The sequence below is a fragment of the Sphingobium sp. EM0848 genome (assembly GCF_013375555.1).
Taxonomy (GTDB): domain Bacteria; phylum Pseudomonadota; class Alphaproteobacteria; order Sphingomonadales; family Sphingomonadaceae; genus Sphingobium.
Genome location: NZ_JABXWB010000001.1, coordinates 2,369,311 through 2,423,628 on the forward strand (window position 1 = coordinate 2,369,311; position 54,318 = coordinate 2,423,628).

Sequence of the window (54,318 nt, forward strand, 5' to 3'; positions counted from 1 at the left end):
GGGCGCCCGCTTCACCGACTGGGCACGCCGTCCGCTCGACAAGCGGCAGATCGATTATGCCATTGGCGACGTCACCTATCTGATCCAGATCTTCCCCAAGATGCTGGACGAACTGCGCCGCACCGGTCGGGGCGACTGGCTCGACCAGGAAATGGAGCGCATCAGCGATCCCGAAAATTATGTGAACGAGCCGGAGGAAGCCTGGCAGCGGGTCCGCATCGCCAGCCGCAAGCCCGACGTGCTGGGTCGGCTGAAAGCGCTGGCCGCATGGCGCGAGATCGAGGCGCAGGACAAGAACCTGCCCCGTGGCCGCATCGTCAAGGATGAGACGCTGGCCGACATCGCCAGCCACCCGCCCCGCGCGCAGGAAGATCTGGGCAAGGTCCGCGGCCTCAGCGCCACATGGAAGACCAACGACATCGGCGCCCGTCTGATGCTGGCGCTCGCCAATCACAAGCCGCTGGGCAAGGACGAAATGCCCGAGCGCGACCCCAAACGTCCCGGTCTGGGCAAGGACGGCGCGCTGGTGGCCGATCTGCTCAAGCTGTTGCTGAAAATCCGCTCGCGCGACATCAACGTCGCCGCCCGGCTGATCGCCCGGAGCGACGATATCGACGCGCTGGCGGCGGGCGTGCGTGAGGACCTGTCGATCCTCGAAGGCTGGCGCTATGAACAATTCGGGCGCGACGCCGTCGATCTGGTCGAAGGCCGCCTTGCCTTCGCGGTCAGGAATGGCCGCCTGAAAATGACCCGGACGGAATAAGCCATGCGGACGGCAGCACTCGCCCTTCTTCCCCTGTTGATGGCCTGCGCCGGGACGAACGGCGCAGGGCCGGCTACCCCGCCCGCCACCGCCGAAGGTCCTTGCAGGAACGAGGGGCTGGACCGCTTCATCGGTCAGACCGCCAGCGCCGGTCTGGGCGCGGAACTGCTCAAGGCGTCGGGCGCCCGCACCCTGCGCTGGGGCGCGCCGGGCATGGCGATGACGATGGATTTCCGCCCGGACCGCCTGACCGTCAGCTATGACGCCAGGATGATGATCACCTCCGCCCACTGCGGCTGAATCGACCGCCGCCGAAACAAATTCAGGCGCGATGGAATAAATCGCCTGCCCCAGTCGTAATGGAGTCGGCACCGGTCGCGATCCCCCCGATTGCGGCTGGGCGGCCCGCCGGGTGGTCCCCAAAGGGCGGCGTAGCGGTGGCGCATTGAGGTCAGGCCCCTCTCAGCACCATCGCTACGCCATCGCCTTTCACTTATGCTATATCCCCGAAAATCTTGGACAAGCGGGAGCCGTTCCATGGATGACAAGGATTCGCCCTCTGCGCTGATCGATGCGCGGATCAGGGAATTGGACGACTGGCGCGGCGAAACCCTGAGCCTGATCCGCCAGCTCATCCACGAAGCCGATCCCGAAGTGGTCGAGGAATGGAAATGGCGCGGCGTCCCGGTCTGGTCGCATGGCGGCATATTATGCACCGGGGAAAGCTATAAGGCGGCGGTCAAGCTGACCTTTGCCAAGGGCGCGTCACTGGACGATCCGTCCGGCCTGTTCAACGCCAGTCTGGACGGCAACACCCGCCGCGCCATCGACATTCATGAGGGCGAGACGATCGACGCCGACGCCTTCCAGACGCTCATCCGGGCCGCCATCGCGCTCAACATGAGCAAATCCCGAAAGAAGGGCTGACGTCAGCACTCCAGCCCGATCAGCGTCCCGCTGCCGATCCGGCCGACATGGCGCTTGCCGTCGATCTCCAGCCAGTCGGGCGTCACCTCCAGCCGACGCCCCCTGATGGTGGTGCGCAGATGTTCCACCGCAATGCGGTTGCGCGCCACGATCCGCAGCACCGCCAACCCGTCGCCGCGCGCCGCCATCATGCTGTAGCGATCGCCGCGCAACAGGAAGTGCCAGCTACCATCCTGGGGAATCCATTCATTGCCGTCGATCACCTGCACCGGCACGCCATCGGGACTGCCCATGCGCAGGCTGATGCGGGTCGCGCCATTGGTGCGGCGCGGCGGAGAGAAGATCAGGATCGGTTCGCCCTCCAGCGTCAGGGGAATCGGCGTGTCCCGCAGCAACCGGGAACCGCCCATGATCAACGAAGGCAATTCCGCCGAAAAAGGCAGGCGATCCCGCGAAAAATGGCGCTGCCGCACGACCGGATTGGTGTGGAAGCTCTGCACCTGCATCGGCGTCAGCCGCCCCTCTTCCACCAGCCCATGGCATGTCGGGCAGAGCAGGGTCGCTCCCCCGCCCTCGGGCAGGCGCAGATAGCGGTAGATCGTCACCCCGCATCGAACGCAGGCGAATCCGCAGGCCTGCCGGATTTCCTCCTGCTGCTGCGCGGTCAGTTCCAGCAGCGACGGCATCACACGCAAGCCCATGCACGACGACCCCTTGGCAAGCCCAAGCCCGCGCCATTCGCGGACCGGCGTTCCTTCGGCGTCCTTCCTGCTGGCCGGGGGCGCTCTCAAGCGCCCCTTCTCGCTATTGCACTATCGTTGGAATAAATACGGACGAGTCAAGTGAGTCCGCCATCCCTTCATCGCTGCGGCAACAAATCGAGGTTGCGCGACGCCGCGATCGCCCGGATGTGATCCGGCCGCGGCATGGATTTGATCGCGATTTCCGCGATGTCGCCCGCGCTGAACAGTTCGACATTGCCGACATTGAAGATGCGCTGGCCCAGCGTCTGGGTGATGCGTACGCTGCGGATGCTGCTGAGCGCGATTTCGGTCCGCTGCTTGGCCAGCAGGCCGCGTTCCAGCAACACTTCGCGCTCGCTGAGCGCCAGCCGCTCGCCCTTGTGCAGCACCCACCACACGCCGATGGCCAATAGGCCGACGACCGAAATCAGCAGCAGGAGGAACAGGAAGGGATGTGCGCGGAACATCGCCGGATGCTCGTCATACAGCCATGTCTCGCTCATGCCGCCTCCTGCCAGTATCTGGTGACTTGACCATGGAAGGGGGCCGACCGTCAAGGCGTGCCCCGCCTATCTCCCTGGATAGACGAGCTTAACTCTCATCCCCCATACGCAGCGCCGCGATGAAGGCTTCCTGCGGAATCTGCACGCTGCCATATTCGCGCATCCGCTTCTTGCCCTCTTTCTGCTTCTCCAGCAGCTTCTTCTTGCGGGTGATGTCGCCGCCATAGCATTTTGCCGTGACGTCCTTGCGCATCGCCGCGATCGTTTCGCGGGCGATCACCTTGCCGCCGATGGCCGCCTGAATCGGTATCTTGAACAGATGGCGGGGAATCAGGTCCTTCAGTCGCTCGCACATATGCCGCCCGCGCGCTTCGGCGGCGCTGCGGTGGACGATCATGGAGAGCGCATCGACCGGTTCATTGTTGACGAGGATGCTCATCTTGACGAGATCGCCCTCGCGCGTGCCGATCTGATGATAGTCGAAGCTGGCATAGCCGCGTGAAATCGACTTCAGCCGGTCGTAAAAGTCGAACACCACTTCGTTGAGCGGCAGTTCGTAAGTCACCTGCGCACGCCCGCCGACATAGGTCAGGTTCTTCTGAATCCCGCGCCGGTCCTGACAGAGCTTCAGGATCGACCCCAGATATTCGTCAGGGCAGTAGATCACCGCCTCAATCCACGGCTCCTCGATCATCTCGATATGGTTGGGATCGGGCATGTCGGCCGGGTTGTGAAGATGCTTCACCTCCCCATCCTTCATGTGCATCTCATAGACCACCGACGGCGCGGTGGTGATGAGGTCCAGATCATATTCGCGGGTCAGCCGCTCCTGAATGATCTCCAGATGGAGCAGGCCCAGGAAACCGCAGCGGAAGCCGAAGCCCAGCGCCGCCGACGTCTCCATCTCGAAGGAGAAGCTGGCATCGTTCAGCCGCAGCTTGGAAATCGAATCGCGCAGCTTCTCAAAATCATTGGCGTCGACCGGGAACAGGCCGCAGAACACCACCGGCTGCACTTCCTTGAAGCCCGGCAACGGTTCCTTGGCCGGATTCTTGACCGTGGTGATGGTGTCGCCGACGCGGGTCTGGCTGATGTCCTTGATCTGCGCGGTGATGAAGCCGATCTCGCCCGGCCCCAGTTCAGGCAACTGCTCGATCTTGGGCCGCATGCAGCCGACCCGATCGATCAGATGCTCGGTCTCGCCGATCATGAACTTGATCTGCTGGCCCTTCTTGATGACGCCGTTGACGACGCGCACCAATATGACAACGCCCAGATAGGGGTCGTACCAGCTGTCGACCAGCATCGCCTCCAGCGGCGCATTGCGGTCGCCCTTGGGCGGCGGGATTCGGGCGACGATGGCTTCGAGGATGTCGTCGATGCCGATGCCGGACTTGGCGCTCGCCAGCACCGCTTCCGACGCGTCGAGGCCGATCACCTCCTCGATTTCGGCGCGCACCTTTTCCGGCTCGGCGGCGGGCAGGTCGATCTTGTTCAGAATCGGCACGATCTCATGGTCATGCTCGATCGACTGATAGACGTTGGCCAGCGTCTGCGCTTCCACGCCCTGCGCCGCGTCCACGACCAGCAGCGCGCCCTCGCAGGCGGCGAGCGACCGGCTCACCTCATAGGCGAAGTCGACATGGCCCGGCGTGTCCATGAGGTTCAGCTCATAGGTCTCGCCATTTTTCGCGACATAATCGAGACGCACGGTCTGCGCCTTGATCGTGATGCCGCGCTCCTTCTCGATATCCATATTGTCGAGCACCTGCGCGCTCATCTCCCGGTCGGTCAGGCCGCCGGTGCGCTGGATCAGGCGGTCGGCCAAGGTCGACTTGCCATGGTCGATATGCGCGATGATCGAGAAATTACGGATGTGCGAAAGATCGGTCATGGCCCGCGCCGATAGCAGCCATTTGCAGGCCTGTCAGCAGGCTCTCGCATCGGGAGGCCCTGTGAAGGCAATAGCGGTGATAACCATTCGCATTGCTTGCGCGTCCACGCGGTTGTGCTAGAGCGTTGCGCAATAACCGGGGCGCCAAAAACAAAACGACATCAGCAACTTTCAGGGGTGCATGACCATGCGTGTGTTCACGAAGTTTCTCGCTGCCGCGGCCGGTCTGGCTGTGGTGGCTTCTCCGGCGATAGCGGCCGACAAGGGCTCTTCCGCCCGGCAGCAGCAGAGCAAGAAAACCGCCGAAATTCCTCATTGCACCCGGCGCCTCGGCACCGTCGCGATCGTCGAGCCCGACAATCAGTGGTGGCGTGAACTGAATCTGGGCAGCCCGGAGGCGATTCTCAAGGTGTTCATCCAGCAGTCCGGCTGCTTCGGCATCGTCAATCGCGGCCGCGCCATGGCCAGCCGCAACATGGAACGCGCCATGGCCGACTCCGGCGAATTGCAGGCCGGTTCGAACCTCGGCAAGGGACAGGTGAAGGCGGCGGATTATTATCTCCAGCCCGACATCGTCTCCTCCAACAAGAATTCGGGCGGCAATGCGCTGGGCGGCATGCTCGGCGGCATGCTCGGCGGCCGGACCTTCGGTGCGCTGGCTGGCGGCATCTCGATCAAGAAGAGCGAGGCGAACGTCACCCTTTCCATCGTCAATGCCCGTACGACCGAGGAAGAGGCGCTGACGGAGGGCTATGCCCGTAAGTCGGACCTGAGCTTCGGTGCTGGCGGCGGCGCTGGCTGGTGGGGCGGTTTCGCGGCGGCTGGCGGCGGCGGCTATCAGAACACCGAAATCGGGCAGGTGATCGTGCTCGCCTATCTCGACGCCTACACCAAGCTGGTAACGCAGCTCGGCGGCCTCCCCGCCAATGCGGCAGCAGCGGCACCCCGCGCCCAGTAAGCGGAACAGATGTTGGACAGGGCGCTGCCGGATCGACCGGCGGCGCCCTTTTTCATGCCTGGCTGGATGCGGCGTCGTTCAGCAGGGGCGACCTTTCCTGACGCCGTCGCCACCAGGCCAGAATCGCTTCGCCGGCTGGCCGCTCGACCAGGCGGTTGATGATCGTGCCAAGGCCAAGCGCCACTGCAAAAGCCGCCGCAAAACCCAGCCAGGGACTATAGCCCGCCTCGGCCATCTTCAGCATCACCACAAAGCCGACATGCTGGTGGATGAGGTAGAAGGAATAGCTGATTCCGCCCATCCATATGAGCGGCCGAAGGCTCAGAAAACGCAGCCGCCCCGCGACCAGCGCCCCGAAAACCGTGAGCAGGATGACGCCTGCCAGAGTGATGTCCCAACTGTCGACGGTTGCAATCGACAGAAGCGTCAGCGCTGCATAGGGCACCTGCTGCCTCCACCGCCGCTGTCCCGACCAGACACGGTAGGAAAGCATGCCGATGATGAAAAAGGGCACATAGCGCAACACCAACAGCATCACGATCCGCTCCGGCATGCCCGGCCATAGCGCATAAAGCCACCGCAGCGCCAGCCAGCCCAGCAACACAGGCTCCAGCCTTTGCATGCCAACCCATTTCCAGATCGCCACCATGCAGAAATAGAAGGCGATCTCGACCGTCAGCGTCCAATAGGCCCCGTCGACCTCAGGCAGGAAGGCAAAGCCCTGCAACATGGTGATATTGGCCAGAATAGCGCCCGGCGCGATCAGCAATTGTGAGACATGCGCCAGATATTCGATCGACAGCGTCAGCAGCATCGCGACCAGATAAGCGGGATAGAGGCGGGCCAGACGATTCACCAGAAAATCGCCAACGGTCCGGATACGGTCGATCGTGAAGAAGATCGCAAAGCCGGAAATGGCGAAGAACAGCAGCACCCGATAATTGCCGCCCAGAAAGCGGAAGGGCACATGTGCCGCCTGCGGAAACAGGTCGTGAAACCGGGTCGAATAATGGAAGATCAGCACGCACAACGCGCCCAGACCGCGCAAGGCGTCCAGTTCCGTCAAGCGGCGAGAAGTATGGCGCAAGCCCGTCATGGCCGCGCCATAGCAACAAAGCAGCAACCATTCCGCTAATATCGTGGTTAAACATGCAGATAGCCCGCATGCCATTCCAGGACAGCATATGTAGAGCGATTTCCAAACAATCGAAATCGATTGCTGGTTAAGAAATCGCGGCAAAACAATAAACTAGAGCGGTGGATCTGATCCAATCAGATCCACCGCTCTAGGGCTTACTGGCTTCCGCCGCCCGCGCCAGTCCCGCCAGCTGTTCGGCCAGAACCTTGTCGACCATCGCGGCCATCTTCGCTCCGTCCCCGCGCAGATAACCACCCGCCGCATAGCGCATGACGACCCGCACGCCTTTGGCTGCGGGCTCTATGGTGAAATCCAGCGTGCCAGTCACCGCCTCCGCCTGCAAAGGCCCCAGCGCGCCGGACAGACGCAGCCGCTTGTCCGGCGCCGCATAGATCACCCGCGCATGCTCCACGCTCCCCCCATTCGGCAAGGTCTCGCAGAAGCAGCCGCCTGCTACCGGCTTGAGGCTGAGATTCGCGGCATTGCCGCTATAGCTGTGTTCGCTGCTCCACCAACGGCCGGGCTGCGCCAGCAGGCGATAGACGGTGGCCGCATCGGCCGCGATATCGACGCGGTTTTCCACGGAAAAGCCAACATCGCTGCTCGCCGTGACAGAAGAATGGGCCGGAACAGCCATCGCTGCACCGGCCCATAGCAAAAGCTTTGCGTGTCGCATGACCCTCTCCTCCCTGATCGGAAGGACAGCGTAACTCAGGCGGTCTTGCCGTCCAAGATGGCAGCGACCGCGACCGTCACCTCATCCATGTCGGCCATGCCGTCGACGCGCGAGACGATGCCGCGCGCTTCGTAGATCGGCAGGATCGGCGCGGTCTTTGCGCGATATTCAGCCATGCGGGTGCGCACCGTTTCCTCATTGTCGTCGGGACGACGCTTGAATTCATGGCCACCGCATTTGTCGCAAGTGCCTTCGACCTTGGGCTGCTTGAAGCTGTCATGATAGCCTTCGCCGCAGCTCGCGCAGGTGAAGCGGCCGGTGATGCGCTCGACCAGCGCATCCTCGTTCACTTCCAGCTCGATCACATGATCGAGCGTGCGGCTGCGATCCGACAGGATGCCGTCGAGCGAATGGGCCTGCGCCTCGGTGCGCGGATAGCCGTCGAAGATGACGCCCGTTTCCGGCGAAAGCGCATCCAGCGCCTCACCGATGATGCCCGAGACGATCTCGTCCGACACCAGTTCACCGGCTTCCATCACGGCCTTGGCCTTGAGGCCGATCGGCGTCCCGGCCTTCACCGCCGCGCGGAGCATATCGCCCGTCGACAGCTGCACCATGCCCCGGCTGTCCACCAGACGAGTCGCCTGCGTGCCCTTGCCGGCGCCCGGAGGGCCGAGCAAAATGATATTCATGTCGCGCATTCTCCCCTGTTCTTCGCGCTTTTCACGTCCCGCGCCGGTTTAGCGCAGACGCCCCTTCAGCTTCGCCTTCTTGATCAGATCCCCATATTGATGGGCAAGCAGATGGCTCTGAATCTGTGTCACGGTATCGACCGTAACATTGACGACGATCAACAGGCTAGTCCCCCCAAGGTAGAAGGGAATGCCTGCCCTAGCGATGACGAATTCCGGCACCAGGCAGATGAAGGCCAGATAGGCCGCGCCGATCACCGTGATTCGGGTCAGCACATAATCGAGATAATTTTCGGTGTTCTTGCCCGGACGGATGCCGGGGATGAAACCGCCATTGCGCTTCAGATTGTCGGCCGTCTCTTCGGGGTTGAACACCACCGCGGTGTAGAAGAAGCAGAAGAAGACGATGCCGAGGCCATAAAGCGCCATATAGACCGGGCTGCCGTGCGACAGATACTGGTTCAGCGTCAGCACGAAGTCGCCAAGCTTGCTCTCGCCCGCCACGGTCTTGCCCGCAAATTGCGAGACGGTCAGCGGCATCAGCAGCAGCGAGCTGGCAAAGATCGGCGGAATCACACCGGCGGTATTGACCTTGAGCGGCAGATGGCTGCGATCCGCCTGCATGATCCCCTGGCGCGTCTGGCGCTTGGGATATTGGATCAGCACCCGGCGCTGCGCCCGCTCCATGAAGCAGATGAAGGCGATCAGACCAAAGCCCAGCACGATCACCAGAAAGATGATCAGACCCGAAATGGCGCCCGTGCTGCTCGATTTGAACAGATTGCTGAGCGTCACCGGCAACTGCGCAACGATACCCGCCATGATGATGAGCGAGGTGCCGTTGCCGATGCCGCGCGAGGTGATCTGCTCACCCAGCCACATCAGGAACATGGTGCCGCCGATCAGCGAGATCACCGCCGCGACCCGGAACAGGATGCCCGGATCGACCACCGCCTGCACACCCGACTGGGCGCCGAAGCTCTCAAGGCCGACGGCGATGAAATAGCCCTGCACCGCGGTCAGGCCGACCGTGCCGTAACGGGTGTACTGGTTCAGCTTCTTGCGGCCGCTCTCGCCTTCCTTCTTGATCGCCGCGAGCTGTGGCGAAAGGCTGGCGGCGAGCTGCACCACGATCGAGGCGGTGATGTAAGGCATCACGCCAAGCGCGATCAGGCTCATGCGCGAGAGCGAACCACCGGAAAAGGTGTTGAAGATGTCGAGGATGCCGCCATTGGTCTGCTTGTAGAGCTGCGACAGGGCGGTCGGATCGACGCCCGGCAGAGGCACGAAGCTCAGAAAACGAAAGACGATCAGCGCGCCCAGCGTGAACCACAGGCGCTTCTTGAGGTCGGTCGCCTGGCTGAACTTCGCCAGGCTGAGATTGGATGCGAGCTGGTCGGCTCTCGATGCCATCTTGGCTGCCCTTCAAAACATCTTGCCGGGACAGGCGCCCGGAGCGGAATCGCTAACCCCTTAGCGGGGTGATGGGGCTCTGTCGAACCGGGAATCGCCGCCGACGCGACAAAAAACTGCCCCAAAACACATGGCCCCGCTCACCCATATCGGGCAGCGGGGCCATGCTTGCAAGAGTTGCTAGACCGAATCAGGCCTTCGCTGCGGCCTTCTTGGCGGCGAGGGCAGTGCCCTTCTTCGCCTTGGCCTTCTCAGCCGCCGGAACGACCTCGATCACGGCGACCTTGCCGCCAGCCTTCTCGACCGCTTCGACAGCGCCCTTAGAGGCACCGGCGACCAGGAAGCTGACCTTGGCGGTCAGTTCACCCTTGGCGAGCAGACGCACGCCGTCCTTGCCGCCACGGGCCAGGGCAGCAGCCTTCAGCGCCGCATGGTCGATGGTGGCGTTAGCGTCCAGCTTGCCGGCGTCGATCGCCTTCTGCACCGCGCCCAGGTTCACGATCGCGTAATCCTTGGCGAAGATGTTGTTGAAGCCGCGCTTCGGCAGACGCATGTGGAGCGGCATCTGGCCACCCTCGAAGCCGTTGATGCTGACGCCCGAACGCGCCTTCGCACCCTTCTGGCCGCGACCGGCGGTCTTGCCCTTGCCCGAGCCGATACCACGACCGACGCGCATCCGGCCCTTGCGGGCGCCGGCATTGTCATTGAGTTCGTTAAGCTTGGTCATTGTGCACTCGCTTTCGCTATGTTCGCGCAGTCCCGCTCATGATTTCTCTGGCGGGACAACTTAAAGAGGGCGCGCCATTAGCGCCCTTTCCCAAAAAACGAAAGAGGGGTCGCCCCCTCTCCCGCTTCATTCCTTGATGATCGAGAGGCTCAGCCTTCGACCACGGCCACCATATGGGGCAGCTTGGCGATGGCGCCGCGGACTTCCGCAGTGTCTTCCAGCTCCACCACGCGGTGCATCTTGCCAAGGCCCAGACCGATCAGAATCTTCTTCTGAGCTTCGGGGCGACGGATCGGCGAACCGATCTGCTTGATCTTGATCTTCGCCATATCAGTTACTCCGCAATCGCTTCGGCATCAGCCTGGGCGACTTCGGCCGAGGCTCCACCGCGACGAAGCAGGTCGGCAACCTTCTTGCCGCGACGCTGCGCCACCGCCTTGGGGCTGACCTGCTCACCCAGCGCCGCGAAGGTCGCCCGGATCATGTTATAGGGGTTCGAAGTGCCGTTCGACTTGGTCACGACGTCAGCGACGCCGAGGCTCTCGAACACGGCGCGCATCGGACCACCGGCGATGATGCCCGTACCGGCCGGAGCCGAACGCACAGTCACCTTGCCCGCACCGAAATGGCCGAGGCCGTCATGGTGCAGGGTGCGGCCTTCCTTCAGCGGAACGCGAACCATCGCCTTCTTGGCCGAAGCGGTCGCCTTGCTGATAGCTTCAGGCACTTCGCGCGCCTTGCCATGACCGAAGCCCGCACGACCCTTGCCGTCGCCGACGACGACCAGAGCGGCGAAACCGAAGCGCTTACCGCCCTTGACGGTCTTCGAGACGCGGTTGATGTGAACCAGCTTCTCGATCAGCTCTTCGCCCTGCTCCTCGTCGCGGTTGCCGCGACGGTCGTCGCGACGGCCACGGCCGCCACGCTCGCCACGATTGCGGTCACCGCCACGACCACGGCCCCGACCGGGACCCCGGCCTTCGGTCTGAGCCTCGACGCCCTCGGTCGGGGCGCCGGCTTCGATGGTGTTTTCTTCAGCCATGATCAGAACTCCAGCCCGGCTTCACGGGCCGCATCGGCCAGCGCCTTGACGCGGCCATGGAACAGGAAGCCACCACGGTCGAACACGACCTGGGTAACGCCGGCGGCGGTCGCCGCAACGGCGACGCGCTTGCCGACTTCGGCAGCGGCTTCGGAAGAGGCCCCGGTCTTGCCCAGAGCCTTGGCACCCACATCCTTGTCCAGGGTCGAAGCCGAAGCCAGGGTCTTGCCCTGCGCGTCGTCAATGATCTGGGCGTAGATGTGACGGCCCGAACGGTGGACGCTGAGGCGCGGACGGGTGCCCGAGACAGCCTTGAGCGCGGTGCGGACGCGGCGACGACGCCGCGCGAAGAGGGAAAGCTTTGCCATCTTACTTCTTCTTCCCTTCCTTGCGGAAGATGAACTCGCCGGCGTACTTGATACCCTTGCCCTTATAGGGTTCGGGCTTGCGCCAGCGGCGGATCTCGGCGGCAACCTGACCCACCTTCTGCTTGTCGATGCCGCTGATCTCGACCGTGGTGTTATCCGGGGTCTTGATCTCGATGCCCTCGGGCACGTCGAAGTCGACGTCATGCGAATAGCCGAGCTTCAGGTTCAGAACCTTGCCCTTGGCGTCCGCACGATAACCGACACCGGTGATGAGGAGCTTCTTGGTGTAGCCCTCGGTCACGCCGGTGATCAGGTTCGCGATCAGGGTGCGCTGCATGCCCCAGAAAGCGCGAGCGCGCTTGCTGTCATTGGCAGGCTTCACCGCGATCACACCGTCTTCGATGCTGTAGGTGACTTCGTCGGCCAGCGGCAGCGACAGGGTGCCCTTGGGGCCCTTCACCGACAGCTGACCGTCGGCGATCGCAGCGGTGACGCCCGCAGGGACGGCAACCGGCTTCTTACCAGTACGGCTCATCAGAACACCTCCGCCAGCACTTCGCCGCCGACATTCTGCTCACGCGCTTCGGCGTCCGACAGAACGCCACGGGGCGTCGAGACAATGGTGATGCCCAGGCCATTGCGCACCACCGGCAGTTCCTTGGAACCCGAATAGACGCGGCGGCCAGGCTTGGACACGCGGGCGACATGCTTGATCGCCGGCTGACCTTCGAAATATTTCAGCTCGATGCGCAGGCCGGGGTGCTTGCCGAGGGCTTCCTCGGAATAGCCACGGATATAACCTTCGCGCTGCAGCACGTCGAGCACGCGGGCGCGGAGCTTCGAAGCCGGGGACATAACGCTGTCCTTCTTCGCCTGCTGCCCGTTGCGGATGCGGGTGAGCATATCACCCAGGGGATCGGTCAATGCCATCTCAAATGATCCTTACCAGCTCGACTTGGTGACGCCGGGGATCAGGCCCTTGTTGGCCAGATCACGCAGCTGCACGCGGCAGAGGCGGAATTTGCGGTAATAAGCGCGGGGACGCCCCGTCAGCTCGCAGCGGTTCCGAACGCGGGTCGGATTGCCGTTGCGGGGGATCTCCGCCATCTTCAGACGCGCGATCAGACGATCGCTGTCATCGGCCGCGGTATCATTCGCGATCGCCTTGAGCTTCGCATAGCGGCCGGCATATTTCTTCACCAGCTTCTTGCGGCGCTCGTTCTTGTTGATCGAACTCAGTTTCGCCATGACTTAAGTTCTCTTCCTTAGCTTAAGCGTTTGGGAGAGAAGCGGGGCCTGTTCAGGCCGCCTGCTTCTCTTCGAGCGGGAAGGGGAAACCGAAGAGACGCAGCAGTTCGCGCGCTTCCTCGTCCGTCTTCGCCGTGGTGGTCACGATGATGTCCATGCCGCGCACCTTGTCGATGCGGTCATAGTTGATCTCGGGGAAGATGATCTGCTCCTTGATGCCGAAGGCATAGTTGCCACGGCCGTCGAAGCTCTTCGGATTGAGACCACGGAAGTCGCGCACGCGGGGCAGAGCAACGTTGATCAGACGATCAAGGAACTCATACATGCGCTCGCGGCGCAGCGTGACCTTGGCGCCGATCGGCATGCCTTCACGCAGCTTGAACTGCGCGATCGACTTGCGGGCCTTGGTGATGACCGGCTTCTGGCCGGCGATCAGTTCCATTTCCTCGGCCGCCGAGGTGACCTTCTTCTTGTCCTGGGTCGCTTCGCCCACGCCCATGTTAAGCGTGATCTTCTCGATCTTGGGGACCTGCATGACGTTCTTGTAACCGAACTTCTCGGTCATCGCCTTGGCGATTTCAGCGTCATACTGCGCCTTCGAGCGCGGAGTGTACTTGTCGCTCATTACAGCACCTCACCGGACTTGACGGCGACGCGGACCTTCTTGCCGTCGCGATCCTCGAAACGGACGCGGGTCGGCTTGCCATCCTTGTCGGCGACAGCGACGTTCGAAATGTGGAGCGGCGCGGGCTTGCGCTCGATGCCACCCTGCGGGTTCGCCTGGTCGGGCTTGCGGTGACGCGCATGCACGTTGATGCCCTCGACGAGGACCTTGTCGTCCTTCGGCATCACCTGCAGGACGGCGCCGGTGCGGCCCTTGTCCTTGCCGGCCAGGATGACGACCTTGTCGCCCTTCTTGATCTTGGCAGCGCTCATTACAGCACCTCAGGGGCGAGCGAGATGATCTTCATGTGCTTCTTGGCGCGCAGTTCGCGAACGACCGGGCCAAAGATACGGGTGCCGATCGGCTCCTCGTTCTTGTTGATGAGCACAGCGGCATTGCCGTCAAAGCGAATCACGCTGCCGTCAGCGCGACGCACGTCCTTGGCGGTGCGCACGATGACGGCGCGATGCACGTCACCCTTCTTCACCTTGCCACGAGGCGCAGCTTCCTTGATCGAGACGACGATGATGTCGCCTACGCTCGCGAAGCGGCGCTTCGAGCCGCCCAGCACCTTGATGCACTGGACGCGCTTGGCGCCGCTGTTGTCAGCGACGTCAAGATTGGATTGCATCTGGATCATGGATCCGGTTCCTTCTTATTTGGCCTACCGGGACAATTCCCGGCGGTTCCGAATTTCGTTGCCTAGAGCCTTTGGCGAGTCTCGCAACTTGCCTTTGACGAGTCATGTGACTCTACGCGAAGCGCGGGCCTGTACCCTTTCCGGAAGGAAAAGGCCAGCCCCGCCCGACACTTTTAATTCAAAGGCTCAACGAGCCTCCCTCAGGCCGCCGTCTCCGGCGACTTGTGGGTGTCCACGCGCTCGATGACCTTCCAGGTCTTGAGCTTGGAAATCGGAGCGGTCTCCTCGATGCGGACCGTTTCGCCTTCCTTGTAGACATTGCCCTCGTCATGGGCATGGTACTTCTTCGAGCGGCGGATGATCTTGCCGTAGAGCGCATGCTTAACCTTGCGCTCCACGCGAACCACCACCGTCTTGTCGGTCTTGTCGGAAACCACCGTTCCCGTCAGCACGCGCTTGGGCATCGTGTGTTCCCTTCTTACTTCGCAGCGCGGGCGCGTTCGCCCTGCAGCGTCTTGATCTGCGCGATCGAACGGCGGACTTCCTTCACGCGGCTGGGCTTTTCCAGCTGGTTGGTGGCCGCCTGGAAACGCAGGTTGAACTGCTCGCGCTTCAGGTTGTTGAGTTCGGTCGACAGTTCATCGTCCGACTTGGTCTTGAGGTCAGCTACATTCGCCACGGATTAACCCTCCAGGTGGGAGGTGTCGCCGAGGCGAGCGACAACCTTCGTCTTGATCGGCAGCTTCATCGCGGCGCGCGAGAAAGCCTCTGCTGCGAGCGGGCCGGGAACGCCGTCCAGTTCGAACAGGATGCGGCCCGGCTTGACGCGGGCTGCCCAATATTCGACCGAACCCTTACCCTTACCCTGACGGACTTCAGCGGGCTTCTTGGAAACCGGCACGTCGGGGAACACGCGGATCCACAGACGGCCCTGACGGCGAAGGTGGCGCTGGATCGCACGGCGGGCCGCTTCGATCTGGCGTGCCGTGACGCGCTCGGGCTCCAGAGCCTTCAGACCATAGGCGCCGAAGTTCAGAGCCGAACCGCCCTTGGCGTCGCCCTTGATCCGGCCCTTGAAGGTCTTGCGGAACTTCATTTTTTTCGGTTGCAGCATGACGCTATACCTACCTTATTCTCAGCGCGCCGGGCGCACGCCGGAGGTCTGAGCCTCCAGCATCAGCCGGTCGGTAGCCATCGGATCGTGACCAAGGATTTCACCCTTGAAGATCCAGACCTTGATGCCGCACACGCCATAGGCAGTGTGGGCTTCGGCTTCGGCATAGTCGACGTTCGCACGCAGCGTGTGCAGCGGAACGCGGCCTTCGCGATACCATTCGACGCGTGCGATCTCCGCGCCGCCCAGCCGGCCGCCGCAGGTGATCTTGATGCCTTCGGCGCCGAGACGCAGAGCCGACTGCACCGCGCGCTTCATCGCACGGCGGAACGCCACGCGACGCTCCAGCTGATCGGCAATGCCCTGCGCAACGAGCTTGGAGTCGATTTCCGGCTTGCGGATTTCGACGATGTTCAGCGACACGTCCGAAGAGGTGAAGCTGCCCAGCTTCTTGCGCAGCTTCTCGATGTCCGCGCCCTTCTTGCCGATGATGACACCGGGACGGGCAGCGTAGATCGACACGCGGCACAGCTTGGCGGGACGCTCGATCACGACCTTGGAGATCGCGGCCTGCGGCAGGTTCTTCATGATATACTGGCGGATCTTCAGATCCTCCAGCAGCAGGCGACCGTAATCGGCGCCTTCCGCGAACCAGCGGCTGTCCCAGGTGCGGTTGATCTGCAGACGCAGACCGATCGGATTGCTCTTGTGACCCATAGTCTTACGCCTCCGCTTCTTCAGCTGCTTCCCGTACGACGATGCGCACGCGGCTGAAGGGCTTCAGGATCCGGGTCGACTTGCCGCGGCCGCGGGCGTGGAAGCGCTTCATGGTGAAGCTCTTGCCCACCGATGCTTCCGCGACGACCAGCGCGTCGACGTCCAGATTGTGGTTGTTTTCCGCATTGGCGATGGCCGAAGCCAGCACCTTGCGCACGTCGACCGCCATCGCCTTCTTCGAGAAGGCGAGGATGTTCAGCGCGTCCTCGACCTTGCGGCCGCGGATGAGCGTGGCGACCAGGTTCAGCTTCTGGGCCGAACCACGGATCTGCGTGCCAACGGCCAGCGCCTCATTGTCGGCGACGCGACGGGGAGCCTTTTCCTTGCTCATTAGCGCTTGCCCTTCTTGTCGGCGGCGTGGCCGGGGAAGTAGCGGGTCGGAGCGAATTCGCCCAACTTGTGACCCACCATGTCCTCGTTGACGGACACCGGAACATGCTTGCGGCCGTTATAGACGTTGAACGTCAGACCGACGAACTGCGGCAGGATGGTGGAACGGCGCGACCAGGTCTTGATCGGACCAGCACGGCCACCGGCATCCTGAGCGACTTCCGCCTTCTTCAGAAGGCTGAGGTCCACGAACGGACCTTTCCAGACGGAACGAGCCATCTCGCTTACCTCTTCTTCTTCGCGTGGCGGCTACGGATGATGAACTTGTCCGTCGCCTTGTTGTGGCGGGTGCGTGCACCCTTGGTCGGCTTACCCCACGGGGTGACCGGATGACGGCCGCCCGAGGTCCGGCCTTCACCACCGCCATGCGGGTGGTCGACCGGGTTCTTCGCCACACCGCGCGTCAGCGGACGCTTGCCCAGCCAGCGGTTACGACCGGCCTTGGCGAGGTTGGTGTTGGCATTGTCCGGGTTCGACACGGCACCGACGGTGCCCATGCAGTCCGAACGGATGTAGCGCTGCTCGCCCGAGGACAGACGGACCATCACCATGCCACGATCGCGACCGACCAGCTGGGCGTAGGTGCCCGCGGAACGGCAGAGCTGACCACCCTTGCCGGGCTTCATCTCGATATTGTGGATGATGGTGCCGACCGGCATCTGGCCGAGTTCCATCGCATTGCCCGGCTTCACGTCGGTCTTCTTGCCCGCGATGACCTTGTCACCGGGAGCCAGACGCTGCGGCGCCAGGATATAGGCCTGGGTGCCATCGGGATAGTTGACCAGCGCGATGAAGGCGGTGCGATTGGGGTCATATTCCAGACGCTCGACCGTGCCTTCGACGTCCCACAGGCGACGCTTGAAGTCGATGATGCGATAGCGCTGCTTATGACCGCCGGCGATGCCGCGCGAGGTCACATGACCCTTGTTGTTGCGGCCGCCGGTCTTGCGCTTGCCTTCGGTCAGCGCCTTGACGGGCTTACCCTTGTGCAGACCGCTGCGATCGACGAGGATCAGACCGCGCTGGGCGGGGCTGGTCGGGTTATATTGCTTCAGCGCCATGATCAGCGCACTCCTTCGGTGATGTCGATCGACTGGCCGTCAGCCAGACGAACGATCGCCTTCTTCACGTCCGAACGCGTGTAGGGCTTGCCCTTCCAGCGCTTCGTCTTGCCCTTGGCGACCAGCGTGTTCACGCTCTTGACGGTCACACCCCAAATGGCTTCGACGGCGGCCTTGATCTCCGGCTTGGACGCATCGTTGGCGACCTTGAAGACCACGGCGTTGTTCTCGGAGAGAAGCGTCGACTTCTCGGTGATAACCGGAGCGACAACAACGTCGTAATGACGGTTGTCCACGGTTGCGGCTTCTTTCTTAGCCATTGAAACGCGCCTCCAGCTTTTCGACCGCGGCGCGCGTCAGCACCAGCGATTCCGCCCTAAGGATGTCGTAGACGTTGGCGCCAACAGCCGGCAGCAGGTTCACGCCGACGATGTTCGCCGAAGCCTTCGCGAAGCTGACATTCACCGCGTCGCCGTCGATGAACAGCGCCTTGTTGAGGTTCAGCTTGGCGAGGTGCGCGACCAGAGCCTTGGTCTTGCCTTCCGCCACATCGAGATTGTCGAGAACGATCAGCGATCCGTCCTTGGCCTTCGACGACAGGGCCATTTTCAGGCCGAGCGCACGAACCTTCTTGTTGAGGTCGTGACCGAAGGTGCGGGCACGGGCACCGTGCGCCTTACCACCACCGATGAACACGGGCGCCTTGCGGTCACCGTGACGAGCCGTACCGCCACCCTTCTGGCGACCGAACTTCTTGCCGGTGCGGGCAACGTCCGAACGCTCGCGGGTCGCACGCGTCGGAGCGCGGCGCTTTTCAAGCTGCCAGAGGACGACGCGGTGCAGAATGTCGGTGCGGGGCTCGACACCGAACACGGCATCGTTCAGCTCCACTTCGCCAGCGGCCTGCGCGTCGAGGGTCTGTACATTGACCTTCATGGTAATCAGCCCTCCTGGCCTTCGGTCGCTTCGGGAGCGGCCGCTTCTTCAGCGGGCGTCTCGGCCGGAGCGTTGTTGCTGTTGGCGGCAGCCTTCAGGCTGGCCGGATAGGGCGCATCAGCCGGACGCTTCACCTTGACGGCGTCGCTGACGGTCAGCCAGGTGCCCTTGGCGCCCGGAACGCTGCCCTTGACGAACAGCAGGCCACGCTCGACGTCCGTGCGGACGATTTCGAGGTTCTGCTGGGTCCGCTCGCGGTCACCCATGTGACCCGCCATCTTCTTGTTCTTGAAGACGCGGCCCGGATCCTGACGGTTACCAGTCGAACCATGGGCACGGTGGCTGATCGACACGCCGTGGGTGGCGCGCATACCGCCGAAGCCCCAGCGCTTCATGGCACCGGCGAAACCCTTACCCTGGGTGTGACCGGCGACATCGACCAGCTGGCCGGCGATGAAGTGATCGGCCGCGATTTCGGCGCCGACATCGAGGAGCGCATCCTCGGCGACACGGAATTCGACCAGACGCTGCTTCGGCTCCACTTCCGCCTTGGCGAAGTGGCCGCGCTGCGGCTTGGCGACATTCTTGACCTTCGCGACGCCCGCACCCAGCTGAACCGCAACATAACCGTCACGCTCAACTTCCTTGCGGGCCACGACCTGATTGCCCTCAAGGGCAAGAACCGTAACCGGAATATGACGTCCGTCCTCCTGGAACAGACGGGTCATCCCGACTTTCTTAGCGATCACGCCTGTGCGCATCACTGTTTACTCCCATAGAGGCCCGCCTTAGCAGCGGGCGTATCCAACGAAAAAACCGCTCAGGATCTCTCCTTCGCGGCCCAACCCAAATATAGATCACCCCGTCCGGGTTGGATGCCACCCCCTACTCGGGAACAGCGACGGGGGACCAGGACCACGCGCCATTCCGGTTCACCGGAGGGGCCGTGCGGTATCCCTTGTGTCGTTTGAGCTTCCAGCAAGCCGGAATGCCCGATACCCTGCCCACCTTGCGGAGAGCAGGGACTTGCCGGCGCTTAGGCCAGCTTGATTTCGACGTTCACGCCGGCAGCCAGGTCCAGCTTCATCAGCGCGTCGACCGTCTGCGGCGTCGGCTGCACAATGTCAAGCATACGCTTGTAGGTGCGGACTTCGAACTGCTCGCGCGACTTCTTATCGATGTGCGGACCACGGTTGACCGTGAACTTTTCGATGCGCGTCGGAAGGGGAATCGGACCGCGGATAAGGGCGCCAGTGCGGCGGGCGGTGTCGGCGATGTCGCCGGTCGCCTGATCAAGCACACGATGATCGAACGCCTTGAGACGAATACGGATGTTGCTGTCCATTGTTCCTGTACCGATGCGAAAGAGCCAAAAAACTCAGAGCATTTTCAAAAATCAGCCGGAGCAGCCGATGACTTGTGAAAATGCGCCAACAAAAATTTACCGCCCCGTTTCTGGCCCTTCTAGCTCATGCGAGCCGGAGAAAGGCGATCCGGGGCGGTTAAAATCCTCAGCGGCGCGAATCAGGCGATTCGCGCCGCTGCGGTCCTATATTACTTCGAGATCGTGCCGACAACCCCTGCGCCGACGGTACGACCGCCTTCACGGATGGCGAAGCGCAGACCCTGGTCCATGGCGATCGGAGCAATCAGCTTGACGCCGAGCTTCACGTTGTCGCCGGGCATGACCATCTCAGTGCCCTCGGGGAGGATCACTTCGCCGGTCACGTCGGTGGTGCGGAAGTAGAACTGCGGACGATAGTTCGCGAAGAACGGGGTGTGACGGCCACCTTCTTCCTTCGACAGAACATAGACTTCCGCGTCGAACTCGGTGTGCGGGGTGATGGTGCCGGGCTTGGCCAGAACCTGACCGCGCTCAACTTCTTCACGGCCCACGCCACGGATCAGCGCACCGATGTTGTCGCCCGCACGACCTTCGTCGAGCAGCTTGCGGAACATTTCGACGCCGGTGACGGTGGTCTTGCGGGTGTCCTTGATGCCGACGATCTCGACTTCTTCACCCACCTTGACGATGCCGGTTTCGACGCGGCCGGTCACCACGGTGCCGCGACCCGAGATCGAGAACACGTCTTCGATCGGCATCAGGAAGGGCTTGTCGATCGGACGCTCGGGCTGCGGGATGAAGTTGTCGACCGCTTCCATCAGCTTGAGAACAGCGTTCTTGCCGATTTCGTCGTTCGAACCGTCCAGCGCCTTCACGGCCGAGCCGGGGATGACGGGGATGTTATCGCCGTCGAAGTCGTAGGACGACAGCAGTTCGCGGATTTCCAGCTCGACCAGCTCGAGGATTTCGGCGTCGTCGACGAGGTCGACCTTGTTCATGAACACGACGAGCTGCGGCACGCCGACCTGGCGGGCGAGCAGGATGTGCTCGCGGGTCTGCGGCATCGGGCCGTCGGTGGCCGAAACGACGAGGATGGCGCCGTCCATCTGGGCCGCACCGGTGATCATGTTCTTGACATAGTCAGCGTGACCCGGGCAGTCGACGTGCGCATAGTGACGGGCTTCCGTCTCATATTCGACGTGGGCGGTCGAGATGGTGATGCCGCGTTCGCGCTCTTCGGGCGCCTTGTCGATGTTGGCGTAGTCAACGAAGGTCGCGCCGCCGGTTTCGGCGAGGACCTTGGTGATCGCCGCGGTCAGCGAGGTCTTGCCATGGTCGACGTGACCGATGGTGCCGATGTTGCAGTGCGGCTTGTTCCGCTCAAACTTAGCCTTAGCCATTTTATCCTACCTTCTAATCAAATCAGCTTTGGTCTGACCGCTCGGCCGCGCCTCGCGAAGGCGCGTCCATAGCAGCAAATTTACAGATTACCAGCCCTAACCGACCCGGTTGCCCGGATCGGTCACAGGAATCTTCAGGCCATCTTCGCCTTGACTTCGTCCGCCACATTCTGCGGCACTTCGTCATAGTGCGAGAAGATCATCGAATAGTTCGCACGCCCCTGGGTGAAGGACCGCAGCGAGTTCACGTAACCGAACATGTTGGCCAGCGGAACCATCGCCTCGACAACCTGCGCGTTACCGCGGGTATCGGTGCCCTGGATCTGACCACGACGGCTGTTCATGTCGCCGATGACGTCGCCCAGATATTCTTCCGGGGTCACGACTTCGACCTTCATGACCGGCTCGAGCAGCGTGATGCCCGACTTCTGGGCCGCTTCGCGCATCGCTGCACGACCCGTGATTTCGAATGCCAGCGCCGACGAGTCGACGTCGTGATAGGCGCCGTCATAGAGCAGGATTTCGAAGTCGATGATCGGGAAGCCGATGAGCGAGCCAGTGGCCGCCGTTTCGCGCATGCCCTTTTCAATGGCGGGGATATATTCCTTCGGAATGTTACCGCCCTTGATCTCATCCTTGAAGATGATGCCCGCACCGCGCTCGCCCGGCGTCAGCTTCACCTTGATGCGGCCGAACTGGCCAGTGCCGCCCGACTGCTTCTTGTGGGTGTAGTCGATGTCGACCGGCTTCTTCAGATATTCGCGATAGGCCACCTGCGGCGCACCGACATTCGCCTCGACCTTGAACTCGCGCTTCATGCGGTCGACGAGGATTTCGAGGTGAAGTTCGCCCATGCCCTTGATGATGGTCTGGCCCGATTCGTGATCGGTCGTAACGCGGAAGGACGGATCCTCGGCAGCCAGGCGGTTGAGCGCGACGCCCATCTTTTCCTGGTCGGCCTTGGTCTTGGGTTCCACCGACAGTTCGATGACCGGCTCGGGGAATTCCATCCGCTCCAGGATGATCGGCTGGCGCTCGGCGCACAGCGTATCGCCGGTGGTGGTTTCCTTCATGCCGGCCAGCGCGACGATGTCGCCCGCATAGGCGGTGTCGATGTCCTCACGCGAGTTCGCGTGCATGAGGAGCATACGGCCGATCTTTTCCTTCTTGTCCTTGACCGAGTTCAGATAGGTGCCCTTGGTCAGGGTGCCCGAATAGACGCGCAGGAAGGTCAGCGAACCGACGAACGGGTCGTTCATGATCTTGAACGCAAGGCCGGCAAACGGCGCATCGTCGCTGGTCGGACGACTGTCGGGGGTTTCGCCGTCCATCTTGACGCCCTGGACGTCTTCGATGTCGAGCGGGCTCGGCAGATAGTCGACGACCGCGTCGAGCAGCGCCTGCACACCCTTGTTCTTGAACGACGAGCCGCACAGCACCGGCACGAAGGCGTGGCCCAGCGTACCCTTGCGGATCAGCTTCTTCAGCGTATCGACGTCGGGCAGATTGCCTTCCAAATAGGCTTCCATCGCGGCATCGTCCTGCTCGACGGCAAGCTCGATCAGCTTTTCGCGATATTCGGCAGCCTTGTCGGCGAGGTCGGCCGGGATGTCGATATATTCGAACTCGGCGCCCAGGCTCTCATCCTTCCAGATGATCGCGCGGTCATGCACGAGGTCGACCAGGCCGACGAACTCCGACTCGGCGCCGATGGGAAGGTACAGGACGGCCGGGGTAGCGCCCAGACGGTCGATGATCGTCTGTACGCAATAATAGAAATTGGCGCCGGTACGGTCGAGCTTGTTGATGTAGCACATCCGCGGCACCTTGTACTTGTCCGCCTGGCGCCACACGGTTTCCGACTGCGGCTCAACACCCGCAACGCCGTCGAACGCGGCGACCGCACCGTCGAGCACGCGCAGCGAACGCTCGACTTCGATGGTGAAGTCGACGTGGCCGGGGGTGTCGATGATGTTGAGGCGGTGGTCCTTCCAGAAGCAGGTCGTTGCCGCAGACGTGATGGTGATACCACGCTCCTGCTCCTGCTCCATCCAGTCCATGGTGGCGGCGCCTTCATGGACTTCGCCGATCTTGTAGGACTTGCCGGTGTAGTAAAGAATACGCTCGGTCGTGGTGGTCTTGCCGGCGTCGATATGCGCCATGATACCGAAATTGCGATAGCGTTCGAGCGGATGGCTGCGGGCCATGATGCTTCTCCGTTGCCGGCGCGCCGGCGGTTGGGGATAGATTGAGTCTTGCGGGTGGCCCCTAAACCAATCCGTCCGCCATGGGTAGACCCCCGGCGAACGGACCGAAATTGCGGAGCATTTCCAAAAGGAAACGGGCACCGGAAGGCGCCCGTTCCATCATGCTTACCAGCGGTAGTGCGAGAAAGCGCGGTTCGCTTCCGCCATGCGGTGCGTATCTTCGCGCTTCTTGACCGCATTGCCACGGTTGTTGGCAGCGTCCAGCAGCTCACCCGACAGACGGGCCGCCATGGTGGTTTCGCTGCGGTTGCGCGAAGCCGTGATCAGCCAGCGGATCGCCAGCGCCTGGGCGCGCTCGGGGCGCACTTCGACGGGGACCTGGTAGGTCGCACCACCGACGCGGCGGCTGCGGACTTCGATGCCGGGCTTCACATTGTTCAGCGCGTCATGGAACATGCCGATCGGGTCCTTCTTGGACTTCGCTTCGACAGTTTCGAGCGCACCGTAAACGATGGACTCGGCGACGGCCTTCTTACCGTCCTGCATGATGCTGTTCATGAACTTCGACAGCACGATATCACCGAACTTGGGATCGGGCAGGATAACGCGCTTTTCGGGGCGACGACGACGTGACATGTTTTAGTCTCCCTTACTTCGGACGCTTCGCGCCGTACTTCGAACGGCTCTGCTTACGGTCCTTGACGCCCTGGGTATCCAGAACGCCGCGCAGCACGTGGTAACGCACACCGGGAAGGTCGCGTACGCGGCCGCCGCGGATCAGCACAACGCTGTGCTCCTGAAGGTTGTGGCCTTCACCCGGAATGTAGGTGATGACTTCGCGCTGGTTGACCAGACGCACCTTCGCCACCTTGCGGAGAGCCGAGTTCGGCTTCTTCGGGGTCGTCGTGTAGACGCGGGTGCAAACGCCGCGCTTCTGCGGGTTCGCTTCCATTGCAGGGACCTTCGACTTGGTCTTCTGCAGCTCGCGGCCCTTGCGGACCAGCTGGTTGATTGTTGGCATGAAGCCCTTCACCTTTTTCAGTTACTTTACCTGCATTCCCGCGTTCCTGCTGCAAACAGGCGAATCGCCTCCAAACAGCAAAGGCCCCGGCGGAAACCCGCCCGGAGCCGCAAGAGCACCGGCAATGTTCAGCTCTGGCGCCCGAAGAACCCGATTACGGACAGACGAATCCACCCTTGCCGGACCTTTGAGCAGGCGCGCCTATAGCGATGCGCGTCCGATGGGTCAAGGATGGCGCCGAAGCCACTCGTTTCGACGCCGGTCCGAGATGGTGAAAATAGCATTAGTAAATTGATAAGAAGAGCGAATCTATTCTGGTTCGATGCCGCCATGGAGGCGCGCGCATGGATGGAACGTGACCCAGCTTTCGACGATCACCGGGGAATTCAACGTTTCCGACATGGAGGCCGCTTTTCAGGCGGACCGGTTGCCCGAGTCGCAACGCCATGCCCGCGTGCTTTTCCTGTTGTCGGCGATCCTCAACGCGCTCTTTCTCTTCAGTGACTGGCGCTTTGCCGGCACGCCGCATTTCTGGGTGGCTGTACCGGCCCGAGTCGCGGTGATTCTCTGGTCGCTGGCCTGCCTGTCCTTCTGCCGCTACATGGTGAACTTCCGGACAGTGGAACAGATCTGCTTCACCTGGCAGTTCGTCACCGCCATCTGCGTCGCCTTCTTGGTTTCCTCCCGCAGCGACATTGCGATCTTCGTGCTCGTGATGCTGCCGCTGATCTTTTACCTGGTGGTGCCCACGAGTTTCCGGGGCAATGTTGGCGGCGGCCTTGGCTGCGCGATACTGCTGCTCATCGGCTATCTCGCCCCCGCCCCCTTCGCATCCACGACGCCCGGCATGATCATGGCCGTCCTCATGCTGCATTGCGGGATGTGGATCACCATTGCCCGGACCAACCGGCTCCAGCGCAAGGAATGGACCGCAAGCCAGATGGCGCAGGCCGCCCGCACCGCCCTTGCCGCCAATAGCGAAACGCTGGAGCGCATGTTCATGAGCGTGCCGATCCCGCTGCTTGTTACCCGGCCCGATGGTTCGGTGGCACATCTCAACGACGCCGCGGCCCGCGCTTTCGGCGCGGATGGCGACATTTCGCGCACGCATATGCTGGGCGAGGGAACGGTCGCCCGGGCGAGCCTACGCGACCGCATCGCCGACGGACAGGAAGTCGACAATTCCGAATGCCGCATCGTCAGCCGGGAAGGCCAAATTCACGACGTCCTGCTGTCCTGTCGGCCCATCCTGATCCGGGGGGAGGACTGCATCCTCTCCAGCATCGTCGACATCACCGCCCGCAAGGAGGCGGAGCGCCATCTCGCCCATCTGGCGATGACCGACGCGTTGACGGGCCTGGCCAATCGTTCGCACTTCATGGCGACGCTGGCGCAGGCCGCCGCCGCGACCGGCCGTTCGGGCGGACAGATGGCCGTGGCACTGATCGACGTCGATGAATTCAAGCGGATCAACGACAGCGCCGGCCATGACGCGGGCGACGCCCTGCTCTGCGCCGTGGCGCAGCGACTGCGCGACGCGGTGCGGCCGGGCGATCTGGTCGCGCGCATGGGTGGTGACGAATTCGCCGTACTGTTGACCCGGCTGCGCACGGCATCGGACCTTGACGCCATATTGACGCGCATGACGAGCCAGTTGCACCGACCACTGAGCCACGGCACGCGCGATATAGACTGCCGCGTTTCCATGGGTGTCGCGCTGTTTCCCGACCATGCTGGCGACATTGCCGATCTGGTGAAACATGCCGACATCGCGCTGTATGAGGCGAAAAACGGCGGTCGGGGCCGGGCCTGCATCTTCGAACCCGGCCTGCTGGAGCGCTGGCAGCGGGAAGCACGAATGCTGGAGCGTGCCCGCGATGCGTTGGTCCATGCCCCGCCTACCCCCTGGTATCAGCCCAAGGTCGATCTTGCGACGGGCCGGGTCATCGGTTTCGAAGCGCTCCTACGCTGCGTCCGCCCGGATGGATCAATCATCATGCCCGGCGAGATCGCCGCCGCCTTCGAACATTCCGAACTCGGCCGCGCGATCACTGAACGGATGCTCACGCAGGTGCTGGCCGATTGCCGCACATGGCGGGACAAGGGTGTCGAATTCGGCCACGTCGCCATCAACGTACCCGGCGTCGAACTGCACGACAGCAGCTTTCCCGACCGGCTGCTCGACGCCCTTGGCGCCGCCGGGGTCCCCCCGAACCGGATCGAACTGGAGATCACCGAATCCGTCTTTCTCGGCCGCAATGCCGAAGTCGTGGAACGCAGCCTGCACCGCCTGAGCGCCGCTGGCGTATCGATCGCGCTCGACGATTTTGGCACCGGCTACGCCTCGCTCTCGCATCTCAAGCAGTTCCCGATCGACATCATCAAGATCGACCGGCGCTTCGTGCGCGATCTGGAAACCGATCCCGACGATGCGGCGATCGTGCGGACCGTGCTCAACCTCGCCTACAGCCTGGGCATCCGCACCGTGGCCGAGGGCGTCGAAAATATGCGGCAGCTCGACTATCTGCGCGCAGGCGGCTGCCATTTCGGCCAGGGCTTCCATTTCGGCGCTGCCGCCCCCGCATCGGAAGTTCCCATCATGCTCGGCTGGACGAAGGCAGCCGACGTCCTACCCCTCTGATTTTTTTCATCTTCGGCCGGAACCGAAATCGGAGTTCCACGTTTCACCCCGTTCACGTTTCGACTCGTCACGAGTCCGCTTCCCCGGATTCGCGCGACTCGATTCCTTTTGTTAGCGGCCTCTTCACGTAAAAATACATGCGGGGTCGCAATTGTCGCAACAGAGCAAGAAGGGGGCCGCTGCCCTCTGGGCCAGGATGACTGCCCTGTGCCCGGAGCGGGAGATTTTCCTACGCTCGGGCGGCGAGGTGAAGTTCATCCGCATTTCCCGGCGCGCGCAGCTTGCCGCCGCTGGCCTCCTGTCCACCGTGCTGATCGGCTGGGCGGGCCTGACTGTGTCGATGGCCATGAGCAGCGCCCGGATCGAGCAGGATCGCGCGGCGCTGAACGCCGAGGGCAAGGCCGTCGCCAGCACCGCCAGCAAGGTCGCAACCTACCGCCAGTCGATCGATCAACTCGCCAAGGAGTTGAAAGAGCGGCAGGATTTCATGGATGACCTCTACCGCACCCATTTCGGCAAGGAGGGCGAGGCTGCGACACCCGCCGATGTCGTCGGCGCCCCCGACAAGGACAGCAACGGCGCCCACAAGCTGAACAGGAAGATCAGCGCGGCGCCCGAAGCCGCGCCCTTGCTCCGCATCGACCAACGCCAGCGCCAGTTCGCCGCGCTCCTGACCGGCACGGTCCAGCAGCGCGCGGACAAGGCCGCCGCCGCAATCCGCAGCTTCGGCCTCAACCCCGACACCCTCGCGCGCAGCGCTGCCCGCGCCCAGGGTGGCCCCTTCGTCCCGTGGGAAGGGCAGGACGCCATGCCGGGCGAGTTCGAGAAACTCGCCAAGGCACTGTCCCGCATGGAATTTCTGGAAGCCAGCCTGCTCACCATCCCCTCCGGCAAACCCACTGCGACGCCGATGCTGAGCAGCAGCTACGGCTATCGCAGCGACCCGTTCAACGGCCATGCCGCTTTCCATGCCGGGCTGGATTTCCCCGGCAGCTATGGCCAGCCGATCCTGGCCGCCGCCGCCGGCAAGGTGAGTTTCGTCGGCCAGCGCAGCGGTTACGGCAATGTCGTCGAGGTCGACCATGGCAATGGCATCATGACCCGCTACGCCCACCTTTCCGGTTTTGCTGCCCATGTCGGGCAGAGCGTGGCACGCGGCGACAAGATCGCCCGCATGGGCTCGACCGGCCGATCGACAGGCACGCATCTGCATTTCGAGGTCCGCGTGAACGGCAATCCCATCAACCCCCGCCGCTTTCTGGAGGCCCGCAAGGATGTTCTCCAAATCCAGCAAGTCGCCTCGGCCCGTCTCGCCGATGTCGGAAACCGGGGCTAAGAACGCACCCTTTTCCCTCATCGGCAGCGATGTAACGATCAGCGGCAACCTGACCGCAAGCGTCGACCTGCATGTCGACGGCGTGGTGATCGGCGATATCCGCTGTGCCGCGCTGGTACAGGGGGCGGACATCATTCCCCCTCAAAATCAGTTCACCGGCGCGCGCCGCCGATAGCTGAGCGCCTCCGCCACATGCACCCGCCCGACCCGCTCCGCCCCGGCCAGGTCAGCGATCGTCCGCGCGACCCGCAACACCCGCGTATAGCCCCGCGCCGACAACTTCATCGCCGCGGCCGCCTGCACCAGCAGTTCGCGTCCGGCCTGATCCGGCCCCGCGACATCCTCCAGCCGCTCGCCATCGACCTCGGCATTGGTGCGCAGGGCGGTCCCCGCATAGCGTTGCGTCTGCACCTGCCGCGCCGCTGCGACCCGACCAGCGACCTCGGCCGATCCCTCGGCCGGCGGCGGCAGGACCAGATTCGCAGCCGTCACCGCCTGAACCTCCACATGAAGGTCGATACGGTCCAGAAGCGGCCCGGATACCTTGGCCTGATAATCCGCCGCGCAACGCGGCGCGCGGGAACAGGCCAACGCCGGATCGCCCAGATGTCCGCAACGGCACGGGTTCATCGCCGCCACCAACTGCACCCGCGCCGGGAAGGTCACATGCGCATTGGCCCGCGCCACCGTCACTTCGCCCGTTTCCAGAGGCTGCCGCAGCGAATCGAGCACGGCGCGCTGAAATTCCGGCAATTCATCGAGAAACAGGACGCCCAGATGCGCCATGCTGACCTCGCCCGGCCGCGCCTTTTGCCCGCCGCCGACCAGCGCCGCCATCGACGCGCTGTGATGCGGGTTGCGGAAAGGCCGCGCCCGGCTGATCCGCCCGCCTGCCAGCGTGCCCGCCACACTCGCCACCATGGACGTTTCCAGCGCCTTCGCAGGAGCAGGACAGGGTTTCAATCTCTTAGCAGCGGTCAACCTTCTTCCGGCCGCCCCTTGAATCCCTGCGCCACGACATACCATTCCACGCTGCCCTTGCGGCTTGCCGGAGGCTTGGCATGTTTGATCGTCGTGAAATGCTTCTTGAGAATGGCGAGCAGATCGGCATCGGTGCCGCCCGCGAACACTTTCGCGACGAACGTCCCGCCCTTGCGCAGATTCTCCACCGCGAACATCGCCGCAGCTTCCACCAACCCCATGGTGCGCAGATGGTCGGTCGCTGCATGTCCCACGGTGTTCGCCGCCATGTCCGAGATCACGAGATCCGGCGCATCGCCCAGGGCCTCAGCGAGCAGCGCGGGCGCCTTGTCGTCCATGAAGTCCATCTGGAACAGGGTGACGCCCGGAATCGGATCGGTCGGCAGCAGGTCAATCCCCACCACCTTCGCCTTGGGACAAAGCTTGCGCACCACCTGCGCCCAGCCACCCGGCGCAACGCCCAGATCGACGACCGCGCGCGATCCTTTCACGAAATGGAATTTCTCATCCAGTTCGATCAGCTTGAAGGCGGCGCGGCTGCGCCACCCTTCCGCCTTGGCGCGGCGGACATAGGGATCGTTCAACTGCCGTTCGAGCCAACGGGTCGATTGGGCGGTCCGCCCCTTCGCCGTCTTGACCCGCACCTTGCCGGCGCCCGTGCCTCTCACATTCTTACTCCGTCGCGGTCCATGAGGCCGCGCAATATGCCTTCGCGAATGCCACGATCCGCAACACCCAGGCGTTGGGCGGGCCAGATGTCGAGGATCGATTCCAATATGGCGCAACCCGCCACCACCAGATCGGCCCGCTCGGTGCCGATGCAGGGCAGCTTCTGCCGCTCCCACAGCGGCATGGACGACAGCCGTTCCGAAATGGCCCGCATCGATGTCGACGGGACGATCAATCCATCTATCGCCTGCCGGTCATAGCGCGGCAGGTCAAGATGCACGCTCGCCAGGGTCGTCACCGTGCCGGAGGTTCCGAGCAGGCGGATATCCGGCTGCGGCGCCGGAAGACGGCGGGCCAGCGGCGCAAAGGCCTCCGCCACCCGCATCCGCATCCGGCCATAGGCGGCCAGCCGGTCCATCGGATCGGCATGGTCGAAAGGTTCGCTCTCGGTCAGCGACACCACACCCCAAGGCGCGCTCACCCAATCGACCATATGGGGCGTGCCCGAACAGCTGGAATCGACCAGCACCAGTTCGGTCGACCCTCCGCCAATGTCGAAGATCAACGCCGGGCCGTTCCCCGGTTCGAGCAGCGCATGACAGCCAAGCACCGCCAGCCGCGCCTCTTCCTGCGCGCTGATGACGTCAAGCGCGATGCCGGTTTCGCGATAAACCCGCTGAATGAATTCTGCCCCATTGGACGCGCGGCGGCAGGCTTCGGTCGCGACCGACCGGGCCAGCGTCACATGGCGGCGGCGCAACTTGTCAGCGCAAACCGCCAGCGCCCCAATCGCCCGATCGATTGCCGCATCGCTGATCCGCCCGGACGCCGCGAGTCCCTCGCCCAGCCGGACGATACGGGAAAAGGCATCCACGACGATGAAACCATCGGATGACGGCTTGGCGATCAGCAGGCGGCAATTGTTCGTCCCCAGATCGATCGCTGCGTAAGACCGCCTGCCCCGCGGCGGATGAGGCAAAAGGCCCCGCGATTTCAACGGGGGCGTGAGGGCCGCAGCCTTGCTCCCATTGCCCTGACCGGATCGGATACCCGAAACGCCGGCGGCCGGGCCGGAACTCTGCGGCGATGGGCGGCTTTGCTGCACCATGGCCGTATCTCTTTTCTTCTTCGCCAACGCGGGAAAGCGCCGGAACTTGCCCCAAGAGTAGGCGGATGAAGAAGAAAGCGCAAGAAGGGGCGGGGAATGGTCTAGATAAGCGGCAACAACGCCGCGACGATCCAGCGTTCCTCGGCGCGCAACACGCCCCAGGCGCGCGCGGCGGCGCGGCTGTCCATGACCTCGACGCCGATGCCCCTTGCCTCCAGTTCGCGGACGAAGGGGCGCGACGGTTGCCGCAGCCCCGCGCCGGTGCCGAGCAACAGGAATTCGGGAAGCGGATCAAGATCGAACAGATCGCCCAGATCCGCCGGCGTCAGCGCGTCGATCGCGGGCGCATCCCGCCAGGCCAGAGCGCGCAGCGGCGAGAGCAACAGGCCATCGGGAAAGACATCGTCCCTGACCCGAAAGCCGCGCCCCTGAAAGCCGGTGACGATCGGTCCCTGCCCCGCTTCATCGCGGCGCAGTTCGATCCCCGATCGCCCTTTTCCTGGCGCCTGGCCGTTCAGGGCCGCGCTCCGTCGTCACGCGGACCCATGCGCTCGGCCTGGGCTGCGATATTGGTCTTGCTCGCCTTCTTTTCCGCCGTGGCCGGCGACAGGCCGAGGCTGATGAGCAGCGAGGACGACACATAAACCGACGAATAGGTGCCGACGATGATGCCCAGCATCATGGCGGCCGTGAAGCCGCGCAGCACATGGCCGCCCAGCAGCAGCAGCGCGCCCAGCGCCAGCAGCACCGTCACCGACGTCATGACGGTCCGCGGCAGCGTCTCATTGACCGACAGGTCGATCAGCGCCTTCATGTCCATCTTGCGGTATTTCCGCATATTCTCACGAATGCGATCGTCGATCACCATCTTATCGTTGATGGAATAACCCACGATGGTGAGCACGGCCGCCACGGTCGTCAGGTCGAACTCCAGCTGGGTGATGGCGAAGAAGCCCAGCGTCATCAGCACGTCGTGCATGATCGCGACGAATGTCGAGACACCGAACTGCCACTCGTAGCGGAACCAGGAGAAGATCGCGATGCCGACCACCGCCAACATCACCGCCAGCACGCCATTCTGAATCAGTTCGCCCGACACCTTGCCCGATACCGTGTCGTAGCGGGAGAAGGTGACGCCGGGGAACTCCGCCGTCATCGCCTTGCGCGCCTTTTCGACAATGGCGTTGGCCGCGCCCGCGCCGCCCTGTTCAGGCAGCGGCAGGCGAATCTGCACCGTCTTGGGATCGCCAAATTGCTGGAGCGAGCCGTCCCCCACACCCAGCCGATCGACCACGCCGCGCACCTTTTCCAGATGCGGCGGCTGCTCGAATTTCGCCTCGATCATCAGACCACCGACGAAATCGACACCCAGATTGAGGCCCTTGTAGAAGGTCGCACCGACCGCCAGCACCGTCAGCAGCGCCGTCAGGGCAAAGGCCCAATGGCGGAGCTTCACGAAGCCGATATTGGTGTTGTCGGGGACGAGTTTAAGCAGTTTCATATTTTCTCTCCCGCCCCGTCAGATGTGGATTTCGGTCGGGCGCTTGGCGCGGACCCAACGCGACACCAGCAGGCGCGTGAAGGTAACGGCAGTGAACACGCTGGTCGCGATGCCGATCAGCAGCACGATCGCAAAGCCCTTCACCGGACCGGACCCCAAAGCGAGCATGATGCCGCCAGCAATGGCGTGCGTCACATTCGCTTCGAAAATGGTGCGGCTGGCTTCCTTATAGCCATGTTCGATCGCCTGCACGACCCCGCGTCCACGCCGCCGTTCCTCGCGGATACGTTCGTAGATCAGGACGTTGGCGTCGACCGCCGTGCCGATGGTCAGCACGAAACCGGCAATGCCCGGCAAGGTCAGCGTTGCGCCAAGAATGCCCATCACGCCCAGGATGACCAGCACGTTGATGGCGACGGCGATGTTCGCATACACGCCGAAACGACCGTAGCTCATAAACATGAAGGCCGCGACCGCGACCACCGCGATGATCGAAGCCGTAAGCCCGGCCTTGATCGAGTCGGCGCCCAATTGCGGCCCGACGGTGCGTTCCTCCACCACGGTCAGCGCCACCGGCAGCTTGCCGGAACGCAGCGCAATCGCGAGCTGGTTGGCGCTTTCCACGGTGAAATTGCCGCTGATCTGCGCGGAGCCGCCCAGAATCGGCTCATTGATGTTCGGCGCCGACAGCACCTTGCCGTCGAGGATGATGGCAAAGGGCCGGTTCACATTCTGCGACGTCACCTGTCCGAATTTGCGGCCGCCCGCGCCGTTGAAGCGGATATTGACGATGGGTGCATTGCCGCGCTGGTCATAGCCCTGCTGCGCGTCGGTCAGATCCTCGCCCGACACCATGACCTGCCGGTAGACGGCGATCACCGGCGGCCCGGCGGGATTGCCCGGATAAGGCAGCACTTCGCTGCCGACCGGCGCGCGGCCCTGCGCGACTTCGGCGGGATTGGCGTTGATGTCGACCAGCTTGAACTCAAGCTTGGCGGTCTGCCCCAGCAGATCCTTCAGCGCCTTGGGATTCTGAAGTCCCGGCACCTGCACGACGATACGGTTGCCGCCCTGCTGCTGGATGGTCGGCTCACGCGTGCCCATTTCGTCGATACGCTTGCGGATCACCTCGGTCGCGACTTCCATCGCGCTTTTGACCGCGCTGTCGATGCCCGCCTGGGTCGGCGTGATGACGATGGTGGAGCTGTTCACCACCTCGACATTGAAATCGCGCTGGCCGGTCAGGCCCGCCCCCTGCGTCAGCGGCCGGATGCGCTCGACGGCGGCGTCGACCTCCGACGGGTTGCGGACCATGAAGCTGAGCTTCCCGTCGCGGCTGGAAATGTCGCCGATGGCGATCTTGGTATCGCCCCGGCGCAGTTCCGTGCGGACCTGCTCCTCCATATTGGCGAGCCGCTGCTTGGCGACGTCCTGCGTGGACGCTTCCAGCAGCAAATGGCTGCCGCCCGACAGGTCGAGGCCCAAATTCACGCGGGTCTGCATGAATTTCGGCAGCTTTTCGACGGTCGAATCCGGCAGGAAGCTCGGCACGGAGCAAAGGATGCCGATCAGCAGCGGCAGCAGGATTCCGGCGACCGCCCAGCGAGGGAAGTTCAGCATCGGGCCGCTCAGTCGTTCGCGGGCTTGGCGGTGGCGGGATCGATCACGTCGGTCAGGGTGGACTTCACCGCCTTGACCTTCATGTTCGGCGCCAGTTCGACTTCGGCGTAGAATTCGTCGACACGGACCACCTTGCCGACCAGACCACCGCCGGTCACGACCTGATCGCCCTTTTTCACGGCGTCGATCTTGGCCTTGTGCTCCTTCATCTTCTTCTGCTGCGGACGGATCAGCAGGAAATAGAAGACGACGAAGATGAGGACCAGCGGGGCCATCTGAACCAGCATGGAGGCGCCGGACGATTCCCCGCCCGCAGTCTGGGCAAAGGCTGGAGATATGAACATGCTTGGAACTTTCGCCTTATTCTCTTGTCCAGTCACAGACACAAAGCGCCTGCAAATCAAGGGCGCGCGGCTAACACAGATGAGCCTTGCGAGGCAACATGATTAGGGTTTCCGACGAAAGCGCAAAAAGCCTGCATCGAATGGCTTGCATATTGCGCAAACTGCTTCTAATTGCGCCGCTCCGGTCGGGACGTAGCGCAGCCTGGTAGCGCATCACACTGGGGGTGTGGGGGTCGGAGGTTCGAATCCTCTCGTCCCGACCAAATTATTGAAGGCACAGCAATGCCTTCCCACCTCTCCCATTCTCAAACACCCTGCTCGTGCGACGGCGCTTTTGCGCTGTCCTACAGAGAACCAAATGGGATAAATGGACCGTCTTTCCACAGAGGAGGGCGGTTTCATGGATATTTCAGCGTTGATTGATGAAGTCATCGCGCGCGAGGGTGGCCACAGCAATCATCCGGCGGATCGCGGCGGGCCAACCCATTTCGGGATCACACAGGCCGTGGCGCGGGCCAATGGCTATATGGGCGACATGCGCGCCCTGCCCCGCAGCGTGGCGGAGGTGATCTATCGGCGGCTTTACTGGGAAAAGCCGGGTTATGCCTTTGTTGCTGAACTGGCACCCGGGATCGCCGAGGAATTGTTCGATACGGCAGTGAACATGGGGCCGGCAACGGCCAGCGGCTTTCTCCAGCGCGCGTTGAATGCGCTCAATCGCAATGAACAGGATTATCCCGACCTGAAGGTCGATCAGGCCGTAGGGGCAAGAACCCTGGCGGCGCTGGGCGCATTTTTGAAGCTGCGTGGGAAGGCGGGGGAAAAGGTGCTGCAAAAGGCGCTCGAAGCGCTGCAGGGGGAACGCTATCTCGCTCTGGCGGAAAGCCGGCCGGCCAATGAAGCCTTTCTCTATGGCTGGCTTGCGAACCGTATCGGTTAGGAGGACAGGCTCATGACCTCAGCGCGGCAAAGGCGAATCGCAGAGGATCGATCGACGTTGCGGGCGCGGCCAGCCTTTCTTTACGTGATATATGGGTTGCTGCTCTGGTCGGTGCCGCTGGGACTGATCGGCGGCATCCGGCCGGATGTAGCGACGGCGATCATCCACGCCATGCACGCCTATTTCAATGCCTTGCCGGAACCACTCTACGCGCTCTTCGGCACCGGCTATCTGGGTTATACCGCGGCCAGGGCGTGGGGGAAGGCGAAGGGCGTGGAGCGGTAGTCCTTCAAGCCGGGCGTAGCTAGGGTCGTTCGCCCGGAAAATTGGCCTTCAGGAAATCAAGCACCACGCGCGCGCGCGGCGGCAGGCGCTTGTGCGAGGGATGGACCGCCAATATGTCGAGCGGGGCGATGACGCTGTCCAGAAGGACCGGCGCCAGCCGCCCAGCTTCGATATCGCCCTGCACCCGGATCGCCGGGAGCAGGGCGATGCCAAGACCATTGGAGGCCGCGCGATGGACGGCTTCGCTGCTGTCGCTGCGGAAGGTGCCGCCCACCACCCTCTCCCGCCCGTCTATGGTCCAGCGGGCCGGCACATCGCCATAGGCATAGGCGATGCATTCATGGCCGGAGAGTTCATCGGCGGAAGCGGGCGACCCATGGCTCGCGAGATAATCGGGATGCGCGACCAGCAGACGCGGCAGGCTGCCGAGCGGATGGACGACCAGACTATCGTCGCTGACCGGGCCGACTCGCAGAGCCAGATCGAGCCGATCCTCCACGACATCGCGTTGCCAGTCGGTCATGGCGCAATCGAACTGCAGCGCGGGATAGCGCCGTGTCAGATCGCCCAGGCGTTCGACATAATGAAGGCCGAGCGCGGTGGTAAGGCCGATACGGACAAGCCCGCTCGGCTCATTGCGGACAGGGCCGAAATCCTCCTCTGCCACATCCAGCGCATCCAGCATGGCACGGGCATGGATCAACAGGCGCTCCGCCTCCGGCGTGGCGATCAGCCTGCGCGTGGTGCGGTGGAACAGGATTGCGCCGAAATGTGCTTCCACTTGGTCCAAGCGCCGCGCAATCGTGGTATGACTGGCATGCATTTCTTCGGCCACGCGGGAGAAATTGGGTTTCTCGCACAACCGCATAAATGTCCGCATGGCGATCAGCAGATCTGTCATCTGAACGATTCCTGCACAGATATTGTGCGGCGAATCCTTATTGTCTGGCGGCCCGAAAAGCCAGAAGCGAACATATCGTCCGGCGGTGCCGGGTCCGAGGAGAAGAGGATGCCCATGTCCAATCGTATCGCCCATGCCGGGCTGGCCGCCAAATGCCGGACCGCCGAAGAAGCCGCTGACCTTATCAAGAACGGAATGGCCGTGGGGATGAGCGGCTTTACCGGGTCCGGCTATCCCAAGGCCGTGCCGCTGGCGCTGGCCGCGCGCATGACCGCCGCCCATGACGCGGGCGAGCCTTTCCGGGTAAAGGTGTGGACCGGCGCCTCCACCGGGCCGGAACTGGACGGCGCGCTGGCGCAGGCCGACGGCGTCGAATTCCGCCTGCCCTATAACAGCGACCCCATTGCCCGCGAACGGATCAACAAGGGTCAGATGCAATATTTCGACATGCATCTGAGCCAGGTGGCGCCGATGGCGTGGCAGGGCTTTCTGGGCGATCTGGACGTGGCCGTGATCGAAGTGACCGGGATCACCGCTAATGGTGAACTGATCCCCTCCGCCTCGGTCGGCAACAACAAGACGTGGATCGATCACGCCAAGGGCGTGATTCTGGAGGTCAATCGCTGGCAGAATCCGGCCCTCGAAGGGATGCACGACATTTATTACGGCACGGCGCTACCTCCGCATCGTCAGCCGATCCCGCTGGTGCGGGCCGACCAGCGTATCGGTCAGCCCACCTTCCGCTGCGATCCCGACAAGGTTATCGCGGTGGTGGAAACCGATGCGCCGGACCGCAACGCCCCCTTCACCCCGCCCGATGACAAGGCACGGGCGATCGCCGGGCATTTGCTGGAGTTCCTCAGCCATGAGGTAAAGCGGGGCCGCCTGCCCGCTTCGCTGCTGCCCTTGCAGTCCGGGGTCGGCAATATCGCCAACGCCGTGCTGACCGGCCTGATCGACGCGCCGTTCGAGAATATGGTCGCCTTTACCGAAGTGATTCAGGACGGGATGCTGGACCTGCTCGACGCGGGCAAGCTGCGCATGGCGAGTGCAACGGCCTTTTCACTGAGTCCCGAGGCGGCGGCGCGGATGAATGCGGATATGGAGCGTTATCGCGACAGGATGCTGCTGCGGCCGCAGGAGATCAGCAATCACCCCGAGCTGGTGCGGCGGCTGGGCTGCATCGCGATGAACGGGCTGATCGAGGCGGACATCTACGGCAACGTCAATTCGACTCATCTGATGGGGTCGCGCATTCAGAACGGCATTGGCGGGTCCGGCGATTTTGCGCGCAACGCCTTCCTGTCGATCTTCATGACGCCATCCACCGCCAAGGGGGGTGCGATCTCCGCCATCGTGCCGCATTGCAGCCATGTCGATCATATCAACCAGGATGTGCAGGTGATCGTGACCGAACAGGGGCTGGCGGACCTGCGCGGACTGGCGCCCCGGCAACGGGCGGAACTCATCATGGAAAATTGCGCGCATCCCGACTTCCGGCCGATGCTGAAGGAGTATTTCCGGCGGGCGCTGGCCGGATCGTTCGGGCTGCAATCGCCGATGCTGCCGGGCGAGGCACTGGCCTGGCACCAGCGCTACATCGATACGGGCACGATGCGCGCATAAGGGGCTGCGGCTCGACATTCGATCCAGACAGGCTGCACCCCCTCCCGGATTGATCGTCGAACGCCCCCGGCCAGCATAATGCCCCGGCGGGTCTGCGAGCGCACGCGCAGGCCCGCCATTTTTATTTCCCGCGTAGCGTATGGGATGGGTTTGGAGAGGTTGCGCTGAAAATGAGAGGGGCCGCTGGAGGGGATAAGTCTCCAACGGCCCATCATTGACATGGTCAGCGGCCGGAAGTGCCGCCCAAGGGAAACGTTGATCGCGCTATTTTCCAGACGCGGCGCTTCGCCTGCGAAATCGCAGTCGACAGTCACCGAAATTCTGAAAAACCGACGCTATGGCGTCGCTCAGCGGCGCGTTCCCCGAATGGACTTGACCGACCCCATTGCTGAACCATGAGACATCGGATCACCTCCTTTCGCTAGTTGAAGCCCCTATAGCCGTTCCCGGATACTGGTCCTTCGCCGCCTATGAGATGATATGTGAATCAGACGGGCTGCATGTTCAAGGCTTGTAAAATTCTTTTTTCGAATCATACTTGTACGTCCGCGTTTCGCAGGCGATTTGCTTCGAAATTGCAGGAAATTTCCCGAAATCAGCCAGTTAGACGCGGCAATCCTCGACGACGCGGCCGACCTCCGCCCAACTGGGCAGGATCAGCGTGGGCAATCCCTGCACCTCGATCGCGAAACGACCCCTGCTATAGGCAATCTGGTCGAGCGCCGTGTCGTTGGCGGCGCGGATCGCTTGCGTCGCAGGCACGGTGCCGGCGGCGGCCGCCGCCGGCCAACTCACCGCGCCATAGCTGGTCCGAACCGTCATCGCCGTGCCCGCCACACCGGGACGCAGCAGGCTGATGCGGTGCGTCCCCTTGTCACAACGGATGACGAACAGGCTGTTTTGCGCATCGGGGCCGAACAGGGCGACCGATCCGGCACCATCGACCTGATAACGCCAGTCACCGGGAGTGGTATCGCGGTCCTGCCATTCGACCGGCGCGGGCGGAGGCGGCGATGGTTGCGGCGACGGGACAGCCCTTGGCGCAGGCCCTCGAGCGGGCACATACTGCTCGGGCGCGCCGACGCAGGAGGCCAGCAGGAAGAAGGATGTCGCCAGCGCGACGGAGGGCAGAGTGAGGCGCATCCCGCCTCCATGCCTCAGGGAACGGGATTGCATCAACCCGAAAAGGGCGGGATAAGGCTTCCTCTCCGACGGATGACCAGGCGCAGAGAAGCGCCGGATTTCACCGCTTTTGCGCCCACACGACATTGACAGTCGAAGGCCGAATCGCTAAGGGCAGCCCTTCCCAATTCGCTGGCGAGCGGCGGTGCAACGGCACTGGCCGTCTTTTTTGCGTCTTGGGACCTATCGAATCGGCCGCGAATCCTTATGCAGGATTTTCGGCCCGGACGCTTTGAGATGGGGTGGCGCCAACTGCCCCGTGGAGCAGGAGTACAGAATACCATGGCACGTATTGCGGGTGTCAACATCCCGACCAACAAGCGCGTGATCATCGCGCTCACCTACATTCACGGCATCGGCCGCAAGACCGCCGTCGACATCGCCGACAAGCTGGGCATCGACCACAGCCGCCGCGTTCAGGACCTGTCGGACGCCGAAGTCCTGCAGATCCGCGAAGCCATCGACGCTGACCACACCGTCGAAGGCGACCTGCGTCGCGAAACCGCGATGAACATCAAGCGCCTGATGGACCTGGCCTGCTATCGCGGCCTGCGTCACCGCAAGGGTCTGCCGGTTCGCGGCCAGCGCACGCACACCAATGCGCGCACCCGCAAGGGCAAGGCGAAGCCGATTGCCGGTAAGAAGAAGTAATCGTTGAGGGTCGGTCCTTCAGACAGACCCTCCGGCGACTTCTGCTTTTAAACGATTTCAGTAGGATAGAGCAAAAATGGCACGCGAACCCCAGCGCATCAAGCGCCGCGAACGCAAGAACATCTCGGCCGGCGTCGCGCACGTCAACGCCAGCTTCAACAACACCATGGTGACCATCACCGACGCCCAGGGCAATGCGATCAGCTGGTCCTCGGCCGGCATGATGGGCTTCAAGGGCAGCCGCAAGTCGACCCCGTACGCCGCGCAGGTCTGCGCCGAAGACGCCGGCCGCAAGGCTGCCGAACATGGCGTGCGCACCCTCGAAGTCGAAGTGAAGGGCCCCGGTTCGGGCCGTGAATCGGCTCTGCGCGCGCTGCAGGCCGTTGGCTTCCACATCACCTCGATCCGCGACGTGACGCCGATCCCGCACAACGGCGTGCGTCCTTCCAAGCGCCGCCGCGTCTGATCACCGGCGCTCGGTTTTGGCGGGCGGCGGACGCGTCGCCCGCTTACCCATCTGCATCGGCCGGGACGTCCTGTTGGGTTCAGGATCTTAAGCGTTTCGGCCTCATCCCCAGGGGAAATACATGACTGTCAACATGAAGAACTGGCAGGAATTGAAGAAGCCCAACAGCCTTGAGATCAAGGCGGCGGGCGACGGCAAGCGCAAGGCGACCTTCGTCGCCGAACCTCTGGAACGCGGCTTCGGCCTGACGCTCGGCAATGCGCTGCGCCGGGTTCTTCTTTCCTCGCTTCAGGGCGCGGCGGTCACCTCGATCAAGATCGAGAACGTCCTCCACGAATTTTCCTCGCTCGCCGGCGTGCGCGAAGATGTGACGGACATCGTCCTCAACATCAAGCAGGTCGCGCTGAAGATGGAAGGCGACGGTCCCCGCCGTCTCCAGCTCTCCGCCACCGGCCCCGGTGAAGTGCGCGCGGGCGACATCACCACCGTCGGCGACATCGAAGTGATGAACCCCGATCTGGTGATCTGCCATCTCGACCAGGGCGCGACGCTCAACATGGAACTGACCGCTGACGTCGGCAAGGGCTATGTCCCCGCCGTCGCCAACCGTCCGGCTGATGCCCCGATCGGCCTGATCCCGATCGATGCGCTCTATTCGCCGGTTCGTCAGGTCGCCTACAAGGTCGACAATACCCGCGTCGGTCAGGAACTGGATTATGACAAGCTGTCGCTGACCGTCGAAACCGACGGCACCGTCACGCCGGAAGACGCGGTGGCCTACGCCGCCCGCATCCTGCAGGACCAGCTTCAGCTGTTCGTCCACTTCGAGGACGCGCTGCCCGTCGCCGCTCCGGCTGCCGGTGCTGCTGCCGGCGCCGCTGGCGGCGAAGCGGAAAGCGACGCGAACCAGATCAACCGCTATCTGCTCAAGAAGGTGGACGAGCTGGAACTGTCGGTCCGCAGCGCCAACTGCCTCAAGAACGACAACATCATCTATATCGGCGATCTGGTCCAGAAGACCGAGGCCGAGATGCTGCGCACCCCGAATTTCGGCCGCAAGTCGCTGAACGAAATCAAGGAAGTGCTGTCGTCCATGGGCCTGCGTCTGGGCATGGACATCCCCGGCTGGCCGCCGGAAAATATCGAGGAAATGGCCAAGAAGCTCGAACAGGAGCTGCTGGGCTAAAAGGTTCGGGGCCGGGGCAATGCTTCGGCCCGGTTCCTCATGGGCTGATGGGCGGTGGCCCTTAACACCGCCAGGTCTGGGGTACCTCAAACGGCCCCTTAACGAACGAAGGAAAAGACTATGCGTCACAAGGTTGGTCATCGCAAGCTGCAGCGCAGCGCCGGGCATCGTAACTCGCTGCTCCGCAACCTCGCGGCTTCGCTCATCAAGCATGAGCAGATCCTGACGACCACGCCCAAGGCGAAGGAACTGCGTCCCTACGTCGAAAAGCTGATCACCCTCGCCAAGAAGGGTGGCCTGTCGAACCGTCGTCTGGCCAATGCCCGCCTGCAGGACGACGCCCAGCTGACCAAGCTGTTCGAAGTTCTGGCCGAACGCTACAAGGACCGCAACGGCGGCTACACCCGCGTGATCAAGGCCGGCATCCGCGCTTCGGACGCGGCGCCGATCGCGATCATCGAACTGGTCGACCGCGACGTCGATGCCAAGGGTCAGGATTCCGGTCCGGTCCAGGGCGCCGATGCCGACGAGCTGGAAGCGGCGTAATCCGCTGATACCCGCTTTTCCAAAAGTGGTAATTTCGTTTCAGAACAGGCCGTGGCTTGATAAGAGCCACGGCCTGTTTTGTTTGCTTTCATAGGGATAGGGGGAAAAGGAGAGGATGCGCGCCTTTGGCTGCCTTGCTTTGGCGTCGCTGTTGCTGGCTGCCTTCCCCGCGTGCGCCGAGCCGGATGCCGCCGCCCTCGCGGTCGGCGCGAAGGCCGCCACCCTGCACTATCCCACCGCCAAACGTCTGAATCTGGTCGAGGATCATTTCGGCGTCAAAGTGACCGATCCCTATCGCTGGCTGGAAAACGACCTGCGCAGCGACCCTGCCGTGCGGGACTGGGTGGACAGGGAAAACGCCCTCACCCGCCGCTATATCGAAAGTCTGCCGGGCCGCGACATCCTCAAGACGCGGATGCAGGCGCTGTTCGCCCATGGCCGCTACACCATCCCGCGCAAGGCGGGCGGGCGCTATTTCTACGGCTATAACAAGGGCCTCCAGAACCAGACCCCGCTCTATATGCGCGAGGGGCTCACCGGCCAGCAACGGCTGCTGATCGACCCCAATGACTGGGCCAGGGACGGATCGGACGCGCTGGCCGAATGGGCGCCCTCCCCCGACGGCCAATATCTGCTCTATGCCGTGCAGGAGGCCGGGAGCGACTGGCGCACGCTCAGGATTCTCGATGTCGCCACCGCCAAGCCGCTCTACGATGTCGTGCAATGGGTGAAATTCTCTCAGCTTGCCTGGGACGGACGGGGACAGGGTTTCTTCTATTCCCGCTTCGCCGCGCCACAGGCGGGGGCCGCCTTCCAGTCCTCGACGGTGGGGCAGCAACTCTTCTACCACCGGCTCGGCACGCCGCAGGCGCAGGACCAACTCATCTACGCCACCCCCGACCAGCCGAAACTCAGCCACACGGGGCAAGTGACGCAGGATGGCCGTTGGCTCATCATCAGCAGCTTTCAGGGCACCGATCCCCGCCGCGAACTGCACGTCGCGGAACTGACCGGCGGCAAGGTGAAGGTCCGCTCGCTGGTCAAGGGCATCACCCATGACTGGCGGCTGATCGGCAGCCGGGGACCGACGCTCTACTTCATCACCGACGAATATGCGCCCCATCTGCGCGTCGTGTCGATCGACGCCCGCCGCCCGAGCCGCAGCAGCAGGCAGGTCGTGGCCGAACGCATGGACACGCTGGCGGGCGGATCGCTGGTCGGAGACCGGCTGATCCTCGCCTATCTCTCCGATGCGGAGACGGTGGCGGAACTGGTCGAACTGGACGGGCGCAAGGTTGCGGACGTGCCGCTGCCCGGCATGGGAACGGCGGCAGGCTTTGGCGGGCGCGACGGCGATCCCGAAACCTTCTTCAGCTTTTCCGGCTTCACCACGCCGTCGAGCATCTATCGCTTCGACACGGCGACGCTGCGCTATGAACTGTTCGCGCGGCCCGACCTGCCGTTCAACCCGGACGACTATGGCATTGAGCAGATCAGCTACCCGTCGAAGGACGGAACGATGATCCCGATGACGGTGATCCGGAAGAAGGCGCTGGCCCTCTCCAAAACCCCCGCGCCGACGATCCTCTATGGCTATGGCGGCTTCAACATCGCACTGACGCCCGGCTATTCGGCGACCCGCATGGCCTGGCTGGAGCAGGGCGGCGTCTATGCCATCGCCAATCTGCGCGGCGGTGGGGAGTTCGGCAAGGCATGGCATGATGCCGGCCGCCTCGCCAACAAGCAGAATGTGTTCGACGATTTCATCGCGGCAGCCGAATATCTGAAAGGCAATGGCTATACGACCAAGGGCGGCCTCGCCATCGAGGGGAGGTCCAATGGCGGCCTGCTGGTCGGCGCGGTGGTGAACCAGCGCCCCGATCTGTTCGCCGCCGCCCTGCCGGCCGTGGGGGTGATGGACATGCTGCGCTTCGACCGCTTCACCGCCGGGCGCTACTGGATCGACGATTATGGCTCGCCCGACAATGAGCAGGATTTCCACCTGCTCTACAGCTATTCGCCCTATCATAACATTCTGAGCGGCAAGGATTATCCGGCGATCCTCGTCACGACCGGCGACACCGACGACCGCGTTGTTCCCGCACACAGCTTCAAATATGCCGCCGCGCTTCAGGCAGCGGATCTCGGCCCGAAACCGCGCCTCATCCGCATCGACAGCAAGGCGGGCCATGGGTCGGGCAAGCCGGTCGACAAGCTGATCGACGAATATGTCGACAGCTATGCTTTTGCCGCGCATTTCACCGGCCTGCCGATACGCGACGAACCGAAATAGCCGTTCAGGCCCGTGACAGCCGGACAGGCATAGCACTCCGGCAAACTGGTTGAGGGACGCGGGCCATGAACAAGACAAGATGGATGACGGGATCGCTGATGGCGCTGGCGCTGTTGACCGGCAGCGCGGCATCGGCCCAGATGCAGCCGCAGCGGAACTATCCGCAGGATCAGGGCGATCTGGCGGACGAAGCGCAACCGCCCGCCGACGAGCCGTCCCAGCCTGAAGATCAGGCCAATCGGGCCCACGCCGATGATGATTTTTCGGACGTGGTCGGCCCCGAACAGGGCCGTGCCGACACGAATCCCGGATATGGGCGCTATGGCCGACGGGATGCCCCGAACAACAGCGCGATAGCCCCGGAAAGCGAGACGGCGATCGATAATTGCGCCCTCGCCGCCCGCGACGAGGCTGAACGGGATGGCGGCTATGCCGAGGTACGGCAGGTGCAGCAGCCGCGCGAGACCCGCAATGGCTATGATGTCGAAGGCGATGTCGAGGTCCGCTCCGGCTGGCGCGCGCAGGACGGCGCCACACGGCACTTCACCTGCTCGGTGCAGAATGGCCGCGTCGCGGACGTCTACTTCCAGCAGGGCCGCGCCGCGCGCTAAGGCGGATCGGCTCACCGCTGAACGGCCACGCTTTGGCCTTTCCTGTTTTACGTCAATATATTAGCATTGACGCGAATCAGGGGAGTCAGGGGTGGCCGCGTTTCTGTTCGCGACCGAAAATATCGTCTTCGTCTCAGCCATTGTGCTGATGCTGCTTATAGGCGCGGTGCAGGCCATCGGCGTCGCGGGCGATTTCGACCTCGATCTGCATGCCGATACCGATCTGCTCGGCTGGCTGGGCTTTGGCCGCCTGCCGCTACTGATGCTGCTGACGATCTTTCTGGCGCTGTTCGGGATGATCGGGCTGATCGGCCAGCATCTGGCGCTGGATTTCACCGGCGCGCTGCTCTCGCCGCTGATGGCCGCGCCCGCCGCGGCCATCGCCAGCCTCCCCGCCACCGGGGTTGTGGCCCGCCTGCTCTCCCCCTTCCTTCCTCGCGACCAGAGCAGCGCCGTACCGCTCGACACGCTGGTCGGCAGCTTCGCCCGCATCGTCACCGGCATCGCCCGGACCGGCTCCCCCGCCCGCGCCCGCGTCGAGGACCATTATGGCCAGGCCCATTATGTGATGGTCGAGCCTGACAATGCCGACCAGACGCTGGAGGAAGGCGAAACCATCCTGCTGGTCCGCCGCGAGGATCATGTCTTTCGCGCCATTTCGCATGGCGACCATTATCTGCCCCGTCTTTAGCTGGAGAGTGCCATGAATCTGCCTGCCGTGCAGGAGAGCTTTTCGCTCATGCCCTATCTGATCATCTCCGGGACCGGGCTGCTTCTGCTGATCGTGCTCGGCGTGGTGGTGGCGCGGCTCTACAAACGGGCGTCGAAGGAAATCGGTTTCGTCCGCACGGGCTTTGGCGGGGAGAAGGTGGTGATGAACGGCGGCGCGCTGGTGCTGCCGATCTTCCACGAGACGATGCCGGTCAACATGAACACGGTGCGCCTGGCCGTGGAGCGCAAGAATAGCGATGCGCTGATCACATTGGATCGCTTGCGCATCGACGTGAAGGCGGAATTCTACGTCCGCGTGAAACCGGACGCGCAATCCATCGCCACCGCCGCGCAGACGTTGGGCATGCGGACCATGCATCCGGAGGCGCTCAAGGAACTGGTCGAGGGCAAGTTTGTCGACGCGCTGCGATCGGTCGCGGCGGGGATGACGATGAACCAGCTGCACGAGCAGCGCAGCGAGTCGTCTAATCGCCCCTCTGTCAAGCCAGCAAAATCATTCGTTCATAACTGTTGCCATGCGTATGCCGGGTACAGGGTCGTCTACGCGGTCGATGCAAGTTGATCGCCGCAGGATGGGTTCCGTAGGCAAGATCTTCCTATGTTCGTGACGCAATCTGCTTATGAGGACAGTTGCTTCCCGCTTCGCGGAATGATCTCGGCCGCGTCCCGGCAGGGACGGCTCGGCACGCCCTGAAAGGGCGTTATCAGTGAAACGATGAGTGTTCTGTTAATGGCGTTGGTTTATTGGGTCAGACTGATACGGTGGTCCCGGCGTTTGGATCGAACAGTTCGCCCGTCTTCAGCATCGCGTGCATGATCACCGCTAATTTGCGGGCAAGAGCTACAGCCGCTCGCTTGAAACCAAGCCGCTCTTTTAACGCCAGCGCCCAAGTGCGTAACGTGTTCGTCTCCGTTGATCTGTTCAATATGACCGCGGCCGCCTCGTACAACAGCGTCCGTAACTTAGGGTCGCCACGGCGCGAGATGTGGCCTTCATAATCAACTTCCCCCGATTGATATCGCTTTGGGGTGAGCCCGACCCACGCCCCGACAGCGCGGGAGTTCTTGAAGTTGATCGAATCCTCCACTGCTGCTGCAAAGGCGGTAGCGGTGACCGTGCCCACGCCAGGCACCGAGGTGAGCAGACGGCAGCGTGGATCCGTGCCAGCCATCGCAACCAGCTGCTTGGTCAACTCCGCCACCCGAAGCCGAATATCGCTCCAGGCCTTAAGCAGCGGTAGGATGATGCGCGACAGATTGTCTTCGCCTTCCAGAAGCGTAACGACGTTGCGCTCAAAAACGCTGCCGGTGCCTTTGGGTATGACAAGCCCGAATGTCTTCATCAGCCCGCGTATCTGGTTCGACATCTGTACCCGCATCTTCATCAGTTGGCGTCGGGCGCTGATCAGCGTCCTCATCAACATGCTGTCAAAGCCTTTGACGCGCACCTCCCGATAAAAGCCCACCTCAGCCAAATGAGCCAGACCGTCGGCGTCGTTTGCATCGGTCTTGTTGGCAGCCATATCGAGGGCGGCCTTTGCATGGCGCGCGTCTATACAGATCGCGGGCAAACCCTCCGCAGTAAGCGCATGGTAAAACCAAACCGACAACGGTCCGGTCTCAAATACCACGCGCTTTGCATTCGGCGCGCGTTTGCGGATCACTTCGGCAAGCAGTTTGGGATCGGAGGCACACTTGCCGCGCCAAACGCGCTTGCCATCCTGACGAACCGATAGCGAAGTGTCTTTTAGAGAAACGTCGAGTCCGATATACTGATCCACGGTTGTCCTCCGTCTGATGCTGGGCCCGGTCCAAAATCGTGAGCCCGTTCTTCATCTTATCGGGGGGCAACCAACCTTCCAGTAATCTCGTGCTCCTGGCCCGCGGCCGGTGCTCCCGCGATTACGTCATGTTCGTGCAAAAGGTGCAGCAGGTCTCCTCGGTCGATCTGGCGATGAACGGGCTGGAGTTGGAGAGCGTGTCGCTGACGGGCCTCGACCAGACCTCGATCGAGCATTTCAACGCCAACAACGCCTTCGACGCCGAGGGTCTGACCAAGCTGACCGAACAGATCGAACTGCGCAAGAAATCGCGCAACGATATCGAGCAGGAAACCCGCGTCCAGATCGAGACGAAGAATCTGGAGGCCGAGCGCCAGTCGCTGCTGATCTCCCGCGACACCGAATTTGCGCGGCTGGAGCAGGAGCGCGAGATCGAGATGCGCCGCGCCGCCCAGATCGCCGAAGTCGCCCGCGAACAGTCGCTGCGCCAGCAGGAGGCCGATCAGGCCCGGATCGAGGCGAAGAAGCTGGTCGACAGCCAGCAGATCGAGGCTGACCGCGCCGTGCAGCAGGCCCGCATCGCGCAGGAACAGGCGCTTGAACTCGCCCGGCAGGAACAGCAGATCGCGGTGCAGAACAAGAGCCGCGAGGAAAGCCAGGCCAAGGCGCAGGCGGACGAGGCCCGCTCCAAGGCGGTGGCGGCCGAGGAACAGGTCCAGACCTCCCGCCAGACCGAGATTGCCGAGCGTACCAAGCGGATCGAACTGATCGACGCCGCGCGCGAAGCCGAACGCGCCGCCATCCAGGTCCGGGTCGAGGCCGAGGCGGAAAAACAGGCCGCCGCCGACCGTGCCGAAGCGCTGCGTCTGGCCGCCGAGGGTGAGGCGGAGGCCGCCAAGCTGCGCGCCGAGGCCGACCGGGTCCGCTTCGAGGTGGAGGCCGCAGGGCAACGCGCGGTCAACGAGGCGGCCAACCTCCTGTCCTCCGACCAGATGTCGCTCCAGACCAAGATGGCGCTGCTCAAAGTGCTGCCCGATCTGGTGCGCGAGGCGGCGCGGCCGATGGAGGCGATCGATTCCATCAAGATCGTGCAGGTCGACGGCATCACCGGCTCGAACGGCGATGGCGCGACGGTCATCGCGAATGGGGAACAGAATCTCGCCAATGCCGCCGTCTCCGCCGCGTTGCGCTATCGCGCCCAGGCGCCGGTGATCGACGGGCTGATGAAGGAACTGGGTCTCGACGGATCGAGCCTCGACGCTCTGGTCAAGGGCGCGGTCGAAACGCCCGCAGCGTCCATGATCGTTGAGAAAATTGCGCCTGAATCAACCCTCAAGGCTGCGGAATAAGCGCTGGAGCTTGGCATCACGCGCCCGGCCCTCTAGGCCAACCGCCATGTCCGCCCGCCTGCCCCATCGCCGCGCCGCTGCGATCGCCTTCATCCTGGTGACGGCGCTGCTCGACGTCATGTCGATGGGCATCATCATTCCGGTGCTGCCGCAACTCATAGAGACGCTCGCCGGCTCGAACGCCTCGGCGGGGATGTGGAACGGGCTGTTCGTGGCGCTGTGGGCGGCGATGCAGTTCATCTGCTCGCCGATCATCGGCTCGCTTTCCGACAGTTTCGGGCGGCGGCCGGTGATTCTGATCTCCGTCGCGGGGCTGACCCTCGATTTCGTGCTGATGGCGCTGGCGCCCAATCTCTGGTGGCTGGCGGTGGGGCGGATGCTGGCGGGCGTGACCTCCTCCAGCTTTACGTCGACCTTCGCCTATATGGCCGACATCACGCCGCCTGAAAATCGTGCGCGGGGCTATGGGCTGATCGGGGCGGCCTTCAGCGGCGGCTTCGTCGCTGGACCGCTGCTGGGCGGCGTGCTGGGCGAGATTTCCTTGCGCGCGCCCTTCTGGACAGCGGCGGGCCTGTCCGGCCTCGCCTTCCTCTATGGCCTGTTCGTGCTGCCGGAATCGCTCGACGCGAACAAACGCATGACTTTCTCTTGGAAGCGGGCCAATCCCTTCGGCGCGCTGCAACTGCTCCGCTCGCATCCGGAACTGTCCAGCCTCGCCATCGTCAATTTCCTGCTCTATTTCGCGCACCACCTCTTCTCGGCCGTATTCGTGCTCTATGCAGGTGACCGCTATGGCTGGGGCCCGTGGCAGGTGGGGACGCTGCTGGCGCTGGTCGGCCTGATGGACATGGGCGTTCAGGGCGTGCTGGTGGGGCCAGTGGTCAAAAGGCTGGGCGACCGGACGACGATGGTCATTGGCCTCAGCTTCGGCGCCATCGGCATTCTCGCCATGGGCCTAGCCCCGACCGGCTGGCTGTTCGTCGCGGCCATGTTCCCCAATGCGCTCTGGGGACTTGCGATGCCGACCATCCAGTCGCTGATGACGCAACGCGTGTCGGAATCCGAGCAAGGGCAACTTCAGGGCGCCAATAACAGTGTCGGTTCCATCGCCGGAATCCTCTCGCCGCTCTTCTTCGGCGCGATTTATTCGGTGTCGGTGGGGGCAAAGCCGCTCCTTCCCTTCATCGGCAGCGCTTTCCTGATCGCGGCGGCCGTGCTGGCTGGCGGCGCGCTGCTGGGGTGGATGGCCGGGCGCGGCGATGATGCGGCTTTGCTGGACAAGGACCCCCAAGCGCTCTAACCGGGCGCGAATCCCTAACCCCCCTCAGGACAAGTAAAGGCGATTCGATGACGCTGCCCCTACAGGATTCCATTCTCATCGTGGACTTCGGCAGCCAGGTGACTCAGCTCATCGCCCGCCGTGTCCGCGAAGCCGGGGTCTATTCCGAGATCGCACCCTTCAACAGCGCCGCCGAAGCCTTCGACCGGCTGAAGCCCAAGGGCATCATCCTCTCGGGCGGCCCTTCCTCGGTGATGTGGGAAGATTCCCCCCGCACCCCGCAGCATTTCTTCGACGCCGGCATTCCGATCCTCGGCATCTGCTACGGCCAGCAGACGATGATGCAGCAGCTGGGCGGCAATGTCGAAGGCGGCGAGAGCGGCGAATTCGGCCGCGCCTTCATCGAGGTCAAGAAGACCTGCGCCCTGTTCGACGGCCTCTGGGCCGAGGACGAGCGCCATCAGGTCTGGATGAGCCATGGCGACAAGGTGACGCAGCTCGCCCCCGGCTTCGAGGTCGTCGCGATCAGCGAGGGCGCGCCCTATGCCATCACCGCGAATGAGGAAAAGCGCTTCTACGCGACCCAGTTCCATCCCGAAGTCGTCCACACCCCCGACGGCGCCAGGCTGCTCGCCAATTTCGTGCGCCATGTCTGCGGCCTCAAGGGCGACTGGACCATGGCCGAGTTCCGCGCGACCAAGATTGCGGACATCCAGGCGCAGGTCGGCGAAGGCCGGGTGATCTGCGGCCTGTCGGGCGGCGTCGACAGCGCCGTGGCGGCCGTGTTGATCCACGAAGCGATCGGCGATCAGCTGACCTGCGTGTTCGTCGACCACGGCCTGATGCGGCTGGGCGAGGCGGAGCAGGTCGTCAGCCTCTTCCGCGAACATTATGGCATCAAGCTGGTCCATGTGAACGCCGAGGAACGCTTCCTGGGCGGCCTCGCGGGCCTCACGGACCCGGAAAAGAAGCGCAAGTTCATCGGCGGCGAGTTCATCGCCGTGTTCGAGGAAGAGGCGAAGAAGATCGGCGGCGCGGACTTCCTTGCGCAAGGCACGCTCTATCCCGACGTGATTGAATCGGTGAGCTTCACCGGCGGCCCGTCAGTGACGATCAAGAGCCACCACAATGTCGGCGGTCTGCCCGAACGCATGAACATGAAGCTGGTCGAACCGCTGCGCGAACTGTTCAAGGACGAAGTGCGCGTGCTGGGCCGCGAACTCGGCCTGCCGGAGATTTTCGTCGGCCGCCACCCCTTTCCCGGTCCCGGTCTGGCGATCCGCATCCCCGGCGAAGTTGCCAAGGACCGCTGCGACATTCTCCGCAAGGCCGATGCCATCTATTTGGAGGAAATCCGCAACGCCGGGCTGTACGATGCGATCTGGCAGGCCTTCGCCGTGCTCCTCCCGGTCCGCACCGTGGGCGTGATGGGGGACCACCGCACCTATGACAGCGTCTGCGCGCTACGCGCCGTGACGTCGACCGACGGCATGACGGCGGACATCTATCCCTTCGACGCCGCCTTCCTCAGCCGCGTGGCGACACGGATCATCAATGAGGTGAAGGGCATCAACCGCGTGGTTTACGACTATACGTCGAAGCCGCCGGGCACGATCGAGTGGGAATGATTTGGCGTCCGGCACCGACTGGCAGCTAACAGCACAAAATGAGAGCCAAGCCCGCAGAGATGCGGGCTTTTTCTTGGTCTGGTATAGACTGCACGGAGCCCTTTTGCGGCTGTCAATCAGGTCGTCAGCCGCCCATCGGGGCCGCATTTTCTGTTCCACAGGATGATCTTGAGCGCTCGGAGCGTCGCTTGACCGAGGGACATCGTCTCCCCCCGCGATTTATGTTCTTGGATTACAATGCTTCCGGGAAAAACTGGCGGAGAGGGAGGGATTCGAACCCTCGGTACCCTCACGGGCACGCCGCATTTCGAGTGCGGTGCATTCGACCACTCTGCCACCTCTCCGCAGAAGGTCCGGCGCATGCCGTCCCGGTCGAGCGGCGGCCATTAGCGAATGATTTCGACCTTGCCAAGCGCCCGCGAGCATTTTTCTTGTGTCAGGCCATAAGCATCCTAAATTGCGTCATATGAACGACACGATTCAGATTTTCGGCCCCGATGTTTCCGCCCCGCAAATCGTCCACGCCCGCTTCAGCATCGGGGACGTGGTACAGCATCGGCGCTTCGGCTTTCGGGGCGTGGTGTTCGATATCGATCCCGTCTTCGCCAACACCGAGGAATGGTATCAGGCCATTCCCGAGGATGTCCGGCCTGACAAGCACCAGCCCTTCTACCACCTGCTCGCGGAAAATGGCGAAACCAGCTATGTCGCCTATGTCAGCCAGCAAAATCTGATCGCGGACGACAGCGATGAGCCTGTCGACCACCCGGCCATCGCCGGCATGTTCGGCACCTATGCCCATGGCAAATACCAGCTGCGCCCGCTCCACCGGCACTAGGGGGTCGGGCGGGGGGCTGCTCGCGGCCGCTCTCCTGCTGCTCGCGCCGGCTTGGCCGCTGCGCGCCGCCGATCCGCAAGTCCCATCGCTCAAGGTCAACGCCGACCCCAGCTTCCCCTTCTCCCGCGAGATCGAGGCCTTCGCAAAGGCCAATGAGGCGGGACCGCCCGTCACCGACGCCACGCTGTTCCTTGGCAGCTCCAGCATCCGCCTGTGGGACATATCGGGCAGCTTCCCGGACATCGGCACGGTCAATCGCGGCTTCGGCGGCGCCACCACGTCCGATGTGCTGCACTATTACAAGCACCTGCTGCCCAAGGCGAAGCCGCGCTCCATCCTCGTCTATGTCGGCGAAAACGATCTGGCCGCCGGCGCCACCCCGGCGGAGGTCGCCCATAATGTCCTGACCCTGCTCCGGCAGCTTCGTACCGATTATCCCAAGGCCCATATCGCCTATCTTTCGCTCAAGCCCAGTCCGATCCGCTGGACGCTCTGGCCGAAAATGGCGGCGGTCAACATGACTGTGGCGGCACGCGGGCGGGTGTCCGGCTTCGATTATCTGGATGTGGGCCGCGTGCTGCTGGCGCCTGACGGTCTGCCCGACGCCTCACTGTTCCGGGCAGACGGGCTGCACATGAATCCACGCGGCTACACGCTCTGGACCAGGCTGGTCGACGCCTATCTGGACGGGGCCGTGGCCGCTGACCGCAAGCCGACCTCCCCCTCCTGAATCACTTTCCGATTGATCCACGCCCAAGCAACATTATTACCAGACGTTTATAAAACAGGCGCAGGCAAGGGAACCAACCAGTGAGTAGTGAAGCGATAGGCGATTCGGCCAAAACGGCCCCCATGGCGGAGCTGACGCTTCGCGGCGTCATATTGGGCGCGCTCATCACCCTGCTGTTCACAGCGGCGAACGTCTATCTGGGCCTGAAGATCGGCCTGACCTTCGCCACGTCGATCCCGGCCGCCGTCATTTCCATGGCGGTGCTGCGCCTGTTCGCGACCGGCACGATCCTGGAAAACAACATCGTCCAGACCATTGCCTCCGCGGCAGGCACGCTGTCGGCGATCATCTTCGTGCTGCCCGGCCTTGTCATCATCGGCTGGTGGCAGGGTTTCCCCTATTGGCTGAGCGCCTTCACCATCGCCCTGGGCGGTATATTGGGCGTCA

Annotated in this window: 62 protein-coding genes, 2 tRNA genes and 4 pseudogenes (2 of these 68 cut by a window edge); 25 read left to right on the forward strand and 43 right to left on the reverse strand. The window is 63.2% G+C overall.

Annotation, left to right across the window (positions count from 1 at the left end):
- The 3 genes from rnd to HUK73_RS11450 form a co-directional block, all read left to right on the forward strand.
- Positions 1-763 carry the 3' portion of a ribonuclease D gene (rnd, locus tag HUK73_RS11440; RefSeq protein WP_176592015.1) on the forward strand. The gene continues 404 nt to the left of window position 1, outside the view, so only the last 763 of its 1,167 coding nucleotides appear in the window; its start codon lies off the left edge, out of view; it ends in the stop codon at positions 761-763.
- 3 nt (positions 764-766) lie between these two features.
- A complete protein-coding gene (locus tag HUK73_RS11445; protein ID WP_176592016.1) occupies positions 767-1,063 on the forward strand; it encodes an I78 family peptidase inhibitor in 297 nt (98 codons plus the stop codon).
- A 237-nt stretch (positions 1,064-1,300) separates the two neighbouring features.
- Positions 1,301-1,690 (forward strand): DUF1801 domain-containing protein, encoded by a 390-nt coding sequence (locus HUK73_RS11450; RefSeq protein ID WP_176592017.1) that lies wholly within the window; start codon positions 1,301-1,303, stop codon positions 1,688-1,690.
- Positions 1,691-1,692: 2 nt separating this feature from the next.
- Here the strand turns inward: HUK73_RS11450 and HUK73_RS11455 are convergent, their stop codons facing one another.
- From HUK73_RS11455 to lepA, 3 genes are all read right to left on the reverse strand, one after another.
- On the reverse strand, positions 1,693-2,376 hold the full coding sequence (locus tag HUK73_RS11455) for a hypothetical protein (protein WP_176592935.1): 684 nt from the start codon (positions 2,374-2,376) through the stop codon (positions 1,693-1,695).
- Positions 2,377-2,549: 173 nt separating this feature from the next.
- Positions 2,550-2,936, reverse strand: a complete 387-nt coding sequence (locus HUK73_RS11460; RefSeq protein ID WP_176592018.1) for a PH domain-containing protein — start codon at positions 2,934-2,936, stop codon at positions 2,550-2,552.
- Between the two features lie 88 nt (positions 2,937-3,024).
- The gene (gene lepA / locus HUK73_RS11465) at positions 3,025-4,830 is read right to left on the reverse strand and encodes a translation elongation factor 4 (protein ID WP_176592019.1); all 1,806 of its coding nucleotides are present in this window, start codon (positions 4,828-4,830) and stop codon (positions 3,025-3,027) included.
- A 187-nt stretch (positions 4,831-5,017) separates the two neighbouring features.
- Here lepA and HUK73_RS11470 point away from each other — a divergent pair, with 187 nt between their 5' ends.
- Positions 5,018-5,788, forward strand: coding sequence for a CsgG/HfaB family protein (locus tag HUK73_RS11470; RefSeq protein ID WP_176592020.1), 771 nt, complete (start codon positions 5,018-5,020; stop codon positions 5,786-5,788).
- A 52-nt stretch (positions 5,789-5,840) separates the two neighbouring features.
- Here the strand turns inward: HUK73_RS11470 and HUK73_RS11475 are convergent, their stop codons facing one another.
- The 29 genes from HUK73_RS11475 to rpsL all read right to left on the reverse strand — a co-directional run bounded on the left by HUK73_RS11475 (position 5,841) and on the right by rpsL (position 24,647).
- The gene (locus HUK73_RS11475; RefSeq protein ID WP_176592021.1) at positions 5,841-6,884 is read right to left on the reverse strand and encodes an acyltransferase; all 1,044 of its coding nucleotides are present in this window, start codon (positions 6,882-6,884) and stop codon (positions 5,841-5,843) included.
- Positions 6,885-7,074: 190 nt separating this feature from the next.
- Positions 7,075-7,602, reverse strand: coding sequence for an SRPBCC domain-containing protein (locus tag HUK73_RS11480; protein ID WP_176592022.1), 528 nt, complete (start codon positions 7,600-7,602; stop codon positions 7,075-7,077).
- A 35-nt stretch (positions 7,603-7,637) separates the two neighbouring features.
- Complete coding sequence (locus tag HUK73_RS11485) at positions 7,638-8,294, reverse strand: adenylate kinase (RefSeq protein WP_176592023.1); 657 nt, start codon at positions 8,292-8,294, stop codon at positions 7,638-7,640.
- A 48-nt stretch (positions 8,295-8,342) separates the two neighbouring features.
- The gene (gene secY, locus HUK73_RS11490; protein WP_176592024.1) at positions 8,343-9,707 is read right to left on the reverse strand and encodes a preprotein translocase subunit SecY; all 1,365 of its coding nucleotides are present in this window, start codon (positions 9,705-9,707) and stop codon (positions 8,343-8,345) included.
- 190 nt (positions 9,708-9,897) lie between these two features.
- Positions 9,898-10,434 carry a 50S ribosomal protein L15 gene (gene rplO / locus HUK73_RS11495; RefSeq protein WP_176592025.1) on the reverse strand — a complete coding sequence of 179 codons (537 nt, stop codon included), beginning with the start codon at positions 10,432-10,434 and terminating at the stop codon, positions 9,898-9,900.
- A 149-nt stretch (positions 10,435-10,583) separates the two neighbouring features.
- A complete protein-coding gene (gene rpmD / locus HUK73_RS11500) occupies positions 10,584-10,763 on the reverse strand; it encodes a 50S ribosomal protein L30 (protein ID WP_150291172.1) in 180 nt (59 codons plus the stop codon).
- Positions 10,764-10,768: 5 nt separating this feature from the next.
- Positions 10,769-11,476 (reverse strand): 30S ribosomal protein S5, encoded by a 708-nt coding sequence (gene rpsE, locus HUK73_RS11505; protein WP_046761669.1) that lies wholly within the window; start codon positions 11,474-11,476, stop codon positions 10,769-10,771.
- Positions 11,477-11,478: 2 nt separating this feature from the next.
- Positions 11,479-11,844: a 50S ribosomal protein L18 gene (rplR, locus tag HUK73_RS11510; RefSeq protein ID WP_176592026.1), complete on the reverse strand. Its 366-nt coding sequence runs from the start codon at positions 11,842-11,844 to the stop codon at positions 11,479-11,481.
- Between the two features lies 1 nt (position 11,845).
- Positions 11,846-12,379: a 50S ribosomal protein L6 gene (gene rplF / locus HUK73_RS11515; protein WP_176592027.1), complete on the reverse strand. Its 534-nt coding sequence runs from the start codon at positions 12,377-12,379 to the stop codon at positions 11,846-11,848.
- A complete protein-coding gene (rpsH, locus tag HUK73_RS11520; protein ID WP_087574637.1) occupies positions 12,379-12,774 on the reverse strand; it encodes a 30S ribosomal protein S8 in 396 nt (131 codons plus the stop codon). Before rpsH ends, rplF begins: the two co-directional genes overlap by 1 nt.
- 12 nt (positions 12,775-12,786) lie before the next feature.
- Complete coding sequence (gene rpsN, locus HUK73_RS11525) at positions 12,787-13,092, reverse strand: 30S ribosomal protein S14 (protein ID WP_007707881.1); 306 nt, start codon at positions 13,090-13,092, stop codon at positions 12,787-12,789.
- 52 nt (positions 13,093-13,144) lie between these two features.
- Entirely contained in the window at positions 13,145-13,717 is a 573-nt protein-coding gene (gene rplE / locus HUK73_RS11530) for a 50S ribosomal protein L5 (protein ID WP_176592028.1), read from the reverse strand.
- The gene (gene rplX, locus HUK73_RS11535; protein WP_176592029.1) at positions 13,717-14,028 is read right to left on the reverse strand and encodes a 50S ribosomal protein L24; all 312 of its coding nucleotides are present in this window, start codon (positions 14,026-14,028) and stop codon (positions 13,717-13,719) included. Before rplX ends, rplE begins: the two co-directional genes overlap by 1 nt.
- Positions 14,028-14,396, reverse strand: coding sequence for a 50S ribosomal protein L14 (rplN, locus tag HUK73_RS11540; RefSeq protein WP_007686569.1), 369 nt, complete (start codon positions 14,394-14,396; stop codon positions 14,028-14,030). The genes rplX and rplN overlap by 1 nt, the downstream gene beginning before the upstream one ends.
- A 200-nt stretch (positions 14,397-14,596) precedes the next feature.
- Entirely contained in the window at positions 14,597-14,860 is a 264-nt protein-coding gene (gene rpsQ, locus HUK73_RS11545) for a 30S ribosomal protein S17 (RefSeq protein WP_006960320.1), read from the reverse strand.
- A gap of 14 nt (positions 14,861-14,874) precedes the next feature.
- Positions 14,875-15,075 (reverse strand): 50S ribosomal protein L29, encoded by a 201-nt coding sequence (rpmC, locus tag HUK73_RS11550; RefSeq protein WP_176592030.1) that lies wholly within the window; start codon positions 15,073-15,075, stop codon positions 14,875-14,877.
- A 3-nt stretch (positions 15,076-15,078) separates the two neighbouring features.
- Complete coding sequence (gene rplP / locus HUK73_RS11555; RefSeq protein WP_007686573.1) at positions 15,079-15,510, reverse strand: 50S ribosomal protein L16; 432 nt, start codon at positions 15,508-15,510, stop codon at positions 15,079-15,081.
- Between the two features lie 21 nt (positions 15,511-15,531).
- Positions 15,532-16,227 (reverse strand): 30S ribosomal protein S3, encoded by a 696-nt coding sequence (gene rpsC / locus HUK73_RS11560; RefSeq protein ID WP_176592031.1) that lies wholly within the window; start codon positions 16,225-16,227, stop codon positions 15,532-15,534.
- A 4-nt stretch (positions 16,228-16,231) separates the two neighbouring features.
- The gene (rplV, locus tag HUK73_RS11565; protein WP_021239759.1) at positions 16,232-16,618 is read right to left on the reverse strand and encodes a 50S ribosomal protein L22; all 387 of its coding nucleotides are present in this window, start codon (positions 16,616-16,618) and stop codon (positions 16,232-16,234) included.
- The gene (gene rpsS, locus HUK73_RS11570) at positions 16,618-16,896 is read right to left on the reverse strand and encodes a 30S ribosomal protein S19 (RefSeq protein ID WP_021239760.1); all 279 of its coding nucleotides are present in this window, start codon (positions 16,894-16,896) and stop codon (positions 16,618-16,620) included. Before rpsS ends, rplV begins: the two co-directional genes overlap by 1 nt.
- 5 nt (positions 16,897-16,901) lie before the next feature.
- Positions 16,902-17,738 carry a 50S ribosomal protein L2 gene (gene rplB, locus HUK73_RS11575; protein ID WP_176592032.1) on the reverse strand — a complete coding sequence of 279 codons (837 nt, stop codon included), beginning with the start codon at positions 17,736-17,738 and terminating at the stop codon, positions 16,902-16,904.
- A 2-nt stretch (positions 17,739-17,740) separates the two neighbouring features.
- Positions 17,741-18,058, reverse strand: coding sequence for a 50S ribosomal protein L23 (locus tag HUK73_RS11580; protein ID WP_013847763.1), 318 nt, complete (start codon positions 18,056-18,058; stop codon positions 17,741-17,743).
- Positions 18,051-18,674 carry a 50S ribosomal protein L4 gene (gene rplD / locus HUK73_RS11585; protein ID WP_176592033.1) on the reverse strand — a complete coding sequence of 208 codons (624 nt, stop codon included), beginning with the start codon at positions 18,672-18,674 and terminating at the stop codon, positions 18,051-18,053. The genes HUK73_RS11580 and rplD overlap by 8 nt, the downstream gene beginning before the upstream one ends.
- 5 nt (positions 18,675-18,679) lie before the next feature.
- Positions 18,680-19,435: a 50S ribosomal protein L3 gene (gene rplC / locus HUK73_RS11590; RefSeq protein ID WP_176592936.1), complete on the reverse strand. Its 756-nt coding sequence runs from the start codon at positions 19,433-19,435 to the stop codon at positions 18,680-18,682.
- 275 nt (positions 19,436-19,710) lie between these two features.
- The gene (rpsJ, locus tag HUK73_RS11595) at positions 19,711-20,019 is read right to left on the reverse strand and encodes a 30S ribosomal protein S10 (RefSeq protein ID WP_007686587.1); all 309 of its coding nucleotides are present in this window, start codon (positions 20,017-20,019) and stop codon (positions 19,711-19,713) included.
- A 209-nt stretch (positions 20,020-20,228) separates the two neighbouring features.
- The gene (tuf, locus tag HUK73_RS11600) at positions 20,229-21,419 is read right to left on the reverse strand and encodes an elongation factor Tu (protein WP_176592034.1); all 1,191 of its coding nucleotides are present in this window, start codon (positions 21,417-21,419) and stop codon (positions 20,229-20,231) included.
- Between the two features lie 134 nt (positions 21,420-21,553).
- On the reverse strand, positions 21,554-23,626 hold the full coding sequence (gene fusA / locus HUK73_RS11605) for an elongation factor G (RefSeq protein WP_176592035.1): 2,073 nt from the start codon (positions 23,624-23,626) through the stop codon (positions 21,554-21,556).
- Positions 23,627-23,791: 165 nt separating this feature from the next.
- Positions 23,792-24,262, reverse strand: coding sequence for a 30S ribosomal protein S7 (gene rpsG, locus HUK73_RS11610; protein WP_013847768.1), 471 nt, complete (start codon positions 24,260-24,262; stop codon positions 23,792-23,794).
- Between the two features lie 13 nt (positions 24,263-24,275).
- Positions 24,276-24,647 carry a 30S ribosomal protein S12 gene (gene rpsL / locus HUK73_RS11615; protein ID WP_007686591.1) on the reverse strand — a complete coding sequence of 124 codons (372 nt, stop codon included), beginning with the start codon at positions 24,645-24,647 and terminating at the stop codon, positions 24,276-24,278.
- Positions 24,648-25,002: 355 nt separating this feature from the next.
- Between rpsL and HUK73_RS11620 the strand changes: the two genes are divergently transcribed.
- From HUK73_RS11620 to HUK73_RS11630, 3 genes and pseudogenes are all read left to right on the forward strand, one after another.
- On the forward strand, positions 25,003-27,288 hold the full coding sequence (locus HUK73_RS11620) for a bifunctional diguanylate cyclase/phosphodiesterase (RefSeq protein ID WP_176592036.1): 2,286 nt from the start codon (positions 25,003-25,005) through the stop codon (positions 27,286-27,288).
- A gap of 196 nt (positions 27,289-27,484) precedes the next feature.
- On the forward strand, positions 27,485-28,624 hold the full coding sequence (locus tag HUK73_RS11625) for a M23 family metallopeptidase (RefSeq protein WP_176592037.1): 1,140 nt from the start codon (positions 27,485-27,487) through the stop codon (positions 28,622-28,624).
- Positions 28,605-28,754, forward strand: a pseudogene (locus HUK73_RS11630) (polymer-forming cytoskeletal protein); the annotation flags it as partial. The gene HUK73_RS11625 and the pseudogene HUK73_RS11630, both read left to right, overlap by 20 nt.
- A 17-nt stretch (positions 28,755-28,771) precedes the next feature.
- On the opposite strand, the pseudogene HUK73_RS11635 reads toward HUK73_RS11630, so the two are convergent.
- From HUK73_RS11635 to yajC, 7 genes and pseudogenes are all read right to left on the reverse strand, one after another.
- Positions 28,772-29,581 (reverse strand): annotated as a pseudogene (locus tag HUK73_RS11635) (YifB family Mg chelatase-like AAA ATPase); the annotation flags it as partial.
- Between the two features lie 20 nt (positions 29,582-29,601).
- A complete protein-coding gene (locus HUK73_RS11640) occupies positions 29,602-30,273 on the reverse strand; it encodes an RlmE family RNA methyltransferase (RefSeq protein ID WP_037452656.1) in 672 nt (223 codons plus the stop codon).
- Entirely contained in the window at positions 30,270-31,382 is a 1,113-nt protein-coding gene (locus tag HUK73_RS11645; protein WP_176592038.1) for a Ppx/GppA phosphatase family protein, read from the reverse strand. Before HUK73_RS11645 ends, HUK73_RS11640 begins: the two co-directional genes overlap by 4 nt.
- 101 nt (positions 31,383-31,483) lie before the next feature.
- Positions 31,484-31,828, reverse strand: coding sequence for an MTH938/NDUFAF3 family protein (locus HUK73_RS11650; RefSeq protein WP_369805520.1), 345 nt, complete (start codon positions 31,826-31,828; stop codon positions 31,484-31,486).
- A 68-nt stretch (positions 31,829-31,896) separates the two neighbouring features.
- A complete protein-coding gene (gene secF / locus HUK73_RS11655; RefSeq protein ID WP_176592039.1) occupies positions 31,897-32,883 on the reverse strand; it encodes a protein translocase subunit SecF in 987 nt (328 codons plus the stop codon).
- Between the two features lie 18 nt (positions 32,884-32,901).
- Positions 32,902-34,503 (reverse strand): protein translocase subunit SecD, encoded by a 1,602-nt coding sequence (gene secD, locus HUK73_RS11660; RefSeq protein ID WP_176592040.1) that lies wholly within the window; start codon positions 34,501-34,503, stop codon positions 32,902-32,904.
- An 8-nt stretch (positions 34,504-34,511) separates the two neighbouring features.
- Positions 34,512-34,847: a preprotein translocase subunit YajC gene (gene yajC / locus HUK73_RS11665; protein WP_176592041.1), complete on the reverse strand. Its 336-nt coding sequence runs from the start codon at positions 34,845-34,847 to the stop codon at positions 34,512-34,514.
- Positions 34,848-35,033: 186 nt separating this feature from the next.
- Here yajC and HUK73_RS11670 point away from each other — a divergent pair.
- The 3 genes from HUK73_RS11670 to HUK73_RS11680 all read left to right on the forward strand — a co-directional run bounded on the left by HUK73_RS11670 (position 35,034) and on the right by HUK73_RS11680 (position 36,072).
- Positions 35,034-35,110: transfer RNA gene (locus HUK73_RS11670), tRNA-Pro, on the forward strand.
- A 137-nt stretch (positions 35,111-35,247) separates the two neighbouring features.
- Positions 35,248-35,787, forward strand: coding sequence for a glycoside hydrolase family 108 protein (locus HUK73_RS11675; protein ID WP_176592042.1), 540 nt, complete (start codon positions 35,248-35,250; stop codon positions 35,785-35,787).
- 12 nt (positions 35,788-35,799) lie between these two features.
- Positions 35,800-36,072, forward strand: a complete 273-nt coding sequence (locus tag HUK73_RS11680) for a 3TM-type holin (RefSeq protein ID WP_176592043.1) — start codon at positions 35,800-35,802, stop codon at positions 36,070-36,072.
- A gap of 19 nt (positions 36,073-36,091) precedes the next feature.
- On the opposite strand, the gene HUK73_RS11685 is transcribed toward HUK73_RS11680, so the two are convergent.
- Positions 36,092-36,973 carry a LysR family transcriptional regulator gene (locus HUK73_RS11685; RefSeq protein WP_176592044.1) on the reverse strand — a complete coding sequence of 294 codons (882 nt, stop codon included), beginning with the start codon at positions 36,971-36,973 and terminating at the stop codon, positions 36,092-36,094.
- A gap of 114 nt (positions 36,974-37,087) precedes the next feature.
- Between HUK73_RS11685 and HUK73_RS11690 the strand changes: the two genes are divergently transcribed.
- On the forward strand, positions 37,088-38,599 hold the full coding sequence (locus tag HUK73_RS11690) for an acetyl-CoA hydrolase/transferase family protein (protein ID WP_176592045.1): 1,512 nt from the start codon (positions 37,088-37,090) through the stop codon (positions 38,597-38,599).
- 603 nt (positions 38,600-39,202) lie between these two features.
- Here the strand turns inward: HUK73_RS11690 and HUK73_RS11695 are convergent.
- Positions 39,203-39,742, reverse strand: coding sequence for a hypothetical protein (locus HUK73_RS11695; RefSeq protein ID WP_176592046.1), 540 nt, complete (start codon positions 39,740-39,742; stop codon positions 39,203-39,205).
- A 321-nt stretch (positions 39,743-40,063) separates the two neighbouring features.
- On the opposite strand from HUK73_RS11695, the gene rpsM reads away from it, so the two are divergent.
- From rpsM to HUK73_RS11735, 8 genes and pseudogenes are all read left to right on the forward strand, one after another.
- Positions 40,064-40,432, forward strand: a complete 369-nt coding sequence (rpsM, locus tag HUK73_RS11700) for a 30S ribosomal protein S13 (RefSeq protein WP_025552414.1) — start codon at positions 40,064-40,066, stop codon at positions 40,430-40,432.
- Between the two features lie 76 nt (positions 40,433-40,508).
- Entirely contained in the window at positions 40,509-40,898 is a 390-nt protein-coding gene (rpsK, locus tag HUK73_RS11705; protein WP_004208752.1) for a 30S ribosomal protein S11, read from the forward strand.
- A 121-nt stretch (positions 40,899-41,019) separates the two neighbouring features.
- Positions 41,020-42,084, forward strand: a complete 1,065-nt coding sequence (locus tag HUK73_RS11710) for a DNA-directed RNA polymerase subunit alpha (RefSeq protein WP_176592047.1) — start codon at positions 41,020-41,022, stop codon at positions 42,082-42,084.
- A gap of 120 nt (positions 42,085-42,204) precedes the next feature.
- Positions 42,205-42,630 carry a 50S ribosomal protein L17 gene (gene rplQ / locus HUK73_RS11715; RefSeq protein ID WP_176592048.1) on the forward strand — a complete coding sequence of 142 codons (426 nt, stop codon included), beginning with the start codon at positions 42,205-42,207 and terminating at the stop codon, positions 42,628-42,630.
- Positions 42,631-42,745: 115 nt separating this feature from the next.
- The gene (locus tag HUK73_RS11720; RefSeq protein ID WP_176592049.1) at positions 42,746-44,923 is read left to right on the forward strand and encodes a prolyl oligopeptidase family protein; all 2,178 of its coding nucleotides are present in this window, start codon (positions 42,746-42,748) and stop codon (positions 44,921-44,923) included.
- A gap of 65 nt (positions 44,924-44,988) precedes the next feature.
- Positions 44,989-45,534, forward strand: coding sequence for a hypothetical protein (locus HUK73_RS11725; protein ID WP_176592050.1), 546 nt, complete (start codon positions 44,989-44,991; stop codon positions 45,532-45,534).
- A gap of 91 nt (positions 45,535-45,625) precedes the next feature.
- A complete protein-coding gene (locus HUK73_RS11730; protein ID WP_176592051.1) occupies positions 45,626-46,225 on the forward strand; it encodes an OB-fold-containig protein in 600 nt (199 codons plus the stop codon).
- Positions 46,226-46,237: 12 nt separating this feature from the next.
- Positions 46,238-46,726, forward strand: a pseudogene (locus tag HUK73_RS11735) (SPFH domain-containing protein); the annotation flags it as partial.
- A gap of 289 nt (positions 46,727-47,015) precedes the next feature.
- On the opposite strand, the gene HUK73_RS11740 reads toward HUK73_RS11735, so the two are convergent.
- Complete coding sequence (locus tag HUK73_RS11740; protein WP_176592052.1) at positions 47,016-48,047, reverse strand: IS110 family transposase; 1,032 nt, start codon at positions 48,045-48,047, stop codon at positions 47,016-47,018.
- Positions 48,048-48,178: 131 nt separating this feature from the next.
- Here HUK73_RS11740 and HUK73_RS11745 point away from each other — a divergent pair.
- From HUK73_RS11745 to guaA, 3 genes and pseudogenes are all read left to right on the forward strand, one after another.
- A pseudogene (locus HUK73_RS11745) lies at positions 48,179-49,396 on the forward strand (flotillin domain-containing protein); the annotation flags it as partial.
- Between the two features lie 46 nt (positions 49,397-49,442).
- The gene (locus HUK73_RS11750; protein WP_176592053.1) at positions 49,443-50,696 is read left to right on the forward strand and encodes a TCR/Tet family MFS transporter; all 1,254 of its coding nucleotides are present in this window, start codon (positions 49,443-49,445) and stop codon (positions 50,694-50,696) included.
- Between the two features lie 47 nt (positions 50,697-50,743).
- The gene (guaA, locus tag HUK73_RS11755; RefSeq protein ID WP_176592054.1) at positions 50,744-52,303 is read left to right on the forward strand and encodes a glutamine-hydrolyzing GMP synthase; all 1,560 of its coding nucleotides are present in this window, start codon (positions 50,744-50,746) and stop codon (positions 52,301-52,303) included.
- A gap of 254 nt (positions 52,304-52,557) precedes the next feature.
- Here guaA and HUK73_RS11760 read toward each other — a convergent pair.
- Positions 52,558-52,647: transfer RNA gene (locus HUK73_RS11760), tRNA-Ser, on the reverse strand.
- A gap of 122 nt (positions 52,648-52,769) precedes the next feature.
- On the opposite strand from HUK73_RS11760, the gene hspQ reads away from it, so the two are divergent.
- The 3 genes from hspQ to HUK73_RS11775 all read left to right on the forward strand — a co-directional run.
- Positions 52,770-53,141 carry a heat shock protein HspQ gene (gene hspQ, locus HUK73_RS11765; protein WP_176592055.1) on the forward strand — a complete coding sequence of 124 codons (372 nt, stop codon included), beginning with the start codon at positions 52,770-52,772 and terminating at the stop codon, positions 53,139-53,141.
- Entirely contained in the window at positions 53,098-53,871 is a 774-nt protein-coding gene (locus HUK73_RS11770) for a GDSL-type esterase/lipase family protein (protein ID WP_176592056.1), read from the forward strand. Before hspQ ends, HUK73_RS11770 begins: the two co-directional genes overlap by 44 nt.
- A 122-nt stretch (positions 53,872-53,993) precedes the next feature.
- Positions 53,994-54,318: the beginning of an OPT family oligopeptide transporter gene (locus HUK73_RS11775; RefSeq protein WP_176592938.1), read on the forward strand. It continues 1,613 nt past the right edge of the window; 325 of the gene's 1,938 nt are visible here — the first part of the coding sequence; its start codon is at positions 53,994-53,996; its stop codon lies beyond the right edge, outside the window.

Excerpts from the sequence above, each read along its gene's own strand:
- HUK73_RS11470 (WP_176592020.1), top strand. The coding sequence starts at position 5,018 with ATGCGTGTGTTCACGAAGTTTCTCGCTGCCGCGGCCGGTCTGGCTGTG.
- yajC (WP_176592041.1), bottom strand. The coding sequence starts at position 34,847 with ATGTTCATATCTCCAGCCTTTGCCCAGACTGCGGGCGGGGAATCGTCC.
- HUK73_RS11645 (WP_176592038.1), bottom strand. The coding sequence starts at position 31,382 with ATGGTGCAGCAAAGCCGCCCATCGCCGCAGAGTTCCGGCCCGGCCGCC.
- HUK73_RS11770 (WP_176592056.1), top strand. The coding sequence starts at position 53,098 with ATGCCCATGGCAAATACCAGCTGCGCCCGCTCCACCGGCACTAGGGGG.
- HUK73_RS11675 (WP_176592042.1), top strand. The coding sequence starts at position 35,248 with ATGGATATTTCAGCGTTGATTGATGAAGTCATCGCGCGCGAGGGTGGC.
- rplR (WP_176592026.1), bottom strand. The coding sequence starts at position 11,844 with ATGGCAAAGCTTTCCCTCTTCGCGCGGCGTCGTCGCCGCGTCCGCACC.
- rplC (WP_176592936.1), bottom strand. The coding sequence starts at position 19,435 with ATGCGCACAGGCGTGATCGCTAAGAAAGTCGGGATGACCCGTCTGTTC.
- HUK73_RS11720 (WP_176592049.1), top strand. The coding sequence starts at position 42,746 with ATGCGCGCCTTTGGCTGCCTTGCTTTGGCGTCGCTGTTGCTGGCTGCC.
- rplX (WP_176592029.1), bottom strand. The coding sequence starts at position 14,028 with ATGAGCGCTGCCAAGATCAAGAAGGGCGACAAGGTCGTCATCCTGGCC.
- rplN (WP_007686569.1), bottom strand. The coding sequence starts at position 14,396 with ATGATCCAGATGCAATCCAATCTTGACGTCGCTGACAACAGCGGCGCC.
- rplO (WP_176592025.1), bottom strand. The coding sequence starts at position 10,434 with ATGACCAAGCTTAACGAACTCAATGACAATGCCGGCGCCCGCAAGGGC.
- HUK73_RS11625 (WP_176592037.1), top strand. The coding sequence starts at position 27,485 with ATGACTGCCCTGTGCCCGGAGCGGGAGATTTTCCTACGCTCGGGCGGC.
- HUK73_RS11455 (WP_176592935.1), bottom strand. The coding sequence starts at position 2,376 with ATGCCGTCGCTGCTGGAACTGACCGCGCAGCAGCAGGAGGAAATCCGG.
- HUK73_RS11445 (WP_176592016.1), top strand. The coding sequence starts at position 767 with ATGCGGACGGCAGCACTCGCCCTTCTTCCCCTGTTGATGGCCTGCGCC.
- HUK73_RS11680 (WP_176592043.1), top strand. The coding sequence starts at position 35,800 with ATGACCTCAGCGCGGCAAAGGCGAATCGCAGAGGATCGATCGACGTTG.
- HUK73_RS11485 (WP_176592023.1), bottom strand. The coding sequence starts at position 8,294 with ATGAATATCATTTTGCTCGGCCCTCCGGGCGCCGGCAAGGGCACGCAG.
- HUK73_RS11450 (WP_176592017.1), top strand. The coding sequence starts at position 1,301 with ATGGATGACAAGGATTCGCCCTCTGCGCTGATCGATGCGCGGATCAGG.
- rpsN (WP_007707881.1), bottom strand. The coding sequence starts at position 13,092 with ATGGCGAAACTGAGTTCGATCAACAAGAACGAGCGCCGCAAGAAGCTG.
- rplE (WP_176592028.1), bottom strand. The coding sequence starts at position 13,717 with ATGAGCGACAAGTACACTCCGCGCTCGAAGGCGCAGTATGACGCTGAA.
- HUK73_RS11695 (WP_176592046.1), bottom strand. The coding sequence starts at position 39,742 with ATGCGCCTCACTCTGCCCTCCGTCGCGCTGGCGACATCCTTCTTCCTG.
- HUK73_RS11710 (WP_176592047.1), top strand. The coding sequence starts at position 41,020 with ATGACTGTCAACATGAAGAACTGGCAGGAATTGAAGAAGCCCAACAGC.
- rplD (WP_176592033.1), bottom strand. The coding sequence starts at position 18,674 with ATGAAGGTCAATGTACAGACCCTCGACGCGCAGGCCGCTGGCGAAGTG.
- HUK73_RS11725 (WP_176592050.1), top strand. The coding sequence starts at position 44,989 with ATGAACAAGACAAGATGGATGACGGGATCGCTGATGGCGCTGGCGCTG.
- HUK73_RS11475 (WP_176592021.1), bottom strand. The coding sequence starts at position 6,884 with ATGACGGGCTTGCGCCATACTTCTCGCCGCTTGACGGAACTGGACGCC.
- rplV (WP_021239759.1), bottom strand. The coding sequence starts at position 16,618 with ATGAGCAAGGAAAAGGCTCCCCGTCGCGTCGCCGACAATGAGGCGCTG.
- rpsM (WP_025552414.1), top strand. The coding sequence starts at position 40,064 with ATGGCACGTATTGCGGGTGTCAACATCCCGACCAACAAGCGCGTGATC.
- rpsJ (WP_007686587.1), bottom strand. The coding sequence starts at position 20,019 with ATGGACAGCAACATCCGTATTCGTCTCAAGGCGTTCGATCATCGTGTG.
- rpsS (WP_021239760.1), bottom strand. The coding sequence starts at position 16,896 with ATGGCTCGTTCCGTCTGGAAAGGTCCGTTCGTGGACCTCAGCCTTCTG.
- secF (WP_176592039.1), bottom strand. The coding sequence starts at position 32,883 with ATGAAACTGCTTAAACTCGTCCCCGACAACACCAATATCGGCTTCGTG.
- rpsQ (WP_006960320.1), bottom strand. The coding sequence starts at position 14,860 with ATGCCCAAGCGCGTGCTGACGGGAACGGTGGTTTCCGACAAGACCGAC.
- HUK73_RS11690 (WP_176592045.1), top strand. The coding sequence starts at position 37,088 with ATGTCCAATCGTATCGCCCATGCCGGGCTGGCCGCCAAATGCCGGACC.
- secD (WP_176592040.1), bottom strand. The coding sequence starts at position 34,503 with ATGCTGAACTTCCCTCGCTGGGCGGTCGCCGGAATCCTGCTGCCGCTG.
- rpsC (WP_176592031.1), bottom strand. The coding sequence starts at position 16,227 with ATGGGTCACAAGAGCAATCCGATCGGTCTGCGTCTGCAGATCAACCGC.
- guaA (WP_176592054.1), top strand. The coding sequence starts at position 50,744 with ATGACGCTGCCCCTACAGGATTCCATTCTCATCGTGGACTTCGGCAGC.
- rpsH (WP_087574637.1), bottom strand. The coding sequence starts at position 12,774 with ATGGCATTGACCGATCCCCTGGGTGATATGCTCACCCGCATCCGCAAC.
- rpsG (WP_013847768.1), bottom strand. The coding sequence starts at position 24,262 with ATGTCACGTCGTCGTCGCCCCGAAAAGCGCGTTATCCTGCCCGATCCC.
- rpsE (WP_046761669.1), bottom strand. The coding sequence starts at position 11,476 with ATGGCTGAAGAAAACACCATCGAAGCCGGCGCCCCGACCGAGGGCGTC.
- HUK73_RS11750 (WP_176592053.1), top strand. The coding sequence starts at position 49,443 with ATGTCCGCCCGCCTGCCCCATCGCCGCGCCGCTGCGATCGCCTTCATC.
- HUK73_RS11460 (WP_176592018.1), bottom strand. The coding sequence starts at position 2,936 with ATGAGCGAGACATGGCTGTATGACGAGCATCCGGCGATGTTCCGCGCA.
- tuf (WP_176592034.1), bottom strand. The coding sequence starts at position 21,419 with ATGGCTAAGGCTAAGTTTGAGCGGAACAAGCCGCACTGCAACATCGGC.
- rplF (WP_176592027.1), bottom strand. The coding sequence starts at position 12,379 with ATGAGCCGTACTGGTAAGAAGCCGGTTGCCGTCCCTGCGGGCGTCACC.
- rplB (WP_176592032.1), bottom strand. The coding sequence starts at position 17,738 with ATGGCGCTGAAGCAATATAACCCGACCAGCCCCGCCCAGCGCGGTCTG.
- hspQ (WP_176592055.1), top strand. The coding sequence starts at position 52,770 with ATGAACGACACGATTCAGATTTTCGGCCCCGATGTTTCCGCCCCGCAA.
- rpsL (WP_007686591.1), bottom strand. The coding sequence starts at position 24,647 with ATGCCAACAATCAACCAGCTGGTCCGCAAGGGCCGCGAGCTGCAGAAG.
- secY (WP_176592024.1), bottom strand. The coding sequence starts at position 9,707 with ATGGCATCGAGAGCCGACCAGCTCGCATCCAATCTCAGCCTGGCGAAG.
- rplP (WP_007686573.1), bottom strand. The coding sequence starts at position 15,510 with ATGCTGCAACCGAAAAAAATGAAGTTCCGCAAGACCTTCAAGGGCCGG.
- HUK73_RS11685 (WP_176592044.1), bottom strand. The coding sequence starts at position 36,973 with ATGACAGATCTGCTGATCGCCATGCGGACATTTATGCGGTTGTGCGAG.
- rplQ (WP_176592048.1), top strand. The coding sequence starts at position 42,205 with ATGCGTCACAAGGTTGGTCATCGCAAGCTGCAGCGCAGCGCCGGGCAT.
- fusA (WP_176592035.1), bottom strand. The coding sequence starts at position 23,626 with ATGGCCCGCAGCCATCCGCTCGAACGCTATCGCAATTTCGGTATCATG.
- rpsK (WP_004208752.1), top strand. The coding sequence starts at position 40,509 with ATGGCACGCGAACCCCAGCGCATCAAGCGCCGCGAACGCAAGAACATC.
- HUK73_RS11480 (WP_176592022.1), bottom strand. The coding sequence starts at position 7,602 with ATGCGACACGCAAAGCTTTTGCTATGGGCCGGTGCAGCGATGGCTGTT.
- HUK73_RS11580 (WP_013847763.1), bottom strand. The coding sequence starts at position 18,058 with ATGGCTAAGAAAGAAGCCGCAACCGTGGACAACCGTCATTACGACGTT.
- lepA (WP_176592019.1), bottom strand. The coding sequence starts at position 4,830 with ATGACCGATCTTTCGCACATCCGTAATTTCTCGATCATCGCGCATATC.
- rpmD (WP_150291172.1), bottom strand. The coding sequence starts at position 10,763 with ATGGCGAAGATCAAGATCAAGCAGATCGGTTCGCCGATCCGTCGCCCC.